At 70.8% G+C, this 56555-nt stretch carries 56 protein-coding genes (2 of these 56 running past the window's edge); 37 read left to right on the forward strand and 19 right to left on the reverse strand.

What is annotated here, in order from left to right; all coding sequences use genetic code 11:
- The 3 genes from ACFY2Z_RS06855 to rfbC form a co-directional block, all read left to right on the forward strand.
- Nucleotides 1-899, forward strand: partial view of a phosphoenolpyruvate carboxykinase (GTP) gene (locus ACFY2Z_RS06855; protein ID WP_390743099.1) — the 3' end only. 925 nt of this gene lie to the left of the window's left edge; 899 of the gene's 1824 nt are visible here — the last part of the coding sequence; its start codon lies off the left edge, out of view; its stop codon occupies nt 897-899.
- Between the two features lie 211 nt (nt 900-1110).
- Entirely contained in the window at nt 1111-2049 is a 939-nt protein-coding gene (rfbA, locus tag ACFY2Z_RS06860) for a glucose-1-phosphate thymidylyltransferase RfbA (RefSeq protein ID WP_390743100.1), read from the forward strand.
- Nucleotides 2050-2129: 80 nt separating this feature from the next.
- Nucleotides 2130-2729, forward strand: coding sequence for a dTDP-4-dehydrorhamnose 3,5-epimerase (gene rfbC / locus ACFY2Z_RS06865; RefSeq protein ID WP_390743101.1), 600 nt, complete (start codon nt 2130-2132; stop codon nt 2727-2729).
- A 238-nt stretch (nt 2730-2967) separates the two neighbouring features.
- On the opposite strand, the gene ACFY2Z_RS06870 is transcribed toward rfbC, so the two are convergent.
- Nucleotides 2968-4089, reverse strand: coding sequence for a hypothetical protein (locus ACFY2Z_RS06870; protein WP_390743102.1), 1122 nt, complete (start codon nt 4087-4089; stop codon nt 2968-2970).
- 54 nt (nt 4090-4143) lie between these two features.
- Here ACFY2Z_RS06870 and ACFY2Z_RS06875 point away from each other — a divergent pair, with 54 nt between their 5' ends.
- The 3 genes from ACFY2Z_RS06875 (at nt 4144) to rfbD (ending at nt 6329) form a co-directional block, all read left to right on the forward strand.
- The gene (locus tag ACFY2Z_RS06875) at nt 4144-4293 is read left to right on the forward strand and encodes a hypothetical protein (RefSeq protein ID WP_390743103.1); all 150 of its coding nucleotides are present in this window, start codon (nt 4144-4146) and stop codon (nt 4291-4293) included.
- 156 nt (nt 4294-4449) lie between these two features.
- Nucleotides 4450-5424, forward strand: coding sequence for a dTDP-glucose 4,6-dehydratase (gene rfbB, locus ACFY2Z_RS06880; RefSeq protein ID WP_390743104.1), 975 nt, complete (start codon nt 4450-4452; stop codon nt 5422-5424).
- On the forward strand, nt 5421-6329 hold the full coding sequence (gene rfbD / locus ACFY2Z_RS06885; RefSeq protein ID WP_390743105.1) for a dTDP-4-dehydrorhamnose reductase: 909 nt from the start codon (nt 5421-5423) through the stop codon (nt 6327-6329). The genes rfbB and rfbD overlap by 4 nt, the downstream gene beginning before the upstream one ends.
- A gap of 57 nt (nt 6330-6386) precedes the next feature.
- Here the strand turns inward: rfbD and ACFY2Z_RS06890 are convergent, their stop codons facing one another.
- From ACFY2Z_RS06890 to ACFY2Z_RS06905, 4 genes are all read right to left on the reverse strand, one after another.
- On the reverse strand, nt 6387-7661 hold the full coding sequence (locus ACFY2Z_RS06890) for a glycosyltransferase (protein ID WP_390743106.1): 1275 nt from the start codon (nt 7659-7661) through the stop codon (nt 6387-6389).
- A complete protein-coding gene (locus ACFY2Z_RS06895) occupies nt 7658-8275 on the reverse strand; it encodes a tetratricopeptide repeat protein (protein WP_390743107.1) in 618 nt (205 codons plus the stop codon). The genes ACFY2Z_RS06890 and ACFY2Z_RS06895 overlap by 4 nt, the downstream gene beginning before the upstream one ends.
- Before the next feature lie 416 nt (nt 8276-8691).
- A complete protein-coding gene (locus tag ACFY2Z_RS06900) occupies nt 8692-9108 on the reverse strand; it encodes a hypothetical protein (protein WP_390743108.1) in 417 nt (138 codons plus the stop codon).
- 119 nt (nt 9109-9227) lie between these two features.
- A complete protein-coding gene (locus tag ACFY2Z_RS06905; protein WP_390743109.1) occupies nt 9228-10439 on the reverse strand; it encodes a pyridoxal phosphate-dependent aminotransferase in 1212 nt (403 codons plus the stop codon).
- Between the two features lie 127 nt (nt 10440-10566).
- On the opposite strand from ACFY2Z_RS06905, the gene ACFY2Z_RS06910 reads away from it, so the two are divergent.
- Both ACFY2Z_RS06910 and ACFY2Z_RS06915 read left to right on the forward strand, forming a co-directional pair.
- On the forward strand, nt 10567-11364 hold the full coding sequence (locus tag ACFY2Z_RS06910) for a hypothetical protein (protein ID WP_390743110.1): 798 nt from the start codon (nt 10567-10569) through the stop codon (nt 11362-11364).
- 155 nt (nt 11365-11519) lie between these two features.
- Nucleotides 11520-12395 (forward strand): trypsin-like serine peptidase, encoded by an 876-nt coding sequence (locus ACFY2Z_RS06915; RefSeq protein ID WP_390743111.1) that lies wholly within the window; start codon nt 11520-11522, stop codon nt 12393-12395.
- Between the two features lie 28 nt (nt 12396-12423).
- Here ACFY2Z_RS06915 and ACFY2Z_RS06920 read toward each other — a convergent pair whose 3' ends face one another.
- Complete coding sequence (locus ACFY2Z_RS06920) at nt 12424-14034, reverse strand: amidohydrolase family protein (protein ID WP_390743112.1); 1611 nt, start codon at nt 14032-14034, stop codon at nt 12424-12426.
- A gap of 11 nt (nt 14035-14045) precedes the next feature.
- On the reverse strand, nt 14046-15323 hold the full coding sequence (locus tag ACFY2Z_RS06925) for an amino acid deaminase (RefSeq protein WP_390743113.1): 1278 nt from the start codon (nt 15321-15323) through the stop codon (nt 14046-14048).
- A 151-nt stretch (nt 15324-15474) separates the two neighbouring features.
- Between ACFY2Z_RS06925 and ACFY2Z_RS06930 the strand changes: the two genes are divergently transcribed.
- The 5 genes from ACFY2Z_RS06930 to ACFY2Z_RS06950 all read left to right on the forward strand — a co-directional run bounded on the left by ACFY2Z_RS06930 (nt 15475) and on the right by ACFY2Z_RS06950 (nt 20159).
- Nucleotides 15475-16542, forward strand: a complete 1068-nt coding sequence (locus tag ACFY2Z_RS06930; RefSeq protein WP_390743231.1) for a sugar kinase — start codon at nt 15475-15477, stop codon at nt 16540-16542.
- A complete protein-coding gene (locus ACFY2Z_RS06935; protein ID WP_390743114.1) occupies nt 16539-17300 on the forward strand; it encodes an IclR family transcriptional regulator in 762 nt (253 codons plus the stop codon). Before ACFY2Z_RS06930 ends, ACFY2Z_RS06935 begins: the two co-directional genes overlap by 4 nt.
- A complete protein-coding gene (locus tag ACFY2Z_RS06940) occupies nt 17297-17707 on the forward strand; it encodes a RidA family protein (RefSeq protein ID WP_390743115.1) in 411 nt (136 codons plus the stop codon). The genes ACFY2Z_RS06935 and ACFY2Z_RS06940 overlap by 4 nt, the downstream gene beginning before the upstream one ends.
- A gap of 128 nt (nt 17708-17835) precedes the next feature.
- Complete coding sequence (locus ACFY2Z_RS06945) at nt 17836-19359, forward strand: GntP family permease (RefSeq protein WP_390743232.1); 1524 nt, start codon at nt 17836-17838, stop codon at nt 19357-19359.
- A 98-nt stretch (nt 19360-19457) separates the two neighbouring features.
- Nucleotides 19458-20159, forward strand: a complete 702-nt coding sequence (locus ACFY2Z_RS06950; protein WP_390743116.1) for a hypothetical protein — start codon at nt 19458-19460, stop codon at nt 20157-20159.
- Nucleotides 20160-20168: 9 nt separating this feature from the next.
- On the opposite strand, the gene ACFY2Z_RS06955 is transcribed toward ACFY2Z_RS06950, so the two are convergent.
- The 4 genes from ACFY2Z_RS06955 to ACFY2Z_RS06970 form a co-directional block, all read right to left on the reverse strand.
- Complete coding sequence (locus ACFY2Z_RS06955; protein WP_390743117.1) at nt 20169-21521, reverse strand: M14 family metallopeptidase; 1353 nt, start codon at nt 21519-21521, stop codon at nt 20169-20171.
- A 230-nt stretch (nt 21522-21751) separates the two neighbouring features.
- Nucleotides 21752-22999, reverse strand: a complete 1248-nt coding sequence (locus ACFY2Z_RS06960; protein WP_390743118.1) for a hypothetical protein — start codon at nt 22997-22999, stop codon at nt 21752-21754.
- An 83-nt stretch (nt 23000-23082) separates the two neighbouring features.
- Entirely contained in the window at nt 23083-23595 is a 513-nt protein-coding gene (locus ACFY2Z_RS06965) for a SigE family RNA polymerase sigma factor (protein ID WP_390743119.1), read from the reverse strand.
- Nucleotides 23596-23785: 190 nt separating this feature from the next.
- Nucleotides 23786-25468, reverse strand: coding sequence for a chitinase (locus ACFY2Z_RS06970; protein WP_390743233.1), 1683 nt, complete (start codon nt 25466-25468; stop codon nt 23786-23788).
- Nucleotides 25469-25829: 361 nt separating this feature from the next.
- On the opposite strand from ACFY2Z_RS06970, the gene ACFY2Z_RS06975 reads away from it, so the two are divergent.
- The 15 genes from ACFY2Z_RS06975 (at nt 25830) to ACFY2Z_RS07045 (ending at nt 39737) form a co-directional block, all read left to right on the forward strand.
- Nucleotides 25830-26690: a hypothetical protein gene (locus tag ACFY2Z_RS06975; protein WP_390743120.1), complete on the forward strand. Its 861-nt coding sequence runs from the start codon at nt 25830-25832 to the stop codon at nt 26688-26690.
- 169 nt (nt 26691-26859) lie between these two features.
- The gene (cpaB, locus tag ACFY2Z_RS06980; protein WP_390743121.1) at nt 26860-27573 is read left to right on the forward strand and encodes a Flp pilus assembly protein CpaB; all 714 of its coding nucleotides are present in this window, start codon (nt 26860-26862) and stop codon (nt 27571-27573) included.
- A gap of 105 nt (nt 27574-27678) precedes the next feature.
- Nucleotides 27679-29292, forward strand: a complete 1614-nt coding sequence (locus ACFY2Z_RS06985; protein WP_390743122.1) for a CpaE family protein — start codon at nt 27679-27681, stop codon at nt 29290-29292.
- 146 nt (nt 29293-29438) lie between these two features.
- Entirely contained in the window at nt 29439-29774 is a 336-nt protein-coding gene (locus tag ACFY2Z_RS06990; protein WP_390743234.1) for a TadE/TadG family type IV pilus assembly protein, read from the forward strand.
- Between the two features lie 8 nt (nt 29775-29782).
- Complete coding sequence (locus ACFY2Z_RS06995) at nt 29783-31123, forward strand: CpaF family protein (RefSeq protein WP_390743123.1); 1341 nt, start codon at nt 29783-29785, stop codon at nt 31121-31123.
- 25 nt (nt 31124-31148) lie between these two features.
- Nucleotides 31149-32096 (forward strand): type II secretion system F family protein, encoded by a 948-nt coding sequence (locus ACFY2Z_RS07000; RefSeq protein ID WP_390743124.1) that lies wholly within the window; start codon nt 31149-31151, stop codon nt 32094-32096.
- A gap of 13 nt (nt 32097-32109) precedes the next feature.
- Nucleotides 32110-33009, forward strand: a complete 900-nt coding sequence (locus tag ACFY2Z_RS07005) for a DUF5936 domain-containing protein (protein WP_390743125.1) — start codon at nt 32110-32112, stop codon at nt 33007-33009.
- The gene (locus ACFY2Z_RS07010; protein ID WP_390743126.1) at nt 33006-34310 is read left to right on the forward strand and encodes a sensor histidine kinase; all 1305 of its coding nucleotides are present in this window, start codon (nt 33006-33008) and stop codon (nt 34308-34310) included. The genes ACFY2Z_RS07005 and ACFY2Z_RS07010 overlap by 4 nt, the downstream gene beginning before the upstream one ends.
- Entirely contained in the window at nt 34303-35034 is a 732-nt protein-coding gene (locus tag ACFY2Z_RS07015; RefSeq protein WP_390743127.1) for a response regulator, read from the forward strand. Before ACFY2Z_RS07010 ends, ACFY2Z_RS07015 begins: the two co-directional genes overlap by 8 nt.
- A gap of 320 nt (nt 35035-35354) precedes the next feature.
- Nucleotides 35355-35960: a pilus assembly protein TadG-related protein gene (locus tag ACFY2Z_RS07020; protein ID WP_390743235.1), complete on the forward strand. Its 606-nt coding sequence runs from the start codon at nt 35355-35357 to the stop codon at nt 35958-35960.
- Between the two features lie 15 nt (nt 35961-35975).
- Nucleotides 35976-36572 carry a hypothetical protein gene (locus ACFY2Z_RS07025; RefSeq protein WP_390743128.1) on the forward strand — a complete coding sequence of 199 codons (597 nt, stop codon included), beginning with the start codon at nt 35976-35978 and terminating at the stop codon, nt 36570-36572.
- 6 nt (nt 36573-36578) lie between these two features.
- Entirely contained in the window at nt 36579-37235 is a 657-nt protein-coding gene (locus ACFY2Z_RS07030; protein WP_390743129.1) for an OmpA family protein, read from the forward strand.
- A 101-nt stretch (nt 37236-37336) separates the two neighbouring features.
- Nucleotides 37337-37906: a dihydrofolate reductase family protein gene (locus ACFY2Z_RS07035; RefSeq protein ID WP_355909576.1), complete on the forward strand. Its 570-nt coding sequence runs from the start codon at nt 37337-37339 to the stop codon at nt 37904-37906.
- An 88-nt stretch (nt 37907-37994) separates the two neighbouring features.
- The gene (locus ACFY2Z_RS07040) at nt 37995-38867 is read left to right on the forward strand and encodes an LLM class flavin-dependent oxidoreductase (RefSeq protein WP_390743130.1); all 873 of its coding nucleotides are present in this window, start codon (nt 37995-37997) and stop codon (nt 38865-38867) included.
- Between the two features lie 87 nt (nt 38868-38954).
- Nucleotides 38955-39737, forward strand: coding sequence for a class I SAM-dependent methyltransferase (locus ACFY2Z_RS07045; RefSeq protein ID WP_390743131.1), 783 nt, complete (start codon nt 38955-38957; stop codon nt 39735-39737).
- A 167-nt stretch (nt 39738-39904) separates the two neighbouring features.
- Here the strand turns inward: ACFY2Z_RS07045 and ACFY2Z_RS07050 are convergent, their stop codons facing one another.
- Nucleotides 39905-40240 (reverse strand): DUF192 domain-containing protein, encoded by a 336-nt coding sequence (locus ACFY2Z_RS07050; RefSeq protein ID WP_390743132.1) that lies wholly within the window; start codon nt 40238-40240, stop codon nt 39905-39907.
- Between the two features lie 702 nt (nt 40241-40942).
- On the opposite strand from ACFY2Z_RS07050, the gene ACFY2Z_RS07055 reads away from it, so the two are divergent.
- The 4 genes from ACFY2Z_RS07055 (at nt 40943) to ACFY2Z_RS07070 (ending at nt 46002) form a co-directional block, all read left to right on the forward strand.
- A complete protein-coding gene (locus ACFY2Z_RS07055; protein WP_390743133.1) occupies nt 40943-41716 on the forward strand; it encodes an isoprenyl transferase in 774 nt (257 codons plus the stop codon).
- 361 nt (nt 41717-42077) lie between these two features.
- Entirely contained in the window at nt 42078-43403 is a 1326-nt protein-coding gene (locus ACFY2Z_RS07060) for a PhoH family protein (RefSeq protein WP_390743134.1), read from the forward strand.
- A gap of 397 nt (nt 43404-43800) precedes the next feature.
- On the forward strand, nt 43801-44517 hold the full coding sequence (locus tag ACFY2Z_RS07065; protein WP_390743135.1) for a transglycosylase SLT domain-containing protein: 717 nt from the start codon (nt 43801-43803) through the stop codon (nt 44515-44517).
- A 174-nt stretch (nt 44518-44691) separates the two neighbouring features.
- The gene (locus ACFY2Z_RS07070; protein WP_390743136.1) at nt 44692-46002 is read left to right on the forward strand and encodes an AI-2E family transporter; all 1311 of its coding nucleotides are present in this window, start codon (nt 44692-44694) and stop codon (nt 46000-46002) included.
- Between the two features lie 96 nt (nt 46003-46098).
- Here ACFY2Z_RS07070 and ACFY2Z_RS07075 read toward each other — a convergent pair whose 3' ends face one another.
- Nucleotides 46099-46632: an alkyl hydroperoxide reductase gene (locus ACFY2Z_RS07075; RefSeq protein WP_390743137.1), complete on the reverse strand. Its 534-nt coding sequence runs from the start codon at nt 46630-46632 to the stop codon at nt 46099-46101.
- A gap of 3 nt (nt 46633-46635) precedes the next feature.
- A complete protein-coding gene (locus ACFY2Z_RS07080; RefSeq protein WP_390743138.1) occupies nt 46636-47190 on the reverse strand; it encodes a peroxiredoxin in 555 nt (184 codons plus the stop codon).
- Nucleotides 47191-47348: 158 nt separating this feature from the next.
- On the opposite strand from ACFY2Z_RS07080, the gene ACFY2Z_RS07085 reads away from it, so the two are divergent.
- The 4 genes from ACFY2Z_RS07085 to ACFY2Z_RS07100 all read left to right on the forward strand — a co-directional run bounded on the left by ACFY2Z_RS07085 (nt 47349) and on the right by ACFY2Z_RS07100 (nt 50331).
- On the forward strand, nt 47349-48305 hold the full coding sequence (locus tag ACFY2Z_RS07085; RefSeq protein ID WP_390743139.1) for a LysR substrate-binding domain-containing protein: 957 nt from the start codon (nt 47349-47351) through the stop codon (nt 48303-48305).
- A 222-nt stretch (nt 48306-48527) separates the two neighbouring features.
- Nucleotides 48528-49418 (forward strand): MarR family transcriptional regulator, encoded by an 891-nt coding sequence (locus ACFY2Z_RS07090; protein ID WP_390743140.1) that lies wholly within the window; start codon nt 48528-48530, stop codon nt 49416-49418.
- 93 nt (nt 49419-49511) lie between these two features.
- Nucleotides 49512-49898 carry a roadblock/LC7 domain-containing protein gene (locus ACFY2Z_RS07095; RefSeq protein ID WP_365163285.1) on the forward strand — a complete coding sequence of 129 codons (387 nt, stop codon included), beginning with the start codon at nt 49512-49514 and terminating at the stop codon, nt 49896-49898.
- Nucleotides 49899-49902: 4 nt separating this feature from the next.
- Nucleotides 49903-50331: a hypothetical protein gene (locus ACFY2Z_RS07100; protein ID WP_390743141.1), complete on the forward strand. Its 429-nt coding sequence runs from the start codon at nt 49903-49905 to the stop codon at nt 50329-50331.
- A 53-nt stretch (nt 50332-50384) separates the two neighbouring features.
- Here ACFY2Z_RS07100 and ACFY2Z_RS07105 read toward each other — a convergent pair whose 3' ends face one another.
- The 5 genes from ACFY2Z_RS07105 to ACFY2Z_RS07125 form a co-directional block, all read right to left on the reverse strand.
- Nucleotides 50385-52712 (reverse strand): FtsX-like permease family protein, encoded by a 2328-nt coding sequence (locus tag ACFY2Z_RS07105; RefSeq protein WP_390743142.1) that lies wholly within the window; start codon nt 52710-52712, stop codon nt 50385-50387.
- Nucleotides 52709-53398 (reverse strand): ABC transporter ATP-binding protein, encoded by a 690-nt coding sequence (locus ACFY2Z_RS07110; protein ID WP_390743143.1) that lies wholly within the window; start codon nt 53396-53398, stop codon nt 52709-52711. Before ACFY2Z_RS07110 ends, ACFY2Z_RS07105 begins: the two co-directional genes overlap by 4 nt.
- A complete protein-coding gene (locus ACFY2Z_RS07115) occupies nt 53395-53919 on the reverse strand; it encodes a PadR family transcriptional regulator (RefSeq protein ID WP_390743144.1) in 525 nt (174 codons plus the stop codon). The genes ACFY2Z_RS07110 and ACFY2Z_RS07115 overlap by 4 nt, the downstream gene beginning before the upstream one ends.
- Nucleotides 53920-54123: 204 nt before the next feature.
- On the reverse strand, nt 54124-54360 hold the full coding sequence (locus ACFY2Z_RS07120; RefSeq protein ID WP_390743145.1) for a hypothetical protein: 237 nt from the start codon (nt 54358-54360) through the stop codon (nt 54124-54126).
- Nucleotides 54357-55292: an SPFH domain-containing protein gene (locus ACFY2Z_RS07125; RefSeq protein ID WP_390743146.1), complete on the reverse strand. Its 936-nt coding sequence runs from the start codon at nt 55290-55292 to the stop codon at nt 54357-54359. The genes ACFY2Z_RS07120 and ACFY2Z_RS07125 overlap by 4 nt, the downstream gene beginning before the upstream one ends.
- 263 nt (nt 55293-55555) lie before the next feature.
- On the opposite strand from ACFY2Z_RS07125, the gene ACFY2Z_RS07130 reads away from it, so the two are divergent.
- Nucleotides 55556-56555, forward strand: partial view of a transglycosylase domain-containing protein gene (locus ACFY2Z_RS07130; RefSeq protein WP_390743147.1) — the 5' end (the start) only. It continues 1388 nt past the right edge of the window; 1000 of the gene's 2388 nt are visible here — the first part of the coding sequence; the start codon lies at nt 55556-55558; its stop codon lies off the right edge, out of view.

The raw sequence follows: 56555 nt of genomic DNA on the forward strand, positions 1-56555 counted from the left end.
GGCTGTACGCGATCAACCCCGAGGCCGGTTTCTTCGGTGTCGCGCCCGGTACCGGGGAGCACACCAATGCCAACGCGATGAAGACACTGTGGGGCAACTCCGTCTTCACCAACGTCGCCCTGACCGACGACAACGACATCTGGTGGGAGGGCATGACGGAGGAGGCTCCGGCCCACCTCACCGACTGGAAGGGCAACGACTGGACGCCGGAGTCCGGGACCCCGGCCGCCCACCCCAACGCCCGCTTCACCGTCCCCGCCTCGCAGTGCCCGATCATCGCGCCCGAGTGGGAGGACCCGAAGGGCGTGCCGATCTCGGCGATCCTCTTCGGCGGCCGCCGCGCCAGCGCGGTGCCGCTGGTGACGGAGTCCTTCGACTGGAACCACGGAGTGTTCCTCGGCGCGAACGTCGCCTCCGAGAAGACCGCCGCGGCCGAGGGCAAGGTCGGCGAGCTGCGCCGCGACCCGTTCGCCATGCTGCCCTTCTGCGGCTACAACATGGGCGACTACATGGGCCACTGGGTCGATGTGGCCAAGGGCAAGGACCAGGCCAAGCTGCCGAAGATCTACTACGTCAACTGGTTCCGCAAGAACGACGAGGGCAAGTTCGTCTGGCCGGGCTTCGGTGAGAACAGCCGCGTCCTGAAGTGGATCGTCGAGCGCCTGGCGGGCACGGCCGAGGGCGTCGAGACCCCGATCGGCATCCTGCCGACGAAGGAGGCGCTGGACACGCACGGCCTGGAGCTGTCGGAGTCCGACCTCGACTTCCTGCTCACCGTCGACAAGGACGTGTGGCGTGAGGAAGCGGCGCTGGTGCCCGAGCACCTCAACACCTTCGGCGACCACACGCCGAAGGAGCTGTGGGACCAGTACCGCGCGCTGGTGCAGCGCCTGGGCTGAGCCCACCAAGAACTCCGCGGCCGGTCCGACTAGCCCTGACCTGCGAAGTCGTCACGAAGGCCGGCCGCGGTGCCAGCACCGCACCGGGCCGGGGCCCGCTCCGTACAACGGCGTACGGATGCGGGCCCCGGCCCGGAGTGCCATGTCCCCGTACACACCGTGGTTACCGTAAAAAACGGGCAGTCATGGGCAATTCACCTATGGTGATGCCATGCGCGGAATCCTGTTGGCCGGGGGTACCGGCTCGCGACTGTGGCCGTTGACCCGCTCGGTGTCGAAGCAGCTTCTTCCGGTCTTCGACAAGCCCATGGTCTATTACCCGCTTTCCACACTCGTGATGGCGGGGGTCCGGGAGATCCTGGTCATCACCACGCCCGAAGACCAGTGCCAGTTCCGCCGGTTGCTCGGCGACGGACGTCAACTCGGCCTGCGACTGGAATATCTCGTCCAGGAACGCCCGGAGGGCATCGCGCAGGCCCTTGTGCTGGGCGCCGACTTCCTCGACGGCGAGCCGGTCGCCCTGATCCTGGGCGACAACATCTTCCACGGAAGCGGTCTCGGCACCCGGCTGGCCCGCCATGACGATCTGACCGGCGGCAGGGTGTTCGCCTACCCGGTCGCCAACCCCTCCGCCTACGGCGTCGTCGAGTTCGACGACCGGGGACGGGCCCTGTCCATCGAGGAGAAGCCGGCCCGGCCCCGCTCCCGGTACGCCGTGCCCGGACTGTACTTCTACGACCACCATGTCGTGGACATCGCCCGCGAGTTGCGCCCCAGTGCCCGGGGCGAGTTGGAGATCACCGACCTCAACCGTGTCTATCTCGACGCCGGTGCGCTCCATGTCACCCGGCTCGACCGGGGCACCGCATGGCTGGACACCGGCACCTTCACGTCCATGGTCCAGGCCTCGGAGTTCGTGCGGGTGATCGAGGAGCGCCAGGGCCTGAAGGTCGGCTGTGTCGAGGAGGCCGTCTGGCGGGCCGGCCTGATCGACGACGACCGGCTCCGGGAACTGGCCCAGCCGCTGCTCAAGAGCGGATACGGCGGCTATCTGCTGGGGCTGCTGGACGACCACGGCGGTGTGGTCCCGCCCCGGCGGATGCCCGGATCGCGGCCCGGGGGACTGCTGACGGTGGGACCCGGACTCTAAAGTCCCGCGGCGGTCGTCCCGAAGACACACACGGGTGCGGTCACCCATGACAACGGCGGCGCGGTGAAAGGAAACAGCGCGTGCTCCCACTTGGTATCGAAGGGGCCTGGGTGGACACACCCAGGGTGTTCACGGACGACAGGGGCAGATTCCACGAGTGGTTCAAGGGAGAAACGTTCCAGGACTCCACCGGCCAGGGGTTCGGGCTCGCCCAGGCCAACTGCTCCCGCTCCGGGCGCGGCACGCTGCGCGGTGTCCACTACGCGGCGGTCCCGCCGGGCCAGGCCAAGTACGTCACCTGTGTCAGCGGCGCCGTACTCGACGTGGTCGTCGACATCCGCACCGGCTCCCCGACCTTCGGGACCTGGGAGGCGGTCCGGCTCGACGACTCCACCCATCGCTGCCTCTATCTCTCGGAGGGGCTGGGCCACGCCTTCATGGCGCTGGAGAACAACTCCACCGTGGTCTACCTGTGTTCGCAGCCCTATGCGCCGCAGCGGGAGTACGGGGTCAACCCGCTCGACCCGGCCCTCGGCATCGCCTGGCCCGACGACCTGGTACCGCTCCTGTCCGACAAGGACGCCGCGGCACCCACGTTGGAGGAGGCGGAGCGGCAGGGTCTGCTGCCCTCCTTCGAGGCATGCGGAGCGTATCGCAGCAGTCTGGTGAGCAGCGCCTGAGCCGCTTTCGGAGCGTTCTGCCGGCCTGCCACGGTAAAGACTCGTTCATGGCCGCCGCGCGGGTGATCTTCAGCGGTGACACGGAGTGACTCCCCGTCGGATGTGACGGAGAGTGAAAAGGTGTGCTGCGTCCGTGGCCACGGGCAACGTGAGTGCGCCCAGTGCGCGCACTCAACGGGTGTGGTCACTCCACGTTTCGTGAGGAAGGTTCTCAGTGAGCCGTAGAACTACCCGAAGTTCACGCGTGAAATCCGCCACGATGGTCTCGGTCGGCGCGCTTGCCGTCGTGCTGAACATCGCTCCGAGCGCGGTGGCCGTCGCCGACGCGATCCACCGGTCCGGCGCAGCCAGTGTGGGGGTGCCCGGCCCGCACGGAGCCGTGAGTGCTCATGGCAAGGTCAAGGGCATCAGCGGGAGCCGCGACCGCGACCACGACCACGGGGACCGCGGACCGCAGGGACCGCGCGGCGGGACGGGCCCGCAGGGTCCGCGCGGCGGGACCGGCCCGCAGGGACCGCAGGGTCCTCAGGGCACTCCCGGCGGAGTGGGCAGCGGCCCCCAGGGCCCCCAGGGCCCGCAGGGTGGGACGGGTATCCCCGGTCCGCAGGGCATCCCGGGTGCGCAGGGCGTCCCGGGTGTTCAGGGTGCGACCGGTTCGCAGGGTGCCATGGGTACGCAGGGCGCCACCGGTCCGCAGGGCGTCCCGGGCGTGCAGGGCGTCCCGGGTGTTCAGGGTGCGACCGGTTCGCAGGGTGCCATGGGTACGCAGGGCGCCACCGGTCCGCAGGGCGTCCCGGGTGTTCAGGGTGCGACCGGCTCGCAGGGCGCTACGGGTTCGCAGGGCGCGACCGGTTCGCAGGGTGCTACGGGTCCGCAGGGCGTCCCGGGTGTTCAGGGCGCCACGGGTATCCCCGGTCCGCAGGGCATCCCGGGTGTTCAGGGTGCTACGGGTGCGCAGGGCGTCCCGGGTGTTCAGGGCGCCACGGGTGCTCAGGGTGCCACGGGTGCGCAGGGCACCACCGGTGCGCAGGGTGCGACGGGTGCCCAGGGTGCCCAGGGTGACCCGGGTGTTCAGGGCGCCACCGGTGCACAGGGCACCGCCGGTGCGCAGGGTGCGACGGGTGCCCAGGGCACCCAGGGTGCTCCGGGTGTTCAGGGCGCGACGGGTGCGCAGGGCATTACCGGTGCTCAGGGTGCGGCCGGTGCCCAGGGTGCGACGGGCGCCCAGGGCTTCCAGGGCGTCCCGGGTGCTCAGGGCGCCACCGGTGCTCAGGGTGCCACGGGTGCGCAAGGTGCAGCCGGGGCGCAGGGTGCGACGGGTGCTCAGGGTGCGCAGGGCGTCGGCCTCGGCACCACCCACGTCGCGATCGGGGCCCAGGGAACCCAGTCGACCGCCACCTGCAACGCCGGCGAAGTGGCCCTCGGCGGCGGGTTCCAGAACACTGCGGCCGGCCAGAACATCGACAGCTCCGTACCGGTCTTCACCGGTACCGGCCCCGCCACCGGGTGGCAGGTCAACTCCGGCGGACCGGTCACGGCCTTCGCGATCTGCGGCACGCCCTGATCGGCGGTTGCGTACGTCTGACCGGAAAATGAGCGACGGTGCCCCGAGGCCTGGCCTCGGGGCACCGTCCGCGTTCCACCGAAGACCCCCGGCCCCGCTCCGCGAGGCCTTGTCGCATTCCATCGACCAAATGTCGACCAATAAACTCGGAGAACCATGCGCATCCTCGTGACCGGCGGCGCCGGATTCATCGGTTCGGAATACGTCCGTCGGCGGCTGAGCGCGGACCCGGCGGCGCGGATCACCGTTCTCGACACACTCACCTATTCAGGGGTCGAGGCCAATCTGGCATCGGTGGCGGAACACCCTGGCTATCACTTCGTCCGGGGCGACATCTGTGATCCGGATCTGGTCGACCAGGTGATGGCGGGCCAGGACGCGGTGGTGCACTTCGCCGCCGAGTCGCATGTGGACCGGTCGATCGACGGCGCCGGTCCGTTCGTCCGCACCAATGTGATGGGCACGCAGGTGCTGCTGGACGCGGCCCATCGGCACGGGATCGGCCGTTTTGTGCAGGTCTCCACAGACGAGGTGTACGGCTCGATCAGCGAGGGCTCCTGGACCGAGGAGTGCCCGCTCGCGCCCAACTCCCCGTACGCCGCCTCGAAGGCCGGCGCCGATCTGCTGGCGCTCGCCTACCACCGCACCCACGGCCTGGACGTCGTGATCACCCGGTGCACCAACAACTACGGGCCGCACCAGTTCCCCGAGAAGGTCATCCCGCTCTTCATCACCCGGCTGTTCGACGGCGGGACGGTCCCCCTGTACGGAGACGGGCGCAACGTCCGCGACTGGCTGCATGTCTCCGACCACTGCCGGGGCATCGACCTGGTCCTGGACGGCGGCAGGGCCGGAGAGGTCTACCACATCGGCGGCGGGACCGAGTTGAGCAACCACAAACTGACCGGCCTGCTGCTGGACGCGGTCGGCGCGGGCTGGGACCGGGTCGAGTACGTGGCCGACCGCAAGGGCCACGATCTGCGGTACTCGCTGGACGACGGCAAGATCCGTGAGGAACTGGGCTACGCCCCGCAGATCGACTTCGCGGCAGGGCTGGCCGCCACGGTGGCCTGGTACCGCGCACATCGCTCCTGGTGGGAGCCGCTGCGGGAGAGGGCGGCGCTGCGGTGACCACGCACTGGCTGGTGACCGGCGCGCTCGGGCTGCTCGGCCAGGAGGTACGGGCCGAACTGGCCGCCGATCCGGACGCGGAGGTGACGGCACTGGGCCGCGACCGGCTCGACATCACCGACCCGGCCGCTGTGCGCACGGCCGTCGACGGCCACCGGATGGTCGTCAACTGCGCCGCGTGGACGGACGTCGACGGCGCCGAACACTCCGAGGCGGCGGCGACAGCGGTGAACGGCACCGGCGTGCGCCATCTAGCACGCGCCTGCGCGGACACCGGGGCGCTGCTGCTGCACATCTCCACCGACTACGTGTTCCCGGGCGACGCCCGCCGCCCGTACCCCGAGGACGCCCCGACGGCGCCCGTCAACGCGTACGGGCGAAGCAAACGGGAGGGGGAGCGGGCGGTCGCCGAACTGCTGCCGGGGACCGGCTACATCGTGCGTACGGCCTGGCTCTACGGCGCGCACGGCCGCAACTTCGTGACGACCATGCTCGACCTCGCGGCCCGGCGTCCGACCCTGGACGTGGTGGCCGACCAGCACGGCCAGCCGACCTGGGCCCGGGCGCTGGCCCGGCAACTGGCAGCCCTCGGCCGTGCCGCCCTGGCCGGACGGGCACCGGCCGGCATCTACCACGGCACGGCGGCCGGCCACACCACGTGGCACGGGCTGGCGCGGGAGACCTTCCGGCTCAGCGGCCTCGACCCGGCCCGGATCCGGCCGGTCGGCTCGGACAAGTTCCCGCGCCCGGCCGCCCGCCCGGCGTTCGGTGTGCTCGGCCACGACAACTGGGCCCGAGCGGGCCTCGCCCCCCTCCCGAGCTGGGACGACCAGCTGATCGCGGCACTGGGCACACCGCCCTTCGCCGCGCTGGCCGACGCGGCGCTGACGGTCCCGGTCCCGTGACGCACGGATGCCCCGCGGAACCCTCGGGTCCCGCGGGGCATCCACCGCGTTCGGGGGCTAGACCAGCAGCGGACCGCCGCAGCGCTCGGCGCCCTCCTTCATCGCGATCAGGTTGGCGACCACGTAGGAGATGTCGTTCCGGGAGTGCCACTCGGTGGGGAAGTAGGTGACCAGCCGTGACGACTGGAACTTCGCCTCGATCTCGGGCACGAACGTGCGGTACTGGTTGTCCGTGTAGTACCAGAACGAGTTCTCGTTGTAGAAGGCGACGTGGGTCGGGTCCTGGTACGCGCCGCGTCCGTCGGAGCTGGGCGTCATGGTGAGGAGCATGCCGCCGGGGGCCAGTAGCCGGTACAGCTCGTTGATGAGCGGCACCTTGGCGGGGACGTGCTCCAGGAAGTCCACCGCCCGCATCAGGCCCACGGAGTTGTCGGGCAGGTCCAGCGGGTCGGGCAGGGTCGCGACGATGTCGACGCCCTCTCCCGGATGCTGGTCCACACCCAGGTAGCCGGGCGGCTTGCGGTGGGCCGCGCCGAGGTCCAGCGCGACCAGCCCGCGCCGCTCGGTCCAGGCGAGCGCGTTGGCCTCGATGTACTTGTCGTACAGGGCGACCGTCTCGCGCTGGATGTGCGCGTTGATCTCCGGGTCGCGCTGGGTGTTCGACGGGTGCATCCGCTGCAGATACAGACAGCGGGGGATGTGGTGGAAGTCGCCGAGGTGGAACAGCCGGCACATCAGGTCCTGGTCGTCGAGGACCGTGCGGGTGGCGTCGTAGCCGCCGGCCTTCTCGTAGCTTTCCTTGCGGAACGCCCGCACATGGTTGGGGGCGTACCAGATGTAGGCCACGTTGTGCGGGGTCGGAGCCATCGACTTGGCCTGGAGCAGGGTGCGGCCGTCGACGCGCACCTCCTCGTACTGCCAGCCGTGCGCCTCGTTGAAGCGCGTGTCGTCCCGCTTCCCGTCCTCGGTGATCTGAGCGGTGTTGCTGTAGACGAACACGGCCTCGGGATGCTCGTCGAACGCCTTGCCGAGTTCCGCGAGGCACGCCTTCACCAGCAGATCGTCGTGGTCGAGTTCCACGAGGATCTCGCCGCGGGCCAGCTCGCAGGCCCTGCGTTTGGCCGCCCCGACGCCGCGGACATCGTCCGCGATCTCCACGCGCACCCGCTCGTCGGGCTGCTCGGGCCGCCACCGGGCGCCGTTGTTGAGCAGGACGATCCACTCCCAGTCCGGGCAGGTCTGCGCCTGCAGGGTCGCCAGGCACTCATCGAGAAAACGGGGCCGGTGGCTGGGGGTGAAGACGGAGAACCTGGGTGTTGCAGTCGACGTCATCTGGAGTCACCTGCTTGGCTCGATGTCGGTGGGGGGCTTACGTAGTCCCGGAACTGCTCGGGCACCGCGGAGTACAGCGAGGGGTCCGCGGCCACGGCACGGCGGAACTCGGCCGTCGCCTCGTGGTCACGGCCCCTCTTCGCCAGGATCTGACCGAGTTGCAGATGGGCCGTCGAGGCCTTGGGGGTGGCGGCGATGGCGCGTCTGAGGAGCGTGACGGCCCGGTCGGGGTCGCTCGACTTCAGCAGCACCGCCTCGTTGTAGAGGGCGGAGCCGTACTTCGGGTCGAGCTTCAGCGCCTTGTCGTAGTCCGCACGGGCGTCGGCGGTCTTGCCCTCCTGTTGTGCGAGGACTCCGAGGTTGTACCAGGCGATCTTGTTGTGAGGGTCCAGGTCCAGCACGCGCCGGTAGGTGCCGGCCGCCCCGGCCGTGTCGTACTGCGCCTGCAACTTGGCGGCGGCCAGCAGCGTGTCGGCGTTCGGGCCCTTCTGGGCTGTCGGCGCGGTCTTGGAGTCCGCGGGCCGGTCCGGGTGGGACTGCACCGCCCAGACGGCGATCCCGCCGGCGATCGCCACTGTTCCGGCGAGCCCTGCCCACAATGTCCTACGTTTCACTTTGTCACATCTCGTGGAATGGTGAGGGAATTCCCTTGATTTCCACCGACGTTACGAGCCCGCGCGTGTGACACCGGCCATCGGCAGGCGGTTGAGGTCGTGGTCCACCCGAATGCATGCACATCGGGACGCGGGATGCGGGAAGGGGTGCCCAATCTCGTGCTGTCATCGGTTAATTGGGCGGACTGTTCGGTAATTCGTCCGCAGATAAGGCTGTCAGCGTGCCGAGAAGGTGAAAGGGCGTGCGAGCCGGGCGAGTTCGCGGATGCCGGAAGAGGGGCGGGGCGGGGGGACGCGCTGGGCCCGGGCGGTGGGGGTGCGCGGGGGTGGAGAAGGTGGCACCCGGTCCGCGCGTCGCTGCGGGTGCACGCGGACCGGGGCCGTCAGGAGGAGCCGGCCGGGGCGGCTCGGGAGGGTCAGCCGGCGGCGATCGGCTCGGCCGACGCGGCGGCATGGGCGTCGATGCGCTCCGCCGACAGGATCGCGGCCGCCGTGTCCGCGCGGGACGCCGCGACCACCAGGGCCCGGCCCGCCAGCGCATGGGCGCGCCGGTGGAGGGCCGCGATCTGCGCGTCACCGCCGTGCGCGGCGGAGGTCGCACGGACCGGCCGTACGCTCCCGCGCAGCCGCGCCACCTGGTCGGTGAGCCGCTCGGCCGCCGTGTCCAGGTCCCCGGAGGGGGCCAGGGACCGCAGCTCGTCGGTCACCGCGAGCAGCGCGGCCAGATGGCCGGCGAGCTGGATGTCCAGCTCCTCCTCGCGGGAGCGGTGCGGGAAGTCGGGGTCAGGGCAGGCCGGTGTGTGGACCGACTTGGTGCGGATCGGTTCGTACATGGGACGGCCTCCTGTGCTTGATAGGAAACCATCCTAGCTTGGAATTCGTCTAAAGTTGAGTCGGATCGCGGAATGCCTCGGGCGGTCACACGCCGTGAGGGCGGGGTGCCGGGTGCGGGTCAGGGCTGGCCGTAGCCGTCCAGGAAATTCCCTATCCGCGTGATCGCCGACGTCAGATCGGCCACGGTCGGCAGCGTCACCACCCGGAAGTGATCGGGCTCCGGCCAGTTGAAGCCCGTCCCCTGGACGACCATGATCTTCTCGCTGCGCAGCAGGTCGAGGACCATCTGCCGGTCGTCCTTGATCTTGAAGACGTTCGGGTCGAGGCGCGGGAACAGATACAGCGCGCCCTTCGGCTTCACACAGGTCACACCCGGGATCTGGGTCAGCAGCTCGTACGCCGCGTCCCGCTGCTCCTTCAGGCGCCCGCCCGGCAGCACCAGGTCGTTGATCGTCTGGCGGCCGCTGAGCGCCGCCACCACGCCGTGCTGGCCCGGCATGTTCGCGCACAGCCGCATGTTCGCGAGGATCGTCAGCCCCTCGATGTACGACGCCGCGTGCGCCCGGGGGCCGGAGATCGCCATCCAGCCCACCCGGTACCCCGCCACGCGGTACGCCTTCGACATGCCGTTGAAGGTGAGGGTCAGCAGGTCCGGGGCCACCGCCGCCGTGGGGGTGTGGGTGGCGCCGTCGTAGAGGATCTTGTCGTAGATCTCGTCGGAGCAGACGAGGAGGTTGTGCCGGCGCGCGATGTCCGTCAGGCCGCGCAGCATGGTCTCGTCGTAGACCGCGCCCGTCGGGTTGTTCGGGTTGATGACGACGAGGGCCTTGGTGCGGTCGGTGATCTTGCGTTCCACGTCCGCCAGGTCCGGCATCCAGTCGGACTGCTCGTCGCAGCGGTAGTGCACGGCCGTGCCGCCCGCCAGGGACACGGCCGCCGTCCACAGCGGGTAGTCCGGGGCCGGTACGAGCACCTCGTCGCCGTCGTCCAGCAGTCCCTGCATCGCCATGACGATCAGCTCGGAGACGCCGTTGCCGATGAAGACGTGCTCGACGTCCGTCTCGATGCCGAGGGTCTGGTTGTGCATCACGACCGCCCGGCGGGCGGCGAGCAGGCCCTTGGCGTCGCCGTAGCCGTGGGCCGTCGAGACGTTGCGGAGGATGTCCTCCAGGATCTCCGGCGGGCAGTCGAAGCCGAAGGCGGCCGGGTTGCCGGTGTTGAGCTTGAGGATGCGGTGACCCGCTGCCTCCAGCCGCATCGCCTCCTCGAGAACCGGGCCCCGGATCTCGTAGCAGACATTGGCGAGCTTCGTGGACTGGATCACCTGCATGTCCGTGAGCTTACGGCCGTGTCTGCGGTCGTGCCGCGTGTTTTCCACCACGTGGGCGGTGTCGGTTCGACAGGTCGTCCCCGGGTGGCCGCATCGCGTGTCACTTCCGCCCCTAAAATGCACGCCCATGTCTTGGGAACATCGGCCCGGCGACGGGACGCACGGCGTGAACGCCGTCAATGGTGCGACGGGTGCTCACCCCACCGGGGGGACGCAGCCGGAGAACGACGCACCGCAGGGCCCCCCGAACGTGTATCACCCGCACGTCGAGACGGCCCCCGAGTACGGCGGGTACGCCGACCCGGCCACCGCCCACGGCTGGCAGAACGCCTACGACGAGACGCGCGAGCTGCCCAAGGTGACGCTCGACGAGTACGGCGCCGCGGCGCCCGCCCCCGAAGGCCCGGCGGTGCCCGCTTCCGCGGGCCCGGGGGTGCCCGCGCCCCGGGGCGGCTCCCGGCGCCGGGCGCGGCCCGCGCCGCGCTCCCGGGGGCCCCGCCGTCTGCTCATGACCGCCGGTGCGCTCGGTGTCGTGGGCGTGGCCGCCGCTCTGGCCGGGAGCTTCGGCTCCGGTTCCGCCGGGGGCGCGCAGGGCGGCACCGAGGAGTCCGCGCGGCCGAAGGCGGCCCGGTCCGAGGTGCCCGGGGAGAGCAGCTCCCTGTCCTCCAGCCCCGCCCCCGCCGCCTCCGTCCAGCCGTTCCGTTCCGTCGCCCCGGCCGGCGCGGTGAGTGCGTCCCCGACGGCAGCCGCCTCACGGGAGGTGCCCGCCACGCACAGCGCGAATCCGGCCACCTCCCCGGCGGCGCCCACCGGTCAGGCGACCTCCTCCGCCCCACCCTCCGCCACCGCGAGCCCCACCGCGCCGGACGACAACTGGCACGGCCATCCGGGCCACGGGCACGGGGGTCCCCGGCACCCCTGGTAGCCGAGTCCGCCGTGGGCTCCTCGGCGACACGGCCGAAAACCGATCCTTGCTCCGGCACACCCCTCCGTTGACAATGCGCATGACAAACACAGGTCGGGCCGGAGGATCTCCGGCCCGTCGCGTCATCGCAACCTCATCAAGAGGGGACCCCCCACATGAGAAAGCCTCTCGTTGCCGCCCTTTTCGCTCTGGTGATCGCCGGAGCCGGTGCGGCACCGGCGGTCGCGGCTCCCCAGGCCGCCCGGACCGCACCCACGGCTTCCCGCACCGAGGCGGCCTCCCGGACGGCCACGGTCCGGGCCGTCGACTTCGCCGGCACCGTCTCGCTCAGCAACTGCTCCGGCTCCGTCATCCGCTTCCCGAACTCCGCGGACACCGACCCGGCGCTCGTGCTCACCAACGGCCACTGCCTGGAGACCGGCTTCCCCGCCCCGGGCGAGGTCATCGTCGGGCAGTCCTCCAGCCGTACGTTCGGACTGCTCAACTCCGCGGGCAGCAGGGTCGCGACGCTGCGGGCCGGCAAGGTCGCGTACTCCACGATGACCGACACGGACGTCACGATCTACCAGCTCACCACCACCTACGCGCAGATCAGGAGCTCGTACGGCATCAGCGCGCTCACCGTCGCGGACACCCACCCGGTGGCCGGCACCTCCATCAAGGTCGTCTCCGGTTACTGGAAGCGCATCTACAGCTGCAACGTCGACGGGTTCGTCTACCGCCTGAAGGAGGGTGACTGGACCTGGAAGGACTCGGTCCGCTACACCTCCGCCTGCGACACCATCGGTGGCACCTCGGGCTCGCCCGTCATCGACAACAGCACCGGAAAGGTCGTCGCCGTCAACAACACCGGCAACGAGGACGGCGAGAGGTGCACCGAGAACAACCCCTGTGAGGTCGACCCGAGCGGCAATGTGACCGTCCGTCAGGGCATCAACTACGCCGAGGAGACCTATCTGATCCCGGCCTGCTTCGGCACCGGGAACAAGCTGAACCTCAACGCGAGCGGCTGCACCCTGCCCAAGCCGTAACCGCCCTCGGTGGCTCGACGGCGGGCGGTCAGCGCACAGTCCTGCGGACCGCCCGCCCCGCGAGGACGTCCGTCCGGCGTCCGTCCTCGATCACGAAACGGCCGTCGACCAGCACGTTCGGGATACCGGTCGGCAGTGCGCGCGGCCGCTCGAAGCCGGCGCCCGCCGCGACCGTCGCCGGGTCGAAGAGCACCAGGTCGGCGCGGTATCCCTCGCGGACCAGACCGCGGTCCGGCAGGCGCAGCCGGGCCGCCGGCCGCGCGGTCAGATGGGCGACGCACTCCTCCAGCGACAGCACCCCCAGCTCGCGGACGTACCGGCCGAGGTAGTGCGGGAAGGTGCCGTACGCCCTCGGATGCGGCTTCGCACCGTGCAGGATGCCGTCGGAGCCCCCGGTGTGGACGCGATGCCGCATGATCACCCGGACGTTCTCCTCGTGGCCCACGTGCTGGAGGATCGTCGGCCCGAGGCGGTCCTCGACCAGCAGCCGGCGGGCCGTCGCCCAGGGTTCCTCGCCGCGCCGGTCCGCCGCCTGCCGCACCGTCGTGCCGACGTACTCGGCGAGTGCCGGATCGCTGACCCCGGAGATCTCGACGGTCTCCCAGTCGACGGGCACGCCGTGGCAGCCGTCGGCGCCGGTCACCTCCAGGTCGTGCCGGATCCGCTCGGCCGTCGCGGGGTCGGCGAGCCGCCGCAGGATCTCCTCGGGGCCGCCCTCGCCCGCCCAGCTCGGCAGCAGCGCCGCCAGCGTGGTGGAGCCCGGGGTGTAGGGATAGGTGTCCAGGGTGATGTCCGCGCCCGCCGCCAGCGCCTCGTCGAGCAGGGACAGCAGCTCGGGGGCGCGGCCCTCGTTCACACCGAAGTTCATGGTGGCGTGCGCGAGGTGCAGCGGACAGCCGGCCGTGCGGGCCAGGGTCACCATCTCCGCGTACGCCTCCAGGGCGCCCGCCCCGTAACTGCGGTGGTGCGGACAGTAGTAGCCGCCGTACTCGGCCACCACCCGGCACAGCTCCGTGAGTTCGGCGTCCTTGGCGTACATGCCGGGGGTGTAGGTGAGTCCGGACGACATGCCGACGGCACCCTGCTCCAGGCCCTCCGCGACCAGGTGCCGCATCCGGTCCAGCTCCTCGGGCGTCGCCTCCCGGTCCTCCCAGCCCACGGCCAGCATCCGGACCGTGCCCTGCGGGATCAGATAGGCGGCGTTGACCGCGATGCCCTGGTCCAGGCGGTCCAGATACTCGCCCACCGTCCGCCAGGTGAAGTCGATGTCGTCACCGTAACCGTTCCAGCCGGTGATCGCGCGCCGCACCTCGGCCAGTGTGCGGTCGTCGACCGGCGCGTACGACAGCCCGTCCTGCCCGATGACCTCCAGCGTCACGCCCTGCGCCGCCTTCGCGTTGTGGTCGGGGTCGCGCAGCAGCGCGAGATCGCTGTGGGCGTGCATGTCGATGAAGCCGGGGGCGAGGACCAGACCCTCCGCGTCCAGTTCCCGCACGGCCCGGGGGCGCTGGCAGCCCGCCGCCGCGGCCTCCTTCACGATCGCGGTGATCCTGCCGCCGTCGATCACGACGTCGGCGCGGTACGACGGTTCCCCGCTGCCGTCCACGACGTCGGCGTCCCGGATGACGAGCTGCTCCACGACCGGCCCTCCTAGAAGAACGTGCGGATGTAGTCGACGACCGTCCCGTCCGCCTCGGCCACCGGGATCACCTGCCACTTGTCGAAGGACGTGCACGGGTGGGACAGACCGAAGCCGACCCAGTCGCCCACCTCGACGTCCGCCTCGGGGCCGGTGCCCAGCCAGAGGTGCTGGTCGGACAGGGCCGTCACCTCGATCCCGGCCGCCGGACGCTCGGTGCCGTCCCGGCGCACCGCCTGGGCCACGGGGAGGTCGAGGTCGTAGGCGGCGTCCCGCTTGCCCGCGTTGACGAACGCCTGGTCCGCCGACGGGCGGGAGATCACCTGGGCCCACAGCCGGAACGCGGGCTCCAGGGCGCCCTCCTCCGGCACCCGATTGAACGGGGTCAGCCTGCGGTAGTGCACGTCGTCGTGCGAGACATACGCGCCCGAGCGCAGCAACTTCAGGACGGGAAGGGAGAGTTCGGGGATCTCGGCGAAGACGTCGGCGACCGCGTCGAACCACTCGCTGCCGCCCGCGCTGACCACGATCTCGTCGGTCCCCGTGAACCGCCCCGCCTTGTCGAACTCCACGGCGATCCCGGTCAGCCGGCGCAGCCAGGCCCGCACCCGCTCCGGCGTGGCCTCGGGCACCTGGGCCTCGTACCCCGCCACGCCCACCAGACGCAGGGTGTCCGTGCCCGCCACCGCGTCCGCGACCGCCCTCGCGTCCGCCTCGGTGCGCACGCCGGTGCGGGCGCCCTCGCCCGCGCCCAGCTCGACGACGACCTCCACCGGGCGGGCGGCGCCCCGCAGGGCCGCGTCCATCAGCTCCACCCCGTGCACGGAGTCGACGTAACAGACGAGGCGGAACTCCGGGTCGGCGGCCAGTTCGGTGGCGATCCAGCGCAGGGCCGCGGCGTCCACCAGCTCGTTGGCGAGGAACACCCGGTTGATCCCGAACGCCCGTGCCACGCGCACCTGGTGGGGGACCGCGAGGGTGATGCCCCACGCCCCGTGCGCCAGCTGGCGGTGGAAGAGCTGCGGCGCCATCGACGTCTTGCCGTGCGGGGCGAAGGCGAGGCCGTGGCGGGCCGTGTACGTCTCCATCAGGGCGAGGTTGTGCCGGAGGCGCTCGGCGGACAGGGCGAGGACGGGGGTGGTGAAGCCGCCGGTGAACAGATTGCGGCCCTCGTCCGCCAGTTCGGCCAGGGTCAGCCCGTCGGCGTCCGGCGGGAGGCCCTTGAAGCGGTGGTCGACGCGGTCCGCCGCGAGGGCGGCGAGGCGGGCTGCGGCGGTGGCGGCGTCCATGGGGCCTCCTTGATCCCGGTCGTTGCATTCTGTGCAACGACCGTTGCGTGTATCGCTTGCTGCTGTCTAACATCCCCGCCAACGCCGGGTCAACGGAGTCGCCGTACCCGCGGGACGAACAGGAGCCACCACCATCGTGACCGCCAACGGCCTGCCGCTCGCCCCGGGTGCCCCGGACGTCGTGGATGTCGTCGCGCTCGGCGAGTCCATGGTCACGTTCGTGCCGTCCGGTCCGGGCGGGCTGGCCGATGTGCCGTCCTTCCAGCGGGGGATCGGCGGCGCCGAGTCGAACGTCGCGTGCGTGCTGGCGGCCGCCGGGCACTCCGCGCGATGGGTCAGCCGGGTCGGGGCGGACGGCTTCGGCGCGCATCTGGTCGAGGCGATCGGGGCGTACGGCGTCGATGTCGCGTCGGTGCCGCGCGATCCGGCGCGCCCGACCGGGATCTACTTCCGCACCGCCGGGGACCGGGCGGGCGACGACCACGAGGTGGCGTACTACCGGGCGGGATCGGCGGCCTCGGCGATGACGGTGGAGAACGTCGACCTCGACGCGGTGCGGGCCGGGCGGGTGCTGCATCTGTCCGGGATCACGGCCGCGCTGTCGGACGGCTGCCGCGCACTGCTGCGGGAGCTGACCGCGCCCCGGGCCGCGCGCCCGCTCGTCTCCTTCGACGTCAACCACCGTCCCGGGCTGTGGCGTGACGCCGACGGGCCCCGGGTGCTGATGGACCTGGCGCGCCGGGCCGACATCGTGTTCGTGGGGGACGACGAGGCCCGCGAGCTGTGGGGGCTGCGCGGCGCCCGCGCCGTCCTGGAGGCGCTGCCGGAGCCCGAGACAGTGGTCGTCAAGCAGGGCAGGGGCGGTGCGACCGCGTTCGCCAAGAACGTCGACGGCCCGTGCGAGGACGCCATCGGCACCGCCACCGTCGTACGCGCCCCGAAAGTCGACGTCGTCGCCGCCGTCGGTGCCGGGGACGCCTTCGCCGCCGGGTTCCTCTCCGCCACGCTGCGCGGGCTGCCCGTACGGGACCGGCTGCGGCACGGCCATCTGGCGGCCGCCGCGGCGCTGACCGTCCCCGGCGACCTCGCCGCCCCGTGCTCCCGCGACCACGCCGACCGGCTCGTCGCGCTCGACGACGCCGCGTGGGAGACACTGCGACTCGGCCCCGGCTGGACCGAAGCCGACGCGCGGGCCGCGGAGGAGGTACGTACACCATGAGCCAGACCGTCGACCGGGCGCTGAGCATCCTGCCGCTGCTGGCCGCGGGGCCCGCCGATCTCGGACAGGTCGCCGACCGGCTCGGCGTGCACAAGTCCACCGCTCTGCGGCTGCTGCGCACGCTTCACGAGCACGGCCTGGTCTACCGCCAGTCCGACCAGCGCTACCGCCTCGGGGCCCGCCTCTTCGCCCTCGCCCAGCAGGCCGTGGAGAACCTCGACGTCCGGGAGATCGCCCACCCCCACCTCGTCCGCCTCAACGAGGAGTGCGGGCACACCGTCCATCTCGCGGTGTACGAGGAGGACGAGGTCCTCTACATCGACAAGGTCGACAGCCGCTACCCGGTCCGGATGTACTCCCGCATCGGGAAGCCGGTCGCCATCACCGTCGCGGCCGTCGCCAAGCTGCTGCTCGCCGACCTCCCCGAGCCCGAGCGCCGCGCCGTCGCGGAGAAGCTCGACTACCCCCTCTACACGGCCCGTTCGACGCCGAACGCCGCCGCCTTCCTCAAGGAGCTGGCGATCGTGCGCGGGCAGGGCTGGGCCACCGACCTCGGCGGCCACGAGGAGTCCATCAACTGCGTCGCCGCCCCCGTCCGGGGCGCCGACGGACGGGTCGTCGCGGCCATGTCGGTCTCCGCGCCCAATGTCGTCGTCACCTCCGACGAACTCCTCACCCTGCTCCCGCTGGTGCGCCGTACCGCGGACGCCATCACCCGGGAGTACTCCGGCAACCCGCCAGCAAAGGACTCCGTATGACGGACAAGACCGCCCTGACCCCCAGGACCCACACGACCCCGCCCGCCCGGTTCTCCCACGGCGTGCGGAAGGGCGACATCCTCCAGGTCGCCGGGCAGGTGGGCTTCCTGCCCGCCGAGGAGGGCAGGCCGCCCACGCCCGCGGGCCCCACCCTGCGCGAGCAGACCCTGCAGACCCTCGCCAACGTCAGGGCGATCCTCGAGGAGGGCGGGGCCGGCTGGGACGACGTGATGATGATCCGTGTCTATCTGACCGACGTGGACCACTTCGCCGAGATGAACGAGATCTACAACGCCTACTTCGACGAGCAGGGCCTCACGCAGCCGCCCGCCGCCCGGACCACCGTCTACGTGGGCCTCCCGGCCGGACTCCTCGTCGAGATCGACGCGCTGGCCGTACTCGGCTGACCCGCCGCTCCACCCCTGCGTACGTCGTCACGGCCGGCGCCCCCCACCCCTGGGGTGCCGCGCCGCGATCCCCCCTGCCCGAAAGCTCCATGAACTTACGAGAAGCCAGAGGTCCCCCTGTCATGCGCATGATCATCATGCACGATCTCGCGGCCCCCGCCGCGCCCGCCACCCCACCCCACACCGGCGGACTGCTCGCCCTCGTCCACGGCACCGCCGGCCTCCTCACCGTCGCGGCGCTCGGTGTCGCGCTGCTGCTCATCCTGATCATCAAGGTGAGACTGCAGCCCTTCGTCGCGCTGCTCGCGGTCTCCATAGCCGTCGGCCTCGGCGCCGGACTCTCGGTCACCGAACTCTTCGGCACGGTCCAGCGCTCCGACGCCGTCTCCCTCATCGAGTCCGGCATGGGCGGCACCCTCGGTCACATCGCCATCATCATCGGCCTGGGCACCATGCTCGGCGCGGTCCTCGAGGTCAGCGGGGGCGCCGAGGTGCTGGCCTCCCGGCTGCTGCACCTCTTCGGCGAGCGGCGCGCCCCGCTCGCCATGGGCCTCACCGGTCTGATCTTCGGCATCCCGGTCTTCTTCGACGTCGGCATCTTCGTGCTCGCGCCCATCGTCTACGCGGCCGCCAAGCGGGGCGGCAAGTCGATCCTGCTCTACTGCCTTCCGCTGCTAGCGGGACTGTCGATGACCCACGCCTTCCTGCCGCCGCACCCGGGCCCGGTCGCCGCCGCCGGTCTGCTGAACGTCGACCTCGGCATGGTCATCCTGATGGGCGTCGTCTGCGGGATCCCGGCGGTGCTGGCCGCATGGGCGTGGGCGGCGTGGATCGGCAGGCGGATCTTCGTACCCGTGCCGCAGGACATGATGGAGGCGGCCGAGGAGGCGAAGGCGGCGCTCGCGCGGGAGCAGCGGGGCGGGAGCACCCCGCCGTCGGACGACGCCGAGAGCTCGGGGGAGGGCGTGCCGCCCGCGGAGAAGCCGGTGCCGCTGGCCACGGTGTTCGCAATCATCGGTACGCCGCTGGTGCTGATCCTTCTGGCGACCTTCTCCTCGATCGCCTTCGACCCCTCCACGGGCCGCTCGGTGATCGAGTTCTTCGGCCACCCCTTCGTGGCGCTGACGATCGCGCTGCTGCTGGCGTACTACCTGCTCGGCATCCGCCGCGGCTGGTCCCGCAAGTCCCTGGAGACGGTGTCCACCGCCTCCCTCAAGCCGATCGGCAACATCCTGCTGGTGGTCGGCGCGGGCGGTGTCTTCGGCGCGGTCCTCAAGGGCAGCGGGGTCGCGCAGGCCCTCTCCGACACCTTCCACGGCGTCGGCCTGCCGGTGATCGTCCTCGCGTATCTGATCTCGCTCGTGCTGCGGGTGGCGCAGGGCTCGGCGACGGTCGCGATCGTCACGACGGCGGGCATCGTCGCCCCGCTCCTGACGGAAAGTCATCACTCCCAGGCCTTCGCTGCCTTGGTCATCATGGCCATCTCGGCCGGTTCCATCTTCGCCTCGCACGTCAACGACGGCGGTTTCTGGATGGTGGCCAAGTACTTCGGCATCAGCGAACGGGACACGCTGCGGACCTGGACGGTGTTGGAGTCGGTGCTGTCCGTGGCGGGGTTCGCGACGGCCGCCGTGGTGAGTACGTTCGTATGACTTCGCGAACTTCGTGAGAGCTTCGTACGGCGAGAATTCGTATAACGATGCCGGGGCTGGCTGTGTCCGTCACAGGATCTTCGACCATACTGCCCGCTGTGGAGCAGCGCATAGGTCCGAGCAGCCAGCCCCTGGACGGTGCCGGGATCGACCCGGCCTTCATCCCCGGGCTCACCTCACCCGTTTCCGCCGAACGGGACTCCGACGAGCCGAAGGACGCGGAACCCGACGGCATGAAGGCCGTCGCCGCGGAGTCCGCGGAGTCCGCGAAGTCGGCGGAGTCCGCGAAGTCGGCGGAGCCCGACGGCGGGGCGTCCGAGGGCGAGACGGCGGCCGACGACGCCGTGGCCGATGACGCCGTGGCCGATGACGCCGTGGCCGACGACGCCGAGGCCGACGACGCCGAGGCGGAGGAGAAGGCCCCCGAGGGGCCCGTCTTCGAGGCCGCCGACCGGCGTGCGCGGATCGTCGCGGACCACAGCGGTGTACGGCTGTCCCTGGACGACCAGGAGTGCGAGTTCCGCTGGGACGAGATCAGTGCCGTCGAGACCCAGGCCGCGCGCTTCGGCAAGCGGTTCACGGTCACGGTGCACACGCCTGACCGCCGCTGGTACCCGATCGAGATCGAGGCGACGGCCAGGGCGTGCTTCACGGAGTGGGAGACCGGGCTGGACGAGGTTCTGGACGCCTACTTCGACGACGGCGAGAAGGAACCCGCCGCCGCGCAGGACGGCGAGAAGGAACCCGCCGCCGCGCAGGACGGCGAGAAGGAACCCGCCGCCGCGCAGGACGGCGACTGAACCACGGCGTCAGCCGCAGTACCGGGCCTCCTTGCCGATGGACCGGTACATGCAGTCCGCGTTCTCCAGCAGTTGCAGCACCGCGTCCCGGTTCCGTGACGTCTCCCGCTCGATGACCTCGTCGGGCGGGTAGAAGCCGCCCGCCGAGCTGGACGTCGGATACATCTCGAAGGTGTAGTCGAAGATCTTCTGGGTGCCCCACAGATAGTCGTCGATCGACCCGTCGGTGATGTACAGGTCGCTCGACTGCTCGGGCGTGTAGCCGTTGCTCGCGGCCATCTTGCGCCCCACGGCCTGGTAGGCGGCGGCGTCGTCCGCCGTCATGCCCGTCGTCGTGTCGGAGTAGGTGTACCCGAAGGGCCACAGCACGAGTTCGCTGTATGTGTGGAAGTCGATGCCCGCCCTGATCTGCTGCTTCCCGCCGATGACCCGGCTGCGCACGAAGTCGGCGACCACCTTCACCTCGGGCGCCGACTCGGCGGACGCGCCGCGGTAGGTCTCCGAGGACGCGGACCCGGAGGAGCCGCCGCAGCAGCCCCACCTGTAGTTCCAGTTCCGGTTCAGGTCCGTACCGACGTACGACGAGCCGGAGTTGGGCTGGCGGTTCTTGCGCCACGAGCGGTAGGAACCGGTCGCGATGTCGTACTCGCCGCCGTCCGGGTTGAGGTCGGGCACGATCCAGATCTCCCGGCTGTTCACGAGGTTCGTGACCCGGGAGTCGCTGCCGTAGCCCGCCCCGAGTTCGCGCAGCAGATACAGCGCCATCTCCACCGTCAGGTGCTCGCGCGCGTGCTGGTGGAAGGTGAAGAGGACCTCGGGCTCGTTCTCGTCGGTCGCCACGTCGTCGCTGACCTTGACGGCGACGATGTCCCGGCCCTGGTACGACTTGCCGATCACCCGCTTGCTCATGATGTTCGGATACGCCGCGAGCCGCTGATCGATCTCCGCGTTCATCTCGGCGTAGTTGTGGTACTTCGAGTCCGCCGAGGGGAAGTCGAAGGGCCGTACGCCGCCCGCCCCCTCGGCGCGGTCCGGAACCGCCGCGACCGGGGTGACGTCGTAGCCGAGCGCCCGTACCCTGCTGATCTGGTCCGCGCGGCCGGAGACGACGACCGTCTCCTCGTCCGCCTCGTCGACCGTGACCCCGGTCTGCTGAAGGGCCGTACGGGACATCGCAGTCGTGCTCCGGTGGATCTCGTACTGGCGGACGTCGCCGGACGAGGGGCGGTGCGGCCGGGCGCCGCCGGCCGCGGCGCCGGTGCCGGCCGAGACGGGGGCCGCGAGGGCGAGCGCCAGCAGGGTGGCCAGGGCGGCGGTCCGTCTGCCGCCGAGGGTGCCCGATCCGCGGATGCGAAGTCGCATGAGGTCTCCTTGGGTCTCCAGGCTTCCGGAGGTGCTCCGGAACGTGGGGTGGAGTGGAGCGGGGGGTGGTCCGTTCGTTGCGACGTACGTGCGGGTGTCGCGCTCATGGTGAAGGGATGACATGGCCAGGTCAAGAGCGGTCAAAGAGGCGGTGGCCGGGGACCGGTCGGAACACGACACGGCCCCGGGGGCGTGATCAGCCCCCGGGGCCCCATCGGGCGAACGCGGTGTCAGCCGCGCGCCCACCACTTCGTGCTGGTGGCGACGGCCTGCATCTGCTTCAGGGTCAGCGCGGGGGCGGTACGGGTCGCCGGGGTGTGCTGGGTGCCGGAGTTGAAGGCGCTGATCACCACGCGGCGGCCGTCGGTGCGCATGGTGTCGACGGTCCACATGACGACTCCCTTGCCGCCCTTCTCGCCAGGTCCCTGATGCGTGGCGACCTTGGTGCCGTCGGGCAGGGTCCGGGAGTCGGGGCCGAAGAGCTGGCCCTCCTCGTCGGACATGTCCGCCTGGACGTTGACCTGGACCATACTCGCGCCCCTGCCGTCGTCCACGACGACATACCCGAACCCGGGGTCCGCGACGCCCTTCGAGAGCACCCTTACCCCCTTGGGCAGGAGGGTGGCGAGCGTCGACGACACCGAGCCGCCCGGGACACCCTGTGGCCGGCTCGGCTCGGTCGTCGGCACCCGCCGGTCCACGGGCATGGCGTCGGCGGCGGTACGCCACTCCGGCGCGCTGACGAGCGCCTTCAGCCCGGCCGGGGACAGCGGAGGCAGACTGCGGCTGATCGGCTTGTCCTTCTCGGCGGCGGAGTTCCACTCCTGAACGCTGATGGACTGCCCCTTCGGCGTGACGAGCTGGGCGGACCACAGCTTGGTGTCGACGCGGCGGTCCGGGTACTCGTAGCCCTGGAGGATCATGAGCGTCGAACCGTCGGCGAGCGTGCTCGTGGTGCAGGCGTCGTACGGGACGAACATCTTGTCGGGGCAGGCGGTGGTCTCCAGGGCCTGGCTGCCGCCGGGCTGCACACGGTCCACCGAGACGGCGATGGCGGCCTTCCCCTTGCCGTCGTCGTACACGACCTGTGCGTACGGCCTGTGCGGGTCGCCGGTGCCACGCCCCTGCTCCTGGGAGAACGTACCCGGGGGGAGCAGCTTCTTCAGGGTGCCGATGAGATCGGCTCTCGACAGGCCGGCGGACCGGCCATGCGAGGCGGCCGGGGTCGTCGTGCTGCCGGCCACGGAGTGCTGGCGGCCCTCCGCCCGGAGGCCGGGCAGGACGAGCGCCACGCCGAGCCCGACGAGCGCGACCCCGGTCACCCCGCCCGTCACGGCGGCCCGGCGCCGGCGGAGCGTCCGGCCACGGGTCTCGCCGCGGTCGGCCAGGTCGAGCCGGTCGGTGTCGAAGGTGCCGCCGGTGTGACGCAGGGCCGCGGCGAAGCGGTCCTCGAAGGGGTCGTGTTCTTCAACGGGCATGGCAAAACCGCCGTTTCTGCGGATGAGGTGATGGTCGCGGCCGGTCGGCCGGGGGAGATCGGGTCCCGGGGCTCCCGGGCGGGTCAGGGTCTGGCGTACTCGGCGAGGGCGTCGCCGAGCAGGGCGCGCAGCCGGGCGAGGGCGCGGACGCAACGGGTGCGGACGGCGGCCGACGTGGTGTTCAGGACCGCCGCGGTCTCCTCGATGCTGCGGTCCTCCCAGTAGCGCAGGACGACCACGGCGCGGTCCTTGGCGGACAGCTGTCCCAGCGCCTCCAGGAGGGTGAGCCGTAGTGAGGTGTCCCCCGCGCCCGTAGCGGGCAGCTCGGGAAGCACGTCGGTGGCGCGTTCCCTGCGGCTGCTGTGGCGGCGCCGGTGGGCGAGGAAGGTGCGGGTGAGGACCGTCTGGGCGTATCCGGCGGGGTTGTCGGCCCGGGAGATCCGGCTCCAGCGCAGATACACCCGGCCGAGGGTCTCCTGCACGAGGTCCTCGGCGAGATGGGTGTCGCCCCCGGTGAGCAGACAGGCGGACCGGTACAGATGCCCGGCCCGCGCCGCCGCGAACTCCGGGTACCCGTCGCTGCGGCCCTGTCTCATGCGTTCCCCCGTCTTGCTGTGCCGTGCCGTCGCACGGCCGGGCCGTCCGGTACGGCCCTCACCCCATTGATGCGGTGGGGCCACGGAAATGTTTCACCGGACCGGCGCTTCCGTGCGCGCCCCCGCGAAAACCCCGATGCCCGGCCGTGAGGGGCCGGGCATCGGGGGTGCGGTGCGCGGGAGGCGAGGGTCAGGGCAGGGCGTGTACGTGCGGGCCCACCGCGTTCGACCAGGCGTTGCCCGACGCCGCGTCCCAGTTCGTCGACCAGGTCATCGCACCCCGCAGATCGGGGTACGTCTGCGACGGCTTGAAGGAGCCGCAGTTCGTGGCCTTCGTCAGACAGTCGAGGGCGTTGTTCACCACCGTCGGGGAGACGTACCCGCTGCCCGCCGCGCTCGTCGAGGCGGGGACGCCCAGGCCCACCTGGGACGGGGACAGGCCGCCCTGGAGCTGGATGCAGGCGAGGGCCGTCAGGAAGTCCACCGAGCCCTGGCTGTAGACCTTGCCGTCACAGCCCAGCATGGAACCGCTGTTGTAGTACTGGGTGTTGACGACCGTCAGGATGTCCTTGACGTTCAGCGCGGTCTGGAAGTAGCCGTTCGACGTCGACTGCATGTCGATCGTCTGCGGGGCCATCGTGATGACCAGCGACGAGCCCGCCTTCGACGACAGCTGCCGCAGCGCCTGCGTCATGTACGTCGCGTTGATGCCGTTCTCCAGGTCGATGTCCACGCCGTCGAAGCCGTAGGTCTGCATCAGGGAGTAGACCGAGTTCGCGAAGTTCGTCGCCGACGTCGTGTCGGTCACCGACACCGTGCCGTTCTGCCCGCCGACCGAGAGGATCACCTTCTTGCCGGCCGCGTGCTCGGCGGCGATGTCCGCCTTGAACTGTGCCACCGAGTAGCCGCCGAGTCCGGAGGAGTCCAGGGTGAAGGAGACCGCGCCCGGTGTGCTCGTCGCGTCCGCGAACGCCACCGCGATGATGTCGTACTGCGACGGCACGTCCGTGAGCCGCTGCACCGTGGCGCCGTTGTTGAAGTTCTGCCAGTAGCCCGTCACTGCGTGCTTCGGCAGCACTCCGGTGCCTCCGCCGCCGGAGGAGGACGTCGTGGCCGTCACCGCCGACGACTTCTGCGACTCGCCCGCCGCGTTGGTCGCCGTCACCTGGTAGGAGTACGACGTCGACGGGGACAGGCCGGTCACGGTGGCCGAGGTGCCGCTCACGGCGGACACCTTCGTGCCGCCCTGGTAGACGTTGTAGCCCGTCGCGCCCGACACCGTGTTCCAGGTCAGGGACGCCGACGAGGACGTGGTGGAGGAGACCGCGAGGCCGGTGGGGGCCGCGGGCACGGTCGGGGACGGGTCGCCTCCGCCGCCTCCGTCCGGGCCGTAGACCGACACGTCGTCGGCGTAGTACGCCGCCTGGCCGTACCAGCCGTGCAGGTACACCGTCACCGAGGTCGTCGAGGCGCCGGTGGTGAAGGTCGTCGACAACTGGTTCCAGCCCGACGAGTCCGGCGTCCAGGTCGACACGTCCGTCGTGCCGGTGCCCGTCGCGCCGAGGAAGGTGTAACCGCCCTGCACCCAGGCGCTCAGCGTGTACGTCGAGCCGGGCTCGACCGCCACCGTCTGGCTGCACTGTGCGTCGTCCTGGCCCGCCGGGGTCGCCTTCAGCGCGGCGGCACCGCCGTGCACCGGGGAGGCCACCGTCGTACCGCTGCCGGCCGAACAGGTCCAGCCCGTGAGGCCGGACTCGAAGCCGGCGTTCTTGGCGTTGTTCACGTCCGCGGCAGCCGCGTGCCCGGCGGCCAGGAAGGTGAGGGCGAGCGCGGCGACGGTGGCCTGGGCCAGGGTTCGTCTGCGGCGCAACATGCCCGGTACGCGGTCCACTTGAGCCTCCGGTGTGGGGAGAGGGGGAGGGAGGGGAGAGGGCGAGGGGAGCGCCCTGCGGAACGGTGGCCACCGCCTGACGAATGAATTTGGTCCAGACCAATGTGGTTGTCAAGACCTGTGGCGCCCTCAACATCCCTACCGGCGAGGCGAGTTGTGGCATATGCGCCTACTCTGGGTCGATCATGGTCTCACCTTCGGTGAGATGATCTTCCGGATTCGGTGTTGAGCCGGGCATGCCGTGGATATGGTGCTGTTGCAGGACGATGCAAGAGGACGTAACAGGGGCCAACTGAGGCGGTGGTCGACCACCTCGCCGCAGTGAACGGGGTGGTGTGCAGCCGTGCCGACCGCGATAGCCGTCACCAGTCCCGATCTGGTGCTCCCGCCGCTCGACCGGCAGACCCCGCCCGCCGCGGTCCAGCCGCAGCCCACGCTCGAACAGTCCCTGAACGGCATGCACGCGCTCATCGAGCAGCACGGGTACGTCATCGCGCTGCACTCCGCGTCGGGCGACGACCCGGCCGTCCAGCGGCTGCGCACCGTGCGCTCCGTCCTGGAGAGCGACCGCATCGCGCTGCTCGGCCTCGATCTGCCCCCGCTCGGACTGGCCCTGCTCGCCCAGCAGTTACGGCAGCTGTCGGCCTGCGACTTCAGTCCGGGCGTCCTGGCGTCGTCCGCGCGGCTGCTCGCCCACTACATCTACGCCGGCGCCCTCCTCGGCTCGGTCACCAGGCTCGACCGCGTCCCCGTCTCGCTCGCCTCCCACGCCAAGTCCTGGGTGCCCAACGCCCAGTTCGCCGTCCTCGCCCACCCCCGGCCACAGCTCGTCCGCATCGGTCAGGAGGAGTTACCGGGCCCCGAGTTCGGCACCCGGATGATCGTCGCCGCCGGGCAGCCGCCCTCGGACTGGGTCACCGCCTCCCTCGCGCCCGCCTGGCGGGTCCAGGGCGTCGCGACCGTGCCCCTCCCGCAGGACTCCGGCCGCTGGTGGGGGACCCAGCGGCTGGTGGAGTTCGCCGCGGGCCTGCACGACATGTCCGTGCTCTACCAGCTCGTCACCTCCGTACGCCGCGAGGTCTGCCACTGGTGCGGCCTCGAACTCATCGGTGACCGCTGCGGTTTCTGCGCCGCGCCTCTGCCGGGGCCCCTCGAAGGGCAACCGGTCGTCGCCGCCCGCGCGCTGCCACGAGGCGGCACGTGAGCACCGTACGCACCACCCCATCGCCGTACGCACCACTCCCCGTCCCCGCCGCACCCGTTCACGGCCCGCCGCACCACCGTCCGGCCCCATCGCACCACCGCTCGACCGCCCTCCGGCCGGACGGCGGGCCCGCCCGACCGCACGGCACGTCCCCCCGAGGTGAGATGTAGTGAACGCACGACAGCGCCGCGGCGTCATCCTGCTGGTGCTCTCGGCCCTCGCCGCCGTCGGCGCCTTCGCCGGCGTCCTGTCGGTGATCCGCGACGTGAACTCGAAGGTCGGACCGGAGGTCACGGCGTACCGGCTCAAGGGCGACATCCCGCCGTACCAGGAGCTCACGGCCGACCAGTTCCAGCAGGTCGCCATGCCCCGGCGCTGGCTGTCCGCGACGGCGGTCACCAACCTCGCGCAGATCCGCGGCAAGATCGCGGTGACCCGGCTGGAGAAGGGGTCGCTGCTGCAGACCGACATGATCGTCGACCGCCCCGCGCTCCAGCCGGGACAGCAGGAGATCGCGATCATGATCGACGCGTCCACCGGTGTCGCGGGCAAGATCGACCCCGGCTCACGGGTCAACATCTACGCCACCTTCAAGGCCCAGAACGACAAGGGCAAGGACGAGTCCAAGATCATCGTGACCAACGCCCGCGTCCTGGACGTCGGCAAGCTCACGGCCCTCGACCCCGGCCAGTCCAGCGACGAGCGCCGCCGCACCGCCACCGAAGCCGTCCCCATCACCTTCGCGCTCGACACGGCGGACGCCCAACGGGTGGCCTACGCCGAGTCGTTCGCGGAACACGTCCGGCTCGCCCTGGTCGCGGGCGGCTCCCAGACCTCGGTCACGCCCGGCGACCGCACATACACCCTCGACCAGGACAAGTAGGAGGCCACGCATGAGGTCCGTCCCGGTCCCCGGCGGGTCCGTCCGCAGCCGGTCCGCCGGCAGCGGTCGCGTCCCGAGCGGTTGCGGCCTCGGGGGGTCGCGCCGATGACCATCCGCGTACTCCCCGCCGTCGGTGACATCGACGCGGTCCGAGCGCTGTCCAGCCTGCTCGGCCAGCTCCCGGACACCGAGCCCGCCCAGCCCGTCCAGGACTCCACCGCCCTGCTCGACACCCTGGCGCGGCTGGCCGCCGAGTCCCTCGACGAACTGCCCGAGGTCGTCCTCGTCCATGAGCGGATCGGGCCGGTCCCCGCGCTGGAGCTGATCCGCGACCTGGCGATGCGCTTCCCGGCCGTCGGGGTCGTCCTCATCACCGCCGACACGAGCACGGGCGTGCTCACCGCCGCGATGGACTCCGGCGCCCGCGGCATCGTCACCCTCCCGCTCGGCTACGACTCCCTGGCCGAACGCGTCCAGGCCGCCGCCGCCTGGGCCGCCGGGATGCGCCGCCATCTGGGCAGCACACCCGCCGAGCTGTACTCCGGCCCCGGCGGGACCGTGGTCACCGTGACCGGTGCGAAGGGCGGTGTCGGCGCGACCATCACCGCCGTCCAACTGGCCCTCGCGGCCCGGGCGTCGGGCCGTACCGTCGCCCTGATCGACCTCGATCTGCAGTCCGGGGACGTCGCCTCCTATCTGGACGTGCAGTTCCGGCGCTCGATCGCCGACCTCGCCGCGATCACCGACATCAACCCCCGCGTCCTCCAGGACGCCGTCTACACCCACGACAGCGGGATCGGGCTGCTGCTCGCCCCCGCCGAGGGCGAACGCGGCGAGGAGGTCAGCGACCGGGTGGCCCGCCAGGTCATCGGCGCGCTGCGCTCCCGCCACGACGTGGTGGTCGTCGACTGCGGCGCCCAGATGAACTCCGCGACCGCCGCGGCCGTCGAGATCGCCGACCAGGCGCTGCTGCTCGTCACCCCGGACGTGGTCGCGGTCCGCGCCGCCAAGCGGATGGTGCGCATGTGGGACCGGCTGCAGATCCGCAAGGCCGAGGAGACGTTCACGGTCGTCAACCGCCATTCGCGCGGTACGGAGATCCAGCCGTCCCTCGTCGAACGCATCACCGGCACCAGGGTGGCGCACGCGGCGGTCCCGGCGTCCTTCAAGGAACTCCAGTCGGTCGTGGACGCCGGACGCCTGCAGGACCTCGACGCCCGCTCGACGGTGAAGCAGGCGCTGTGGGCACTGGCGGCCGAGCTGGAGCTGGTGACGGTGCAGGAGGGCGGGGGCGGACGCCGGCGCAGGGCGTCCTCGGACCGGGGGGCACTGACCCTGTGGCGCAAGGGCGGGGACCGGGGCGCGGTCACTCTGGAGTTCGCCGGGATGTTCCCGCTGGTGCTGGTCGTGATGGCGCTGCTCTGGGAGTGCGTCCTCTACGGCTACACGTACTCCCTCGCGGGCAACGCGGCCGACGAGGCGGCACGTGCGGCCACCGCGGCCCGGGCCGTGCACGGCGATGTGGCGGGGGCGTGCCGGTCGGCGGGGGCGGCGCATCTGCCGGGCGCATGGAGCGGCGCGGACATCAGCTGCGGGGAGGAGGGGCCGGTGATGAAGGCGACGGTGCAGGCGAAGGTCCCGCTGTTCTTCCCGGGCGTCAACCCGGGGTGGCGCGTGGAGGGGTCCGCCGGGGCGGCCCTGGAGGGGGACGGCCGATGAGGACGCTGCTCCGCCGCCGGGGAGCCGACCCGGCTCTACGGCTGCTGCCCCGCAGGGGGGCCGACCCGGCGCAACGGTCACTGCACCGCCGTGGAGAGGCCCCGGCCCACAGGCGTTCGCGTCTCCGGGACGACCGCGGCGTCTCCATGCTCGAGTTCGCCGGCTTTCTGCCCATCCTCCTCGTCATCGGCATGGCCACCATCCAGCTGGGCCTCATCGGCTACGGCATCAACCAGGCCGGCACCGCCGCCCGCGCCGCCGCCCGGGTCGCCTCCCAGAACGGCGACGGGGACGCGGCGGGCACGGCGGCCGTCAGCGGCTGGCTCAACCCGAGCGTCAGCGCCCCCCGTGGCGCCGACACGACCACCGCCACCGTCACCGTCACCGTGCCCTCCGTCATCCCCCTCTTCGGCAACTGGCCGGTGACCCGCCACGCCACCATGCCCAACGACCCCGACCCCCGGGCCCCGGGAAGGAGCTGACGACCGGTATGAGCCTCCGCTCCCGTATCACCGCCCCCGACGACGGCGCAGCCGCCCGCGAGGACGGACACCTCGTCGCGGTCTACCGCGCCAAGCTCCTGGAGGAGATCGACCTCGCGGAGATGTCCGGCCTCGCGACAGCCGACCGCCGGGTCCGTCTGGAGCGCGTCCTCGGCCACCTCATCAGCCGGGAGGGCCCGGTCCTCTCCTCGTCCGAGCGCTCCCAGCTGATCCGCCGGGTCGTCGACGAGGCCCTCGGCCTCGGCGTCCTCGAACCGCTGCTCGCCGACGCGTCGATCACGGAGATCATGGTGAACGGCCCGGACTCGATCTTCGTGGAGCGGGCGGGCCGCGTCGAACAGCTCCCGCTGCGCTTCGCCTCCACCGAGCAGCTGATGCAGACGATCGAGCGGATCGTCTCGACGGTCAACCGGCGCGTCGACGAGTCCAACCCGATGGTCGACGCCCGGCTGCCCACCGGCGAGCGCGTCAACGTCATCATCCCGCCGCTCGCCCTGACCGGCCCCACCCTCACGATCCGCCGCTTCCCGCGCGCCTACACCCTCCCCGAACTCATCGGCCTCGGCTCCCTCGACGAGCAGATGCTGATGCTGCTCGCCGCGTTCGTCCGCGCCCGCTTCAACCTGATCGTCAGCGGCGGTACGGGCACCGGGAAGACGACCCTGCTCAACGCCCTGTCCGGGCTGATCCCCGCGCACGAGCGCATCATCACCATCGAGGACTCCGCCGAGCTCCAACTCCAGCAGGAGCACGTCATCCGCCTGGAGTCCCGGCCCCCGAACGTCGAGGGCAAGGGCCAGATCACCATTCGCGACCTGGTCCGCAACAGCCTCCGTATGCGCCCCGACCGCATCATCGTCGGCGAGGTCCGCGGCGGCGAGACCCTCGACATGCTCCAGGCGATGTCGACGGGCCACGACGGCTCGCTCGCCACCGTCCACGCCAACGCCGCCGAGGACGCCCTCATGCGGCTGCAGACCCTGGGCTCGATGTCCGAGGTCCTCATCCCCTTCGAGGCGCTCAAGGACCAGATCAACTCGGCGGTGGACGTGGTCGTCCAGCTCGCCCGCTACGCCGACGGCTCGCGCAAGGTCGTGGAGATCGCCCTCGTGGTCTCCCACGGCCGCGAGCAGTTCCGCATCGCCACCGTGTCCCGCTTCGTGCCCCAGCCCCTCGGCGCCGACCGGATCGTCCGGGGCCGCTTCGAGCATCTTCCGCTGCCCCGGGCGGTCGCGGAGAAGCTGTACGTCGCCGACGAACCGCTCCCGCCCGCCTTCGGCGTCGCGGAGGCCATCGACGTACTCCCCACCCGGCAGGCCCTCGGATGACCCCAGTTCACGTCAGGAGCGCGCCATGAACGACCCCGCCCTCCTCGCCCTCGGCGCCACCGTCCTCACCGGCACGCTCGCCGTCGCGGGCGTCCATCTGTACGCCTCCGGCCGGGCCCAGCGGCAGGCACTCGTCGACCGGCTCTCCGGCAACCCGGCGGGCCCATCGCGCACGGCTTCCGGCCGGGTCCGGCGGTTCACCGGCGTCGACCGGCGGCTGCGCCGCACCCGGCTGGGCCGCACCCTCCAGCTCCGGCTGTCGGCGACCGGACTCGATCTGACGCCGGGGGAGTTCTTCGTCTACGTCGCCGCCGTCGTCGTGGCGCTGTGGCTCATCGCGGCGTCGACGCTGGCCCCCTTCTTCGGCCCGATCGCCGCGCTGGTGAGCGTGTGGGGCGCGGCCGTCTTCCTCAACTGGCAGCGGCAGAGACGCATCGAGGCCTTCATCAACCAGCTGCCCGACGTGGCCCGGTTGCTGGCCAACGCCACGGCCGCGGGCCTCGCGCTGCGCACCGCCCTCGCCATGGCCGCGGAGGAGCTGGAGGCCCCGGCCGGCGAGGAACTCGCCCGGGTCGCGGATCAGTTGACGCTGGGCCGCTCGATCGACGACACCCTCGGTGAACTCGCCGAACGGCTGCCCTCCCGCGAACTGATCGTCCTGGTCACCACGCTGGTCCTGGCCAACAAGGCGGGCGGCTCGGTCGTCAACTCGCTGCGCAACCTCACCCAGACCCTGGAGGACCGCAAGGAGACCCGGCGCGAGGTCCGCACCATGCTCTCCGAGGTCAACGCGACGGCCTTCACGGTCCCGCTGCTGGGCCTCGGCTCCCTCATCCTGGTCAACTCCTCCAACGAGGGCGCCCTCGCCCGTGTCACCGGCTCCGCGCTGGGCCAGGGCCTGGTCCTGCTCGCGCTCGGTCTGTACACGGTCGGCTTCTTCGTCATCCGCCGCCTCGGCAAGATCGAAGTGTGAGAAGGAGACCGCGATGAGCGCGCTGCTGCCCCTGGGTCTCGCCCTGCTGACCGCCGTCTCCGTCACGGGGATCCTCCTCGGCGTCCGGATGATCCGCGCGGACGCCAAGCTGCCGAGCGACCTGGCGCTCGCGCTGGAGGTGGGCGCCACCCGGGTCTCCACGGCCGGCTCGGCGGTCGACCGTCTCGGTATGCGCTTCGCCCCGCTCGTGCTGCGTCTCATGGGGCCGCGCCGGGTCGACGCCAAACGCCGCCGGATCGACATGGCGGGCAACCCCGGAGGCCTCACCCTCCAGCGGTACGCCGCACGCCGGGCGGTGTACGGAGTCTTCGGCCTGGTCGTCGGCCTGATGTTCCTCACGAACGGGCAACTGTTCTTCGCAGCACTCACGTTCGCCTTCGGTCTGCTCGCCGCCGACGCCCTGATCTGGCAGGCCGTCCGCGAACGCAAGGACGTCATCGACCGTACGCTGCCGGACTTCCTGGACGTCCTCGCGGTCGTCGTCTCGGCCGGCCTCGGCTTCCGCCAGGCACTGGACCGGGTCGCGGAGAAGTACGAGGGGCCCTGGGCGGACGAACTGCGCATCACCCTGCGCCAGATGGACATGGGCGTCAGCCGCCGCCAGGCCTTCGACGAACTGCGCCGGCGCAACTCCTCCGAGCAGGTCTCCCAGTTCGTCTCCGCCCTGCAACAGGGGGAGGAACTGGGCTCCCCGATCGCGGAGACGCTGATCCAGCTGGCCACCGACATGCGGCGCACCGACGCCCAGAACGCCCGCCGCCGCGCGGCCAGGACGGTCCCCAAGGCCACGATGGTCACCCTGGTCTTCATGCTCCCGGCGACGATGATCCTCATCGCCACGGGCATGTTCCTGGGCTCGGGGACGAATTTCGGATCGATCCTGGGCCGATGATGAGCAGCCGGACCGGTCGCCCCACCCCCGGCTATCTGGAGGACGACGCCCCGCCGCCCGCCAGCGTCCGCCTCCAGCTGAGCGCGCTCCAGGCCCTGTGCCGCCAGACCGTGGCCGTACGCCTCGCCCTGGTGGTGATCGGCGCCCCGTTCGCCCTGGCCAACGCCCCCTCCGGTGCCCTCCGTGTCGCCGTCCTCGCCGCCGCCGTCCTCGGCGTGATGACGTCGTACGCCCTGCTGCGCGACTGGGACCGCGTCGGCCCTCGGCTGCTCGCCCACCCGACGCTCATGGCGCTGGACCTGCTCTTCGTCGCCACGCTCCTGTCGACCGCGTCACCCGTCTCCCCCCTCGCCTACGCCACGGTCTGCACACCCCTGCTGTCCGGACTGCTCTACGGCTGGCGCGGCGCCGGGGTCCTCACCGGTCTGCAACTCGCCGTCGTGCTGGGGGTGTTCCGCGCCTGGGAGCATCGCCCCGGCGCCGGGGTCAGCACTCTTCTCATCGCCGGGTTCTGCGTGGCCGCGGGCATCATCGGGGTGACCCTGCGCAATCTGATGTTCCGCTTCGGCGCCGCCGGCGAGGCACTGTCCGAGGCGAACGCCCGGCTCGCGGCGGCCGAGGCCGTCGAGTCCGAACGGGCGCGGCTGGCGCGGGAGATGCACGACTCGGTGGCGAAGACCCTGCACGGTCTGGCGCTGGCCGCGGAGGCCCTCGCCGCCTCGGCCGAGCACCGCGACCCGGCCACGCTCAAGCGCCAGGCGGCCCAGGTGGCCGACGCCGCACGACGGGCCGCGGAGGAGTCCCGCGACCTGCTGTCGGACCTGCGGCGCCGTACCGACTTCACGGCGGCCCGGCTGGATCTGGTGGCCGAAGTGACCGCGTGCGCCGGGACGTTCGCCGCCCGCGGCGGCGCGGAGACCGAACTGAGGCTGCCGGAGACACCGCTCCTCCTGCCGTACGCGGCCGCGCACGACGTCCTGTCCATCGTCTCCGAGGCGCTGGAGAACACCCATCGCCACGCCCACGCCACCCGTGTCCGTATCGCACTCGACGTCACCGGGTTCGAGACGTTCGACCTACGGATCGGGGACAACGGTGTGGGGCTGCCCCCGACCGCCGTGCCCGAGGAGCTGGCGAGAACCGGCCACTTCGGTCTGCTGGGCATGGCGGAACGCGCCGCGTCCCTGCGCGGCCGCCTCCACCTCGGCCGCTCACCGCTGGGCGGCGCCGAGATCCACCTGCACATCCCCGTCCCCGCCACCTCTCCCCACAGCCCCCAAGAGGAGGCCGCACATGCCTGACCAGGCACTTCCCGGCCCGCCGCTGCGCGTCCTCGTGGCCGACGACAACCCGGTCGTACGGGCGGGCCTGACCGCCCTGCTGTCCGTCCACCCCGACATCGAGGTCGTGGCGGAGGCGGCGGACGGCGGGCAGGCGCTCGTGTGCGCCGCCCGGCACCGTCCGGACGTCGTCCTCCTGGACCTCCGTATGCCCGGCACCGACGGCCTGACCGCACTGCCCCGGCTGGCCCGCACGGCCCCCGTGATGATGCTGACGTACAGCAGGGAACCCGAGGTCGTGGCGGAGGCGCTGCGCCGCGGGGCCTCCGGCTATCTGGTGCACGGCGAGTTCACGGCGGCCGAACTGGTCGCCGCGGTACGGAGGATGAGGGAGGGCCGGGGCACTGTCCCGTCTTCGTTCGGTGTTTCCTACGAACGAGACGAAAGCCCTTCGCACCTGCAACCAGTTGTGGCACATTCGTCGAAGGCCCTCCCCGCCCGTACGGGAGGCCCCCGGCGCCGTGCCGCGGGATGGCTGGACTTCGGCCTGAGCTCCCGGGAGGTGGAGGTCATGGATCTCATCGCGGCCGGTATGAACAACCGGCAGATCGCCGCCGCCTGCTTCATCAGCGAGAAGACGGTCAAGAACCACATCAATCGCATCTTCGCGAAGCTGCACAGTTCCACGCGCAGCGAAGCGATCGCCCACTGGCTGGGGACGGCCCGCGAGGGGTGGAGCCGATGACCGCAGTACGACGCGGAAGTTGGGCCCCTGGGCCCACTCGCGGTGAGGGTGCCTTCACGTACGGTGCGTGGGTTGGTCGTAGCCGCATCAGGTGGGAGGTCTGGGGCCGTGGTGACGAGGACGACGCACAGGATCGGCACGTGGCGGAGGACCGTGGTCTCCCGGATGCGGGGGGCCGGACGGGACGCGGGGGCCGGGTTTGTGGAGTATGCGGGGCTGATGATCATCATTGCGGGGATCTTCACGATGATCGACGGCCTCGGACTCGACGGCGCGATCTCGGGGGCGATCATGCGTGCCGTGAACAACGTCATCGGCGGCTGACCGCTCCGTACCGACTTGCAGACCGCGGACAGACGCTCCCTCTCTACATCTGGCTGACGGGGATCCTTCTGTTCGCCGCGATCGCCTTCTTCGTGTTCGCCCAAGCAGCGTCCGCCCGCAATGGAGCTCAGTCCGCGGCGGACGCTGCTGCGTTGGCGGCCGCACAGGACACCCGTGACGAGCTGATGACCGACCTGCAAGGGGCCATCGGACAGGACGACGACTGGACGAAGTGGCTTAGCGGCCAAGACGCCCAGGGAGCGGGAGCGAGTGCTGCCGCCGCGCAGTTGGCTGCCGCGAACGACTCGACCGTGCTGAGCATTGCCCCCACCGTCGTGAACGGCTACCCGGGTTACCAGGTGGCGATCGAGACGCGCTACACAGTGGGGAAGTCCATCATTCCGGGGACGGAGACGCGGCGCGCGAGGGCCGAGGCCATCGCGGTGATCGAGCCCCGCTGCACTTTTCCGACGGACGCCGATCCGAAGAGACTCGTACACCTCGACTGCGACGGCCAGTCCGTCGACATCGACCCCGCACATTTCCGATCGGACGACCTTCCTGACGCGTCCGTGCTGTTCTCTGTGCATCTGGCCAAGTGAAAGGAAGCCGTACCGATGGACTTTCCGCGCACCATGAAGGGCCGCAGGGCGCTCGGCGCAGTCGCGGTCGCGACCGGGCTGGTCCTCACGGTGGCCGGTTGCGGAGGGAGCAGTGACGGGCAGTCGGACAAAGGAGCCTCGTCTTCGTCGGCTCCCACCCGGAGCAGCGGCGGTCAGAAGCGGTCCGAGCAGTCCCGGGCACCCCAGGCGGACTCGGTGCTCGCCGAGGTCAAGGGAGAGAACGGACTGACGCTCGCGGTGACCTCCGCCAAGCGTGACGGCGGGGGCTTCGTGACCGTCGAAGGAACGGTCACGAACAACACGGGGACGCTGTGGGTCGCGGCCGACTGGCGCGGCGACGAGCGGGAGCTGGCCAGGAACGGCGGCTCCATCGCCGGGGCCAGCCTGATCGACCAGAAGGGCAAGAAGAAGTACCTGATCCTCCGGGACACCTCGGGGCGCTGCCTCTGCACGCAGTTCACCGGCGGAGTCAGAAGCGGTGCGACCGCCGACTGGTTCGCCCAGTTCCCCGCCCCACCCGAAGGCACCGACACCGTCGACTTCCAGGTCGGCGCCATGCCCCCCGCCACCGTCGAACTCTCCCAGGGGTGAGCCGCCATGCCCCGCCCCTTGCGTGCCGTCACCGCGCTCTCCCTGCTCACCGTGCTCGGTCTCGCCGGTGGCCCCCCGGCCGTCGCCGCCGACGACCCCAGCGCGCCCCCAGGTAGCGTCACCACCTCTCCGCCCCCCTCCGTGGACCCCACCAGCCCGGGGCTGAAGCTCGCAGACGGCGCCACCCTCGCGCCCGCCAAGGTGCTGGACATCAAGTCCGTCGTGGAGGACCTCGGCGGTGAGGAGCGGCGCGAGGACACCAACGAGAACGTCACCTTCGCACTCCAGGCCGAGGTGCTGTTCCCGAAGGACAGCCCCAAGCTGAACCCGGAGGCCCGCTCCCGCATCGACGCCATCGCGGACGAGATCAAGAAGCAGAAGGCCACGAACGTCCGGGTCTTCGGCTTCACCGACAACCTGGGCTCGTACGCCCACGGTCTCGTCCTGTCCAAGCAGCGCGCCGAGGCGGTCCACGACCAGCTGGCCGCGCGTCTCGGCGGCACCGTCACCTTCGAGGTGCGCGGCTACAGCGAGGACTACCCGATCGCCGACAACTCCACGGAGGAGGGACGCCGGAAAAACCGTCGCGTGGAGGTCTCGTTCCCCCGGGGGGAGTCGTCCGGGGATTCGTCCTCGGACTCGGCGGGTACCGCCGGCGGCTGAGCCCCGTGTGCGAATCACCCGGAGCCGCCTCCCCGTCCGCGCGCCGCCGCTGCGCGATGCTCGTGCCGTCCGGATGGTCGGCGTCGTAACCGGGAGCTGCCATGAGAAAGATCGTCCTGATGATGTCCATGTCCCTGGACGGCTTCATCGAGGGCCCGAACCGTGAGATCGACTGGCATCTGGTCGACGACGAACTGCACCAGCACTTCAATGACGTGCTCAAAGAGATGGGCGCGTTCCTGAACGGGCGCGTCACCTACCAGCTCATGGCCAAGTTCTGGCCCACCGCGGACGCCGACCCGCACCGGTCGGGGCCCGTGGTCGAGTATGCCCGGATCTGGCGGAACATGCCGAAGATCGTGTTCTCACGGACCCTGCAGCACGCCGACTGGCACACCACCGTCGTCCGGGACGTCGTCGTCGAGGACATCCGCGCTCTCAAGGAGCAGGAGGGCGGTGACCTCGCGCTCGGCGGTGCCGCCCTGGCCGCCGAGTTCCTGCGGAACGACCTCGTGGACGAGTTCCGGGTGTACGTCCACCCGATCCTGGTCGGCCGCGGGCAGCGCCTCTTCGCCGAGAGCGACGCCCTGACCGCCCTGCGCCTGATCGACTCCCGCCGCTTCGGCAACGGTGTCGTACTCCTGCACTACGAACGTCCCGAGGAGGACTAGGGAGTGTCTGTCAGACACCCCCCAGGGGCGCGTGAGACGGCGGCCAAACGTGTTGTGCGCCCCGGGCCCGCTCGCATAGGAAGGCTGTATGACTGGACTCGGTGTTGTGTTCCGGCCCCAACTGCCCCCCGAGCGGCTGCGTCCGTTGGCGCGGCTCGCGGACGAGTCGGGCCTGGAGGAGCTGTGGCTGTGGGAGGACTGCTTCCTGGAGGGCGGGATCTCGGCCGCGTCCGCCGCGCTCGCCTGGACCGAGCGGCTGCGCGTCGGTGTCGGGCTGCTGCCCGTGCCGCTGCGGAACGTCGCGATCACCGCGATGGAGACCGCCACGCTGGAGCGGCTGTTCCCCGGCCGGGCCATGGTCGGCGTCGGGCACGGCGTCCAGAGCTGGATGGGTCAGGTCGGTGCCCGCGCCGAGTCGCCCGTCACCCTTCTGCGCGAGTACCTCGACGCGCTGCGGGCCCTGCTCCGCGGTGAGCGGGTCACCGCGGAGGGGCGGTATGTGAAGCTGGACGGCGTCGCGCTGGACTGGCCGCCCGCGGAGCCGGCCGGTGTTCTCGCCGGGGTCACCGGACCGCGCTCGCTGCGGCTGTCCGGTGAGGCGGCGGACGGGACGATCCTGACCGCGGCCACCACACCGGAGGGCGTACGGCGGGCCCGTGCCATCATCGACGAGGGGCGGGCGGCGGCCGGCCGCACCGACCCCCATCACGTCGTGGTGTACCTGCTCACCGCCACCGGACCGGACGCGTCGGCCCGCCTGCGGGCCGAGCTGGAGGCGGAGGGCCTCGGCTCCGTGCCGGACCTCGGTGTCGCCGGGGACGCGGGAGCCGTCGCGAAGGCCGTCCAGCGGCTGGTGGAGGCGGGGGCCGACACCGTGATCCTCCAGCCCACGGGCGACGAGCCGGACCCCGAGGGCTTCGTACGGTTCACGGCCGGGGAGGTCCGCCCGCTGGTGCCGTAGTCCGCCCGCCCGCCGCGCGATCCGTCCGCCCGTCCCCGCCGTTATTTCGGTCGCGACCCGCGATCGCTCGTTGGGACCATGGCCGGTATGAGTGGCGACCGTACGTTCGAAGAGCTGGTCCGTGAGGCCGTCGAGGAACCCGTCGACGGCTGGGACTTCTCCTGGTTCGAGGGGCGGGCGACGGAGGAGCGGCCTCCGTGGGGGTACGCACGTTCGATGGCGGAGCGGCTGGCGGGCGCCGCTGCCGCGCTCGACATCCAGACCGGGGGAGGGGAGGTCCTGGCCTCCGCGCCGGCGCTGCCGCCGCTCACCGTCGCCACCGAGGGCTGGCCGCCGAACGTCGCCCGGGCCACCGCCCTGCTCCATCCGCGCGGTGCCGTGGTGGTCGCCTCGCCCGACGACGCCCCGCTGCCGTTCGCGGAGGCCGCCTTCGACCTCGTCACCAGCCGGCATCCGGTGCGGACGTACTGGAGTGAGATCGCCCGTGTGCTGCGCCCCGGCGGCACGTACTTCTCCCAGCAGGTCGGCCCGGCGAGCGCGTTCGAGCTCGTCGAGTACTTCCTCGGGCGGCAGCCGGAGGAGGTCCGTGACGCCCGGGATCCCCGGCGGGCGCGGGCCGAGGCCGAGGCGGCCGGCCTGGAGGTGGTCGACCTCCAGGAGGCCCGGCTGCGTATGGAGTTCCTCGACATCGGCGCGGTCGTCCACTTCCTGCGCAAGGTGATCTGGATGGTGCCCGGCTTCACCGTGGAGCGCTACGGGTCCCGGCTGCGCTCCTTGCACGAGCAGATCCGCTCCCAGGGGCCGTTCGTCGCCCACAGCACCCGCTTCCTCGTCGAGGCCCGCAGGCCCGGGGCGCTTCCGTCCCGGTGAGGTGCCGGTGCCCGGGGTTTCCACATCGTTATCCGGTGTGGCTCGCGCCGCCCTCGAACGCCACGTTAAGTTCAGACCAAGGTATTTCGCGTGAGCAAAGCTGCGCGGGGCGGCACCGCGCAGAGGAGGGGGCTGCGCGGTGCCCTGTTCCATGCGCCGACGCGCCGTCAGGCGTCCCCCGGAAGAATGCGGGTCCCCCGGCGTACGCCCCAGCGCTCCATCGCTCCCGCCTCCGCCTCCAGGACGTAACGTGCCCAGGGGCGGGGCAGGCCGATCCGCCCCGGCCGCATCGTGCGCACCGCCACCACCCGCAAGTCGCGGTCCAGATAGGCGACGTCGATCGCGAACCGCATCCCCAGGGTGTGCACCGATCTCGCCGGACTGAGCAGCAGTGCCCCCTCGATCCCGTCCCGCCCGAGCAGCCCGCGCCGCCGGTCGCTCGCCGACCGTGCGACCTCCAGTGGCACCGGTGCGACTACCGTCGCCGTGGTGAACGTGGCCATGACAGCGACGTTAGCGGTGGCGTCAAGTGGCTGTTTTCGCACGGGTCACCCGCCCGGAGTACGTCGCGTGGTGTCGTCGCCTGCCCCACCATTGCTCGAAAACCCCATAAATCCCTCGGGGTTCGCCCGGTTTTCCTTTGAATCCCCTGTGATTCGGCCATGACACCGTACGGAATGAACGCCTCCGGAGCCACCGACGCGTTGTCGGACGACTCCGGAGAGTAGTTGTTTCCCGGCAATGCGCCCGTCGGCCCTTACGAAGGGTTATGGTGGAAACCCCCCCTCGGGCCGGTCCGTCTCCCCCCCACGGACCGGCCCGTTTTCTTTGCCGTCACCGACCGACCCGGCAGCGGGACGAGCGCCCCGCACACGCCACTCCGGAAACGGGACGAGCGCCCCGCGCGCCCTCTCGGAACCGGACGGGCGACATGCGCGTCCCACCCTGAGGCCGAACCGGGCGCGACATCCCCAACCGAGCCCGGAAGCCGGGCGGGCGAGCAGTGCCCGGCGGCCCGGAAACGCGACAACGGGGCCGCCGTTCAGCCGCCGTTCACCCGTACGGCCCTGAACCGGGCCGCCGACACCCGTGGGCGGTGCCCCGGCGCTCCGGGGGTAGGCTTCGCCCCCGGGGACCGCCATCCGACGGGGAGCGCATCACCCGCCCGCACCCTGTCTGATCCGCACGGAGGGGCTGACAATCACGTGAACCTGCGCGACATGCTGCGCGGCCTGCTGGTCAGGTTGTACGCACGCCGGGTGGAAGGTCACCTGGACCACGCTCAGGTGCCCAAGCACATCGGCGTCATCATGGACGGCAACCGGCGCTGGGCGAAGGCGGCGGGCTCGACCACCGCACAGGGCCACCAGGCCGGCGCGGACAAGATCGAGGAGTTCCTCGGCTGGTGCGCCGAGACGGACGTCGAGGTCGTCACCCTCTGGCTGATGTCCACGGACAACCTGAACCGGCCCAAGGAGGAGCTGGTCCCGCTCCTCGGGATCATCGCGGACACCGTGCGCTCGCTCGCCGCCGACGGCCGCTGGCGCGTGCACCACGTCGGTGCGCTCGACATGCTGCCGGGCCATGTGCGGACCGCGGTGAAGGAGGCCGAGGAGGCCACCGCGCACGTCGACGGGATACTCGTCAACGTCGCCGTCGGCTACGGCGGTCGCCAGGAGATCGCCGACGCCGTCCGTTCGATGGTCCTCGACGCCCACGACAAGGGCACCTCGATGGAGGAGCTCGCCGACTCCGTGGACGTCGATCTGATCGGCCGCCACCTTTACACCAGCCACCAGCCCGACCCCGACCTCGTCATCCGCACGAGTGGCGAGCAGCGGTTGTCCGGTTTCATGCTGTGGCAGACGGCCCATTCGGAGTACTACTTCTGCGAGGTCTTCTGGCCGGCCTTCCGCAAGGTCGACTTCCTGCGCGCGTTGCGTGACTACGCTGCGCGACACCGCCGCTACGGCGGCTGACACCCGTTCAACGCGGCCCGGCACCACCCTTCTGGGTGCGGGCCCGACGAGGGACGTCACGAGGAGTTCACCGGGGCGCCGCCGTATGCCCTGGCATGGCTGCGCGTGTTCGAGGGCATAAGCCAAACAGGTCGACACCCGAACCACGGGTGTCGTATCTCAGCGAACGGCTCGGGGCCGTTCGCCCGGGAGGCCCTTTGCACCAGCCCGACCGTGCGGTCTCGGCACGGAAGAAGCAACGGAGGGCCGGTTCTCGGCCCGTGCATCGCGGCCGTGGACCGGTCGGGATTCATCCCGCCCAGCCCCATCCGGCATCTCACTCCGTCGCTCCCCGACCTCATCCGAGGGGGTACGTCCTTCCGTGGTGACCAGCGCAAAGCGCCACAAGCCAGACCGGCGCACCTATGTTCTCGACACCAGCGTCCTGCTGGCCGATCCGAACGCCATGACTCGCTTCGACGAGCACGAGGTCGTGCTCCCGATCGTCGTGGTGACGGAGCTGGAGGCCAAGCGGCACCATCCCGAACTCGGGTACTTCGCCCGGCAGGCCCTGCGTCTGCTCGACGACTACCGGGTGCGGTACGGCCGCCTCGACGCCCCCCTGCCGATCGGGGATCTCGGTGGAACCCTCCGGGTCGAGCTCAACCACTCGGACCCCAGCGTGCTGCCGACCGGTTACCGCCTGGGGGACAACGACTCCCGCATCCTCGCGGTCGCCCGCAATCTGCAGGCGGAGGGGTTCGACGTCACCGTCGTGTCGAAGGACCTCCCGCTGAGGATCAAGGCGTCCTCGGTCGGGCTCCTCGCCGAGGAGTACCGCGCGGAGCTGGCCATCACGGACTCCTCCGGATGGACCGGAATGTCCGAACTGACGCTGTCCGCCGAGCGGGTGGACATTCTCTTCGAAGAGGGACAGGTGCAGGTCCCCGAGGCCGTGGACCTCCCTGTGCACACCGGCCTGACGATCCAGTCGGAGCGGGGCAAGGCACTGGGCCGGGTCGCGGCGGACGGCACCGTCCGGCTGGTGCGCGGGGACCGGGAGGCGTTCGGCATCAAGGGCCGCAGCGCCGAGCAGCGGATCGCCCTCGACCTGCTGCTCGACCCGGACGTGGGGATCGTGTCGATGGGCGGCCGGGCCGGCACCGGCAAGTCCGCGCTGGCGCTGTGCGCGGGTCTGGAAGCGGTGCTGGAGCGCCGGCAGCACCAGAAGGTGATGGTCTTCCGGCCGCTGTACGCGGTCGGCGGGCAGGAACTGGGCTATCTGCCGGGCACCGAGGCCGAGAAGATGAGCCCCTGGGCGCAGGCGGTCTTCGACACCCTGTCCGCGGTCACCACCCGCGAGGTCATCGAAGAGGTCACGGCACGCGGGATGCTGGAGGTCCTTCCTCTTACTCACATCCGTGGCCGTTCGCTGCACGACGCCTTTGTGATCGTGGACGAGGCCCAGTCGCTGGAACGGAATGTTCTCCTGACCGTTCTGTCCCGGATCGGCGCCAATTCACGCGTTGTTCTCACGCATGACGTGGCCCAGCGGGACAACCTGCGGGTGGGCCGGTACGACGGAGTCGTCGCCGTCGTGGAGAAACTGAAGGGGCATCCGCTCTTCGCGCATGTCACGCTCACGCGGTCCGAGAGGTCCCAGATCGCGGCCCTTGTGACCGAAATGCTCGAAGAGGGGCAGATCTGAGCCCCTTGTTCAACGTGAGGTGGTTACTCACCAGTTGGCGCCGTCCGGCAAAGGCCAAGAGCCTATCCGGGCGGCGCTTCGGTGTGTGGGTATTTCCGTGAATCCCTTGGGCCAAACGAGGTGTGAGCTTTCACACTCGGCGCAGAATTGCCACCCGGTGTCGCGTTGCGGCAGAGTCTCAGTCCTGTCAGGCCCCGCATACGACACACCTGTACCCCCAGCGGTACGGCACAACTTGAAGCACCAGAACTCCATAGAGCCGTCGTATGCCGCCCGAGCACCACACGGCGCTTCCGTCACGGAAGTTGCCCACCGGGCCCGTGCCTCCCGTGACCCCGCAGTTGGGAGGCCAGCGTCAGGGGCACGATTGCGTCCGCCAGGGTCACCGAAGCGGGCGATGCTGGAAGGAAACCGTGTGAGCCGGATTTCGGTCCGGGGATTCGCAGTGGCCTCGGCCACGGCGGTCACCGCTGTAGGCGCCGTCACCGGTGTTGCCTCGGGCAGCACTGGACAGCCCTCGAGCGACGCCGAGGCAACGGCTAGCGAGACCACGCTCCTCGCGGACATACCCGCAGGACAGCAGGCCCAGGTCCAGACCGCGTCGCTGACGCAGCAGGCCGACGCCCAGGCCATCGCCGCCGACGCGAGCGCCAAGAAGGACGCCGAGGAGTCGGCCCGCAAGCAGGCGGCCGCGGACGCGGTGGCCAAGCAGAAGGCTGCTCAGAAGGCCGAGGAGGACGCCAAGGCGCGCAAGGAGGCCGAGCAGAAGGCCAGCCGCGACGCGACCCGTGACGCCTCCAGCTTCCCCGTTCAGAGCTCCTACTCGGTCGCGCAGATCCAGGCGATGGCGCGCTCGATGGTCGGAGCCGGCCAGTTCCAGTGCTTCAGCAACATCGTGAACCACGAGTCAAGCTGGAACTACCAGGCGGTCAACGCCTCTTCCGGTGCCTACGGCCTCTTCCAGGCCCTGCCCGGCTCCAAGATGTCGTCCGTCGGTGCCGACTGGCAGACGAACCCGGCCACACAGATCAAGTGGGGCCTCAACTACATGAACAGCCGGTACGGCAGCCCGTGTCAGGCGTGGTCGTTCTGGCAGGCCAACAGCTGGTACTGAGCCGCGGGTCCACCGCGCCCGGCCGCTCAACCTCGCGTAGCCCCTCACCGTCTATTCGGTGAGGGGCTACGGCTGTTCACACGGCAGACGGCGCCTGCAATGTACGGTCGGAGGCGACGACTCCAGGGGGGAGTGGTGGGCCGCACCCGGGGACACGGGGGAAGAGGACGGATCATGTCGCAAGTGCCAGGCTGGCTGGCTCGGATCGGCGCCGGGATCACCCAGGTGAGTGAGCGGCTGGACGAGCGCCGCGCCGAGGTGGAGAAGGAGCACACCGCGCCCGAACCGCCGCCGGTGGTGGACCATGTGCAGCCGTCGACGTATGTGCCCGCCACGCCGCAGTCTCGCCCGCACCCCGTCGAGGCGGTCCCGTGGGGCGTACGGGTCGCGGCCGAGGCGGGCTGGCGGCTGCTCGTCCTCGCGGGCACGCTCTGGGTGCTGATGCGGGTCATCAGCTCCGTCCAGCTGGTGGTGTTCGCCTTCGTGTGCGCGCTGCTCATCACGGCGCTGCTGCAGCCGACCGTGGCGCGGCTGCGGCGCTACGGGGTGCCGCGGGGGCCCGCCACCGCGATGACCGCCGTCCTCGGCTTCGTCGTCATGGGTCTGATCGGGTGGTTCGTGACCTGGCAGGTCATGGAGAACATCGACTCGCTCTCCAACCAGATCCAGGACGGCATCGACGAGCTGCGCAAGTGGCTGCTGCACAGCCCCTTCCATGTCACGGACAAGCAGATCAACGAGATCGCGAAGAATCTGCGGGAGGCGATCGGCGCCAACACCGACCAGATCACCTCGGCGGGTCTCGAGGGCGTGACGGTCATCGTGGAGGCGCTCACCGGCATCCTCCTGACGATGTTCTCCACCCTCTTCCTGCTCTACGACGGCCGGCGCATCTGGGAGTGGACGCTGAAGCTGGTGCCGGCCGCGGCCCGGCCGGGCGTCGCGGGCGCGGGCCCGCGGGCGTGGCGCACCCTGACCGCCTATGTCCGGGGCACGGTGATCGTGGCCCTGATCGACGCGATCTTCATCGGCCTCGGGATCTACTTCCTGAACGTCCCCATGGCCGTGCCGCTCGCCGTCTTCATCTTCCTGTTCTCCTTCATCCCCCTGGTGGGTGCGGTCGCCTCGGGCGCGCTGGCGGTGGTCGTGGCGCTGGTGACCCAGGGTGTCTTCACCGCGATCATGACGCTGGTCGTGGTGCTCGCCGTCCAGCAGATCGAGGGGCACATCCTGCAGCCGTTCATCCTGGGCCGGGCCGTGAGGGTCCATCCACTGGCGGTGGTCCTGTCGGTGACGGCCGGTGGGATGGTCGCCGGGATCGGCGGGGCCGTGGTGGCGGTGCCGCTGGTGGCGGTGACGAACACCGTGGTGGGCTATCTGCGGTCGTACGCGAGCGCCGTGCCGCACCAGCCCTCGGAGCCGGACCTCGGTACGGCCTCGACCGAGACCCCGGCGAAGCCGCCGCTGGACGAGACGCGGTCGTAGCACCGGGGCGTGTCGCACGCCCCAGCCGCCCTCGCGCATACGAAGAGGCCCGCCCCCAGCGGCAGCTGGGAGCGGGCCTCTTCGGTGATACGGCCGTCACTCGGCCAGGACAGCCTCCGCGTCCAGGGTGACGCCGACGGCCTGGATGACCGCAGCGATCTTGAAGGCCTCCTGGATGACCTCACGCTCCATGCCCGCCTTGCGCAGGACCTGCTCGTGGGAGTCCAGGCACATGCCGCAGCCGTTGATCGCGGACACGGCGAACGACCACAGCTCGAAGTCGACCTTGTCGACCCCGGGGTTGCCGATGACGTTCATCCGCAGACCGGCGCGCAGGGTGCCGTACTCATGGTCCGAGAGCAGGTGGCGGGTGCGGTAGAAGACGTTGTTCATCGCCATGACGGCGGCCGCGGACTTGGCCGCGGTGTACGCCTCGGGCGTGAGGTTCGCCTTCGCCTCGGGCTCCAGCTCGCGCAGCACGATCGGCGAGCGCGAGGCGATCGCCGTGGCCAGCACCGTGCCCCACAGCTGCTGGGCCGGCAGGTCGGAGTTGCCGATGACCGAGCCCAGGTTGAGCTTCAGGTCCTTGGCGTAGTCCGGGACGGCGGACTTGAGGGAGTCGAGGGACATGGGTCACTCACCGGCCAGCAGCTTGACCGGGTCGAGGGTCTCGTCGCCCTGGCTCCAGTTGCAGGGGCACAGCTCGTCGGTCTGCAGGGCGTCCAGGACCCGCAGGACCTCCTTCGGGTTACGGCCGACGGAGCCCGCGGTCACCATGGTGAACTGGATCTCGTTGTTCTGGTCCACGATGAAGACGGCACGCTGGGCGAAGCCGTCCGCGCCCTCGATGCCCAGGGCGCGCATCAGCTCGTGCTTCGAGTCGGCCATCATCGGGAAGGGCAGCTCGAGCAGGTCCGGGTGGTCCTTGCGCCAGGCGTGGTGCACGAACTCGGAGTCACCGGAGAAGCCGAGGATCTGGGCGTCACGGTCGGCGAACTCGTCGTTCAGCTTGCCGAAGGCGGCGATCTCGGTCGGGCACACGAAGGTGAAGTCCTTGGGCCAGGCGAAAACGATCTTCCACTTGCCCTCGTAGGTCTTGTGGTTGATCTGCTCGAACTCCTTGCCCTTCTCCAGCGAGACGCAGGCGGTCAGTTCGAACTCGGGGAACTTGTCACCGACAGTGAGCACACGCTCTCCTTGAAGCACAGAAACACCTCGGATGCAAGGCATTTCTCATGGGTTGGACTCTCACGATCCTGGCACAGGGTGCATTGATTCGGGAAATAGCTACACTCGGTCGCGTTGATCGGTGAGGATTATCAGTGACCATGAGTAAGGGGTATGCCATGGCTGGGGCCAGGTCCCACGGGCGCCGCCAGCCCAGTCTCGCCCAGCTGCGGGCCTTCGCCGCCGTCGCCGAGCATCTGCACTTCCGGGACGCCGCCGCCGCGATCGGCATGAGCCAGCCCGCGCTGTCGGGCGCCGTCTCCGCGCTGGAGGAGGTGCTCGGCGTCACCCTGCTGGAGCGCACCACCCGCAAGGTGCTCCTCTCGCCCGCCGGCGAGCGCCTCGCCGTACGGGCCAAGGCGGTGCTGGACGAGGTCGGTGCCCTCATGGAGGAGGCCGAGGCCGTCCGGGCGCCCTTCACCGGGGTGCTGCGGCTCGGGGTGATCCCGACCGTGGCGCCGTATCTGCTGCCGACCGTCCTCAACCTGGTCCACGACCGCTACCCGCACCTCGACCTTCAGGTCCACGAGGAGCAGACCGCCAGCCTGCTCGAAGGGCTCACCAGCGGCCGCCTCGACCTGCTGCTCCTCGCCGTGCCCCTGGGCATGCCCGGAGTCGCCGAACTCCCGCTGTTCGACGAGGACTTCGTACTCGTCACCCCGCTCGACCACTGGCTCGGCGGACGGGAGGGGATACCCCGCGAGGCGCTGCGCGAGCTGAATCTGCTGCTTCTGGACGAGGGCCACTGTCTGCGGGACCAGGCCCTGGACATCTGCCGGGAGGCCGGTCGTGCGGACGCGCCCGTGACCACGACCGCCGCCGGACTGTCCACCCTCGTCCAGCTCGTGGCCGGCGGCCTCGGGGTGACCCTGCTGCCGCACACCGCGCTGAAGGTGGAGACCACCCGCAACAGCCAGCTCCTCACGGGCTACTTCGCGGACCCGGCCCCGACCCGGCGCGTGGCCCTCGCGATGCGCGCGGGCGCCGCCCGGGGCGCCGAGTACGAGGAGCTGGCCGAGGCGCTGCGGGGCGCCCTGCGGCCGCTGCCGGTACGGGTGCTCGCGGCCGACGCCTGACGCGGGTGCCCGCGGCCGGCGCCTGACCGCACACCGGGCAACCCCGGTTGTGTACTCGGTCATTCGAATGTCCGATGCCGTACCGATGACGCTCCGGGAACGGCGAGAAATGCCAACTTCCGTCAGGTAGTGCGAATTTCGCTGGAATATGCGTACGGGCTTGATACACATACCCCCTCAGCGTGACGCGTCAGGCGTGTGTGCGACATTCCAAGGGGAGTTGTGGCGGGCATACGGGATTCCCTTGGGCGGGCCGGTTACGACCTGCTGTCGCATGCGGTGACGCAGTACGCGAGGGAAAAGGGCGACGGTGCGCTTCGGATCTCCGGGCAGCCCGGGGGAGTCGTCCATCTGCGCGGCGGTCTCGTCGTCGCCGTCGCGAGCCCCGGCGCCCCGGGCCCCGGAACGCTGCTGATGCGTTCCGGCCGGTCCGGCGCCGGGGCGGCCGAACTGCGGGTCGTCCGTGTGATGGCGATGCAGGACGCGGTGTTCGCGATCGTCGCCGGGGACGTGGACGGCTGCGAGCCCGTTCCGGACCCGGTGGAGCCGCCCGAGGCGCTCACCGTCGGCGAGGGCCCGATGCGGCTGCTGCACCAGGCCGCACGCAAGCTGGCCGCACTCGACGTACTGCCCCACCGGATGCGGCCGGGGCGGGAGCGCCCGCTGCCCGCCCTGGAGGTCGACGTCACCCAACTGAGCTCGGTGCGCCGCGAGTTGCTCCTGAACTGCGACGGCCGCCGGACGGCCCGGGACATCGCCTTCCGCACCGGCCGCGCGGTCTACACGGTCACCGTCGAGATGGCCCGCCTGCTGGACGAGGGATACCTCGAATGCGTCGAGTCGGCCGACCCCGGGCTCCGGATCGCGACCCGTGCGCCCGCGCAGGGGCTGCGCCCCCGTGCCCCGGATCCCGCAACCGTGCCGGCCCCGTCCGCGGACCCCGCACCCCCGTCACAGGACCCCGGCACCGCACCCCGCCGGCCCCCGGAACCTGCTCCCTCCCTGCCCCGGCGCACACCCGGCGCCAGCGGTATCACCGCGACGATCACGCCCGAAAAGCAGGGAGCGAGCTGGAAAGGGTTCTTCCGCCTGCGCAGCGGAAGCGCCAAATGACCACCCGGCACCTCACGAGACCCGGCACCTCACACACAGACGAAAGGCGAACCGATGCGATCACCCAAGGATCATTCGTAGGGAGTTGTGTACATGGATCACAAAGCGCTGGCACTCGAAATGCGCGGCCTGCGCGAACAGGTGTCCGGAATCACGGACACCGCGGTGGCGGCAGCGGACGGACTGCTCATAGCGGCCGACACGGCGAGCGGCATCGACCCCGAAGGGCTCGCCGCCCTCGCCGCGGCCGCCCTCGGCCTCGCCCGGCGCACGACCCAGGCGACCGCCCGCGGCGCCCTGCGCGGCACGGTCGCGTACGGCACCGAGGGCTGTGCCGCGTTCTACGCCGTCGGCGACACCGCGCTCATGGTCGTGCTCGGCGACGAGGGCGTGGACGTCGACGGACTGCACCGGGCGACCCGCCCGGCCCTGGACCGCATCGGTTCGATCCTTGCCGCGAAGGCACCCGAGGGAGTGTGAAGGGATGGCGACGAAGCGTATGACTCCCGGTTTCTCCGACCAGGTGATGGGCCTGGTCAAGTCCCTGCGTACGGACGCACCCGACTGTGTCGCCTCCGGCGTGGTCGACATGTCGACGGGAATGCTGCTGTCGTACGAGACGGTGGACAACCACCCGCCGGAGGTCCTCGACCTCCTCGCGGGCGCGACTCTCGACCTGTTCCAGGGCCGTACGGTCGTGATGATCGAGGACGTGTTCAAGGAACGCCGGGGGGTCTCCAGCGACAACCACTTCTTCCAGGAGATCCTCGTCAACAGCGAGAACCTCACCCATCTGTTCGTGCGGATGAACGAGCAGCAGGACGTCGTCGCCGTGGTCGTCTGCCGCAAGTCGGTGAACGTCGGCATGCTGTTCGCCCAGGTCCGCCGGGTGGTGAAGGAGTACGCCCTGTGACGCGCGCGGGCCCCTCCCCTGACGGGGGAGGGGCCCGCACGGGCGGCCGGCACTCACTCGGTGCGCAGTCCCTCCGGCCGCATCAGCCGCAGCAGCGGCGGCAGGCTGAGCACCGTCACCAGCAGCACCACGCCCGCGCCGATACCGGTCATCGTCAGCACGCTCGCCCAGTCGACGGTCACGGACGCGGCGACCATCTTCAGCAGGACCGCGCCCAGTGTCAGTCCGACCGCCGCCGCCAGCAGCAGGCCGAGCGCGATCGGGATCGCCGTCTGCCACAGCACCGACAGACTCAGCGTGCGGCGCCGGGTGCCGAAGGCGACCAGCGACGACAGCAGCTTCTTGCGCTCGCGCAACTGCTCCAGCTGGGAGACCAGCAGGCTGGCCCCGATCAGCGCCAGCACACAGGTGGCGCCGACGAACAGCCCGGTGCGGATGGAGGTGAAGCGCCCGGACTCCTGGCTGGCCGCCCAGGTCTGCGGGTTCGTGAGCGGAGCCACCTTGGCCGCCGTGTTGCGGACGTACTCCTGCGCGTCGGGCACCGAGTGGTCGAGCGAGACGTACACGTCCCCCCGGAAGGCCGGTGCCTCCTTCGCGGTCAGCGCGCCCTTGGCAATCAGGAAACCACCGTGCAGCACGCCGTCCGGGGCCTTGAGCGACTGTGTCTGCTTCAGCCCGTGGGGCACCGTCCAGGGGACCTCCGCGCGCTTCTCGTCGGCGTAGCCCGGGTCGATGTACAGGGTCAGGCCGGGCTTGGCCAGCTTCGGCGTGTCGGGGTCGTCCGCGCCGCGCGCCACGACGAACACATCGCCGTCCCGGCACGAGGGCAGTCGCGCCAACTCCCGCAGGGTTGTGCAGTCGCCCACGGTCATCTCGGCGGACCGCTGCGGGTCGGTGCGCCGGTCCCCGGCGTACGACTCCTCGATGGCCGTGACGTGGCGTACTCCCTTGGTGGTCCGCAGCTGCTCGGCGACGGCGTCGACCGGACCCGCCTTCGGCAGGCTGACCTGCATCTGCGCCCGTGTCACGTCGTACTGCGTCGCCTTGGTGTAGTCGCTCTGCACACCGGCGAACAGCATCTGCAGCGCGATGGCCCCGGCGACCGCCACCGCGATCCCGTTGACCATGCGGGCGGCGGTGCCGCTGCTCAACTGCAGCCTGCGCACAGCCAGTTGCCAGGCCACTCCGCCCGAGGTGAGCCGGGCCACGACCGCCTCCACCACCCACGGCAGCAGCGCCGTGACCCCGACGAGCAGCAGCAGCACACCGCCGACGACCAGGTACTCGTTGAAGGCCCCGTGGTCATGGCCCTTGCCAACCATCGGGTAGAGCAGTGCGAGCCCGCCGAGCGGCAGCAGCAGCCGCCACCACAGCCGGCGCCGTGCCGGCTTCGCCGCGCGCACCACGCCGAGCGGCTCGATGACCACACCGCGCAGCGCGAACAGGGTGACCAGCACCGCGGCCGCCGGTACGGCGACCGCCACCAGCAGGGCCAGCGCCGGGGAGGGGTTCAGATAGCTGGGGAAGACGCTGATGTCGAAGACCTCGACGGACCCCGCGGCCTGCCTGCCGAGCAGGAAGAAGACGGTGCCGAAGACCAGCCCGAGCAGTGCTCCCGCGAGGGCCTCACCGGCGGCGATCCGCCGGGTCATGCCGCTGTCGGAGCCGACGAGACGCAGCGCCGCGAGCCGCCGGTCGCGCCGCTCGCCGCCGAACCGCACGGCCGCCGCGATGAAGACGCCGACGGGCATGAGCAGCGCCACGAAGACGACGAGCATCAGCATGAGCAGGACGGGGTCCGACTTCTCGGGGGTGAGCTCGGGATCCCCGAACCGGTTGATCCGGGCCACGTCCGGAGGCGCGATCTGCGCCGCGAGCCCCTTGGCGCCCGCGTAGTAGGCGAGTTCGTGTGAGCCGACGAGTCCCTGCTCCGCGATGGTGCCGACGATCCGGTACGGCAGCCGGTCCCGCAGGATCCGGCCCTCGTCGGAGGCGAGCAGCGTCTTCAGCGCGGGGGAGACCACCATCTCGCCCGGCTGCGGAAAGCTCTCCAGTCCGGGCGGCAGCGGTGCCCGGGCACCCTCGGGGTCCATCACCCGGCCGCGGATGTCATGGGAGCGGAACGTGGTGTCGATGTCCGCGATGACCAGGGTGTCGTCGGCCTTGGATATGGGACGGCCGTAGGTGTGGTCGGCGCGCCCGAGCTCCCGGTCGTGTCGTGTCGCGAGCGCGGCGGGCAGTGCGGTGGTGAGCAGCAGCAGCGACACACCGAGGCCGACGCCGACCGCGGTGAGCAGCAGCCGGACCCATCCCTCGCGCCCACCGGTGAACGCGAACCTGGCGCCCATGACCAGGTCCCTGGTCGCCTGGCGCATCCTCATACGATGCGCTCCATGTCCCGGGACTTGCCGTCGCGTACGACGATCTCGCGGTCGGAGTACGCGGCGACCCGCGCCTCGTGCGTGACCAGCACGACGGCCGCATTGGTGGACCGGGCCGCCTCGGTGAGCAGTTCCATCACGCGCTCGCCGTTGAGCGAGTCGAGCGCGCCCGTGGGCTCGTCGGCGAACAGCACACGCGGGTTGGTGACCAGGGCGCGGGCGACGGCGACGCGCTGGCCCTGGCCGCCGGAGATCTCACCGGGCCGCTTCTTCGCGAGGTCGTCGACCTCCAGTCGCGCCATCCAGGACAGGGCGGTCCGCTCGGCCTCCTTGCGGGAGGTGCCGTTCAGCCGCAGCGGAAGGGCCACGTTCTCCACGCAGGTCAGCTCGGGCACCAGCTGTCCGAACTGGAAGACGAACCCGAACTCCGAGCGCCGGAGCAGGCTCCGCTGAGCGTCGTTCATGCCGGACATCTCACGGCCGTTGTAGGTGATCGAGCCCGAGTCGGGCGGCACGATCCCGGCGAGGCAGTGGAGCAGGGTCGACTTGCCGGACCCGGACGGGCCCATCACGGCGACGACCTCGCCCGGGTGGATGGAGAACTCGGCGCCGTCGAGCGCGACGGTCGGTCCGTACGCCTTGCGCAGGTCCTCGGCGGCGAGCAGGGAACCGGGAGGGGGAGTCACCTGGTCACCGCCTCGGCGAGTTTGTCGAGGCGCGCGGCGGTCAGTTCGAGCCACCGCAGGTCGGCCTCGAGGTGGAACAGCGCGTGGTCGCAGATCAGCTGGTCGGCGAGGTCGCCCTTGCGCTTGCGGTCGGTCAGGATCCGCATCATGCGCAGGTGCTCGGCGCGCTGGGTGTCGAGGATGTCGGCCGCGTCGCGGTGGGTGAGCAGGGCGAGGACGACCTTGGTGTACAGGGTCGACTGGAGATACGGCTCGGGCTTCTCCGGGGTCGCGAGCCACCGCTGTACGTCGGTGATCCCGGCCTCGGTGATCGCGTACCGCTTGCGCTCGGGCCCGCCGCCGGCCTCGATCCCGTCGACTTCGACGAGCCCGTTCTTCAGCAGCCGGGACATCGTCGAGTAGACCTGGCCGTAGTGCAGCGGCCGGTCGTGACCGAACTTGTCGTCGAAGGCCCGCTTGAGGTCGTAACCATGACGGGGCCCGGACTCCAGGAGTCCTAGGAGGGTGTGACCGATGGACATGGCAAGCACTGTACACATCGCGTATACACCTGACGTATACATAGCGCGTATAGATCTTGGTCCGGAACCCATCAGTGCAGGTGGAAGCCATTTGTCACGGTTCAGCTACACGGCCGGGGCCCCGGGCTCACCGGGTGCTGTCCGCACCCCGGGGCCGCAGGCGCCCGTAACCCGTGTGACCCGTGCTTGCCCCCGGACGCCGGTCTACTCCTCCGGCTCCCCCGAGGCAGGGGGCCGGCCCCTGCGGGGGATCGGGCGGGCCGTGCCAGGGAGGCGGCCTGCTTCTGACAGGGCGCGGCGCAGGAGGAACTCGATCTGGGCGTTGGCGGAGCGCAGTTCGTCCGAGGCCCAGCGGGCGAGTGCCTCGTACACCGACGGGTCCAGCCGCAGCAGCACCTGCTTGCGCTGCTGCGGGGAGCGACCTCCTGAGGAGTCCGTCACTGGTAGAGGGACCCCGTGTTGAGCACGGGCTGCGGTGCCCGGTCCCCGCACAGCACCACCATCAGGTTCGACACCATCGCCGCCTTCCGTTCCTCGTCCAGCTCCACGATGTCCCGCTCCGCGATCCGGGCGAGCGCCGCCTCGACCATCCCGACCGCGCCGTCGACGATCTGCCGCCGGGCCGCGACCACCGCGCCCGCCTGCTGCCGCTGGAGCATCGCGGAGGCGATCTCCGGAGCGTACGCGAGATGCGTGAAGCGGGACTCGATGATCTGCACGCCGGCCGCCTCCACGCGTGCGTGCAACTCGGCGGCGAGCTTCTCGGTGATCTCCTCGGCGTTGCCGCGCAGCGAGAGCCCGCCCTCGTCGTGGGCGTCGTAGGGGTACTCGATGGCGATGTGCCGCACGGCAGTCTCGGTCTGCGTGGCGACGAACTCCAGGAAGTCGTCCACCTCGAAGGTGGCCTGCGCGGTGTCCTGGACCTTCCAGACCACCACCGCGGCCAGTTCGATCGGGTTGCCGTACGCGTCGTTGACCTTGAGGACGGCGGTCTCGTGGTTGCGGACCCGGGTGGAGATCTTGGTGCGGGAGGTGAAGGGGTTCACCCAGCGCAGTCCGTCCTGCCGGATGGTGCCGCGGTAGCGCCCGAAGAGCTGTACGACCCGGGCCTCGCCCGGCGCCACCGTGTTCAGGCCGCCCATCGCGATGAGCGCCGCGAGTCCGGTCAGCACCCCGAGGGCGATCAGCGCGGCCTTGGCGCCGGCCGCGGTGACCGTCGAGCCCCAGGCCACCAGGCCCGCCCCCAGTGCCAGCCCGGCCAGTCCGAGCAGCAGCGCGGTGGCGCCGCCGACGCTGTGCGCCGGGAACTCCCTGACTCGCGGGCTCGGCATCTCGGGTATGTCGGCGGTGGTGGATGCGTCTTGTGTCGACATGGGCGGTGTCCCCCGTTCCATCGTTTAGCTATGAGCTAGCTAAGTGATAACACATTACCCGTCTTGGCAACCTTTCGGTCCTGCCGCTCGTCGGTTCCGATGGGATGGACGTTGATTGGTTCCGATGCGACGGGTGCTGATTGTCACGTCCGTAAAAGAGGGGATCCCCGCCCCTTTGTCATACCGCGCGGTGTTAGCTTTCTGAGCTGACCTGAGCCACGTACCTGTGTGACAGCCGAGAAGGAAGCGGAGCGCAACGACTCATGGGACGAGCGGAAGAGAGACGAGCGCGGCAGCGCGGTGGCCGCCGCGCTGCGCCCAAGCGCTCGTCCGGGACGGCCGGGACCACCGGGGCCCCTGGGGCTCCCGGTACCACTGCCTCCCCGTCGGCCGGCGGCCGTGCCGCCGCCCGCGGCCGGGCGGCCAAGGCCGCCAAGAGCGGGAACGCCGGAGGCAGGAGCGGGAAGGGCGTCATACGCCGGCTCTTCACCTGGAAGAAGGTCGTCGGCTCCCTGATCGGCCTGGTCCTGCTGGTCATGGGCGGGTTCGTGCTGCTGTACATGATGACGCCCATCCCGGCCGGGAACGCCACGGCCAAGCTGCAGAGCAATGTCTACAAGTACAGCGACGGCACCATCCTCGCCCGCACCGGCGAGATCAACCGGGAGAACGTCGACCTCGCCCAGGTACCCAAGGCCGTCCAGCACACCTTCGTCGCCGCCGAGAACAAGACCTTCTACAACGACTCCGGTGTCGACCTGAGGGGCACGGCCCGCGGTCTGGTCAACACGCTCTCCGGCAAGGGCGCCCAGGGTGGTTCGACGATCACTCAGCAGTACGTCAAGAACTACTACCTGAACCAGAACCAGACCGTCACGCGCAAGCTGAAGGAACTGGTCATCTCGCTGAAGCTGGACCGCAAGAAGACCAAGGACTACATCCTCGCGGGCTACATCAACACCAGCTACTACGGCCGCGGCGCCTACGGCATCCAGGCCGCCGCGCAGGCGTACTACCGCAAGGACGCCAAGGACCTCACGGTCGAGGAGGGCGCGTATCTGGCGTCCCTGCTCCAGGCGCCGAACCAGTACGACTGGGCCATCGCCAGCGACACGGGCAAGAAGCTGGTGCAGGCCCGGTGGAACTACGTCCTGAACAACATGGTCCAGATGCACTGGCTGGACGCGGGTCAGCGCCGGTCCATGAAGTTCGAGGTGCCGAAGGCCCCCAAGGGCGCGCCCGGCATGCAGGGGCAGACCGGCT

Source organism: Streptomyces sp. NPDC001222, from assembly GCF_042896945.1.
GTDB classification, from domain to species: Bacteria; Actinomycetota; Actinomycetes; order Streptomycetales; family Streptomycetaceae; genus Streptomyces; species Streptomyces gibsoniae.

Coding starts and splice junctions, on each gene's coding strand:
- rfbA (WP_390743100.1), top strand. CDS start 1,111: ATGCGCGGAATCCTGTTGGCCGGGGGTACCGGCTCGCGACTGTGGCCG.
- rfbB (WP_390743104.1), top strand. CDS start 4,450: ATGCGCATCCTCGTGACCGGCGGCGCCGGATTCATCGGTTCGGAATAC.
- ACFY2Z_RS06890 (WP_390743106.1), bottom strand. CDS start 7,661: ATGACGTCGACTGCAACACCCAGGTTCTCCGTCTTCACCCCCAGCCAC.
- ACFY2Z_RS06900 (WP_390743108.1), bottom strand. CDS start 9,108: ATGTACGAACCGATCCGCACCAAGTCGGTCCACACACCGGCCTGCCCT.
- ACFY2Z_RS06905 (WP_390743109.1), bottom strand. CDS start 10,439: ATGCAGGTGATCCAGTCCACGAAGCTCGCCAATGTCTGCTACGAGATC.
- ACFY2Z_RS06910 (WP_390743110.1), top strand. CDS start 10,567: ATGTCTTGGGAACATCGGCCCGGCGACGGGACGCACGGCGTGAACGCC.
- ACFY2Z_RS06915 (WP_390743111.1), top strand. CDS start 11,520: ATGAGAAAGCCTCTCGTTGCCGCCCTTTTCGCTCTGGTGATCGCCGGA.
- ACFY2Z_RS06925 (WP_390743113.1), bottom strand. CDS start 15,323: ATGGACGCCGCCACCGCCGCAGCCCGCCTCGCCGCCCTCGCGGCGGAC.
- ACFY2Z_RS06935 (WP_390743114.1), top strand. CDS start 16,539: ATGAGCCAGACCGTCGACCGGGCGCTGAGCATCCTGCCGCTGCTGGCC.
- ACFY2Z_RS06940 (WP_390743115.1), top strand. CDS start 17,297: ATGACGGACAAGACCGCCCTGACCCCCAGGACCCACACGACCCCGCCC.
- ACFY2Z_RS06945 (WP_390743232.1), top strand. CDS start 17,836: ATGATCATCATGCACGATCTCGCGGCCCCCGCCGCGCCCGCCACCCCA.
- ACFY2Z_RS06955 (WP_390743117.1), bottom strand. CDS start 21,521: ATGCGACTTCGCATCCGCGGATCGGGCACCCTCGGCGGCAGACGGACC.
- ACFY2Z_RS06960 (WP_390743118.1), bottom strand. CDS start 22,999: ATGCCCGTTGAAGAACACGACCCCTTCGAGGACCGCTTCGCCGCGGCC.
- ACFY2Z_RS06965 (WP_390743119.1), bottom strand. CDS start 23,595: ATGAGACAGGGCCGCAGCGACGGGTACCCGGAGTTCGCGGCGGCGCGG.
- ACFY2Z_RS06970 (WP_390743233.1), bottom strand. CDS start 25,468: ATGTTGCGCCGCAGACGAACCCTGGCCCAGGCCACCGTCGCCGCGCTC.
- ACFY2Z_RS06985 (WP_390743122.1), top strand. CDS start 27,679: ATGACCATCCGCGTACTCCCCGCCGTCGGTGACATCGACGCGGTCCGA.
- ACFY2Z_RS06990 (WP_390743234.1), top strand. CDS start 29,439: ATGCTCGAGTTCGCCGGCTTTCTGCCCATCCTCCTCGTCATCGGCATG.
- ACFY2Z_RS06995 (WP_390743123.1), top strand. CDS start 29,783: ATGAGCCTCCGCTCCCGTATCACCGCCCCCGACGACGGCGCAGCCGCC.
- ACFY2Z_RS07000 (WP_390743124.1), top strand. CDS start 31,149: ATGAACGACCCCGCCCTCCTCGCCCTCGGCGCCACCGTCCTCACCGGC.
- ACFY2Z_RS07005 (WP_390743125.1), top strand. CDS start 32,110: ATGAGCGCGCTGCTGCCCCTGGGTCTCGCCCTGCTGACCGCCGTCTCC.
- ACFY2Z_RS07010 (WP_390743126.1), top strand. CDS start 33,006: ATGATGAGCAGCCGGACCGGTCGCCCCACCCCCGGCTATCTGGAGGAC.
- ACFY2Z_RS07015 (WP_390743127.1), top strand. CDS start 34,303: ATGCCTGACCAGGCACTTCCCGGCCCGCCGCTGCGCGTCCTCGTGGCC.
- ACFY2Z_RS07025 (WP_390743128.1), top strand. CDS start 35,976: ATGGACTTTCCGCGCACCATGAAGGGCCGCAGGGCGCTCGGCGCAGTC.
- ACFY2Z_RS07030 (WP_390743129.1), top strand. CDS start 36,579: ATGCCCCGCCCCTTGCGTGCCGTCACCGCGCTCTCCCTGCTCACCGTG.
- ACFY2Z_RS07035 (WP_355909576.1), top strand. CDS start 37,337: ATGAGAAAGATCGTCCTGATGATGTCCATGTCCCTGGACGGCTTCATC.
- ACFY2Z_RS07040 (WP_390743130.1), top strand. CDS start 37,995: ATGACTGGACTCGGTGTTGTGTTCCGGCCCCAACTGCCCCCCGAGCGG.
- ACFY2Z_RS07045 (WP_390743131.1), top strand. CDS start 38,955: ATGAGTGGCGACCGTACGTTCGAAGAGCTGGTCCGTGAGGCCGTCGAG.
- ACFY2Z_RS07050 (WP_390743132.1), bottom strand. CDS start 40,240: ATGGCCACGTTCACCACGGCGACGGTAGTCGCACCGGTGCCACTGGAG.
- ACFY2Z_RS07065 (WP_390743135.1), top strand. CDS start 43,801: ATGCTGGAAGGAAACCGTGTGAGCCGGATTTCGGTCCGGGGATTCGCA.
- ACFY2Z_RS07070 (WP_390743136.1), top strand. CDS start 44,692: ATGTCGCAAGTGCCAGGCTGGCTGGCTCGGATCGGCGCCGGGATCACC.
- ACFY2Z_RS07075 (WP_390743137.1), bottom strand. CDS start 46,632: ATGTCCCTCGACTCCCTCAAGTCCGCCGTCCCGGACTACGCCAAGGAC.
- ACFY2Z_RS07085 (WP_390743139.1), top strand. CDS start 47,349: ATGGCTGGGGCCAGGTCCCACGGGCGCCGCCAGCCCAGTCTCGCCCAG.
- ACFY2Z_RS07095 (WP_365163285.1), top strand. CDS start 49,512: ATGGATCACAAAGCGCTGGCACTCGAAATGCGCGGCCTGCGCGAACAG.
- ACFY2Z_RS07100 (WP_390743141.1), top strand. CDS start 49,903: ATGGCGACGAAGCGTATGACTCCCGGTTTCTCCGACCAGGTGATGGGC.
- ACFY2Z_RS07105 (WP_390743142.1), bottom strand. CDS start 52,712: ATGAGGATGCGCCAGGCGACCAGGGACCTGGTCATGGGCGCCAGGTTC.
- ACFY2Z_RS07115 (WP_390743144.1), bottom strand. CDS start 53,919: ATGTCCATCGGTCACACCCTCCTAGGACTCCTGGAGTCCGGGCCCCGT.
- ACFY2Z_RS07125 (WP_390743146.1), bottom strand. CDS start 55,292: ATGTCGACACAAGACGCATCCACCACCGCCGACATACCCGAGATGCCG.